Source organism: Gorillibacterium sp. sgz306347 (genome assembly GCF_059735245.1).
Genome location: NZ_JCAPET010000011.1, coordinates 1 through 55,199 on the forward strand (window position 1 = coordinate 1; position 55,199 = coordinate 55,199).

54 protein-coding genes and 2 tRNA genes are annotated in these 55,199 nt (G+C 61.0%); 41 read left to right on the forward strand and 15 right to left on the reverse strand.

Annotation, left to right across the window (positions count from 1 at the left end):
• Positions 1 to 825 precede the first annotated feature (825 nt).
• The 4 genes from AC6I6H_RS08045 to AC6I6H_RS08060 all read right to left on the reverse strand — a co-directional run bounded on the left by AC6I6H_RS08045 (position 826) and on the right by AC6I6H_RS08060 (position 4,264).
• Positions 826 to 1,635, reverse strand: coding sequence for a histidinol-phosphatase (locus AC6I6H_RS08045; RefSeq protein WP_497953231.1), 810 nt, complete (start codon positions 1,633 to 1,635; stop codon positions 826 to 828).
• A 47-nt stretch (positions 1,636 to 1,682) separates the two neighbouring features.
• Positions 1,683 to 2,585, reverse strand: coding sequence for a LysR family transcriptional regulator (locus tag AC6I6H_RS08050; protein WP_497953232.1), 903 nt, complete (start codon positions 2,583 to 2,585; stop codon positions 1,683 to 1,685).
• A 176-nt stretch (positions 2,586 to 2,761) separates the two neighbouring features.
• Positions 2,762 to 3,421 (reverse strand): YIP1 family protein, encoded by a 660-nt coding sequence (locus AC6I6H_RS08055; protein ID WP_497953233.1) that lies wholly within the window; start codon positions 3,419 to 3,421, stop codon positions 2,762 to 2,764.
• A gap of 42 nt (positions 3,422 to 3,463) precedes the next feature.
• Entirely contained in the window at positions 3,464 to 4,264 is an 801-nt protein-coding gene (locus AC6I6H_RS08060) for an HAD-IIA family hydrolase (RefSeq protein ID WP_497953234.1), read from the reverse strand.
• A 151-nt stretch (positions 4,265 to 4,415) separates the two neighbouring features.
• Here AC6I6H_RS08060 and AC6I6H_RS08065 point away from each other — a divergent pair, with 151 nt between their 5' ends.
• From AC6I6H_RS08065 to AC6I6H_RS08100, 8 genes are all read left to right on the forward strand, one after another.
• Complete coding sequence (locus AC6I6H_RS08065) at positions 4,416 to 5,324, forward strand: aldo/keto reductase (protein WP_497953235.1); 909 nt, start codon at positions 4,416 to 4,418, stop codon at positions 5,322 to 5,324.
• Positions 5,325 to 5,565: 241 nt separating this feature from the next.
• Entirely contained in the window at positions 5,566 to 6,348 is a 783-nt protein-coding gene (locus AC6I6H_RS08070) for an SDR family NAD(P)-dependent oxidoreductase (RefSeq protein WP_497953236.1), read from the forward strand.
• A 131-nt stretch (positions 6,349 to 6,479) separates the two neighbouring features.
• Positions 6,480 to 7,052: an RNA polymerase sigma factor gene (locus AC6I6H_RS08075; protein WP_497953237.1), complete on the forward strand. Its 573-nt coding sequence runs from the start codon at positions 6,480 to 6,482 to the stop codon at positions 7,050 to 7,052.
• A 362-nt stretch (positions 7,053 to 7,414) separates the two neighbouring features.
• Positions 7,415 to 7,870 (forward strand): YrhA family protein, encoded by a 456-nt coding sequence (locus tag AC6I6H_RS08080; RefSeq protein ID WP_497953238.1) that lies wholly within the window; start codon positions 7,415 to 7,417, stop codon positions 7,868 to 7,870.
• A gap of 1,149 nt (positions 7,871 to 9,019) precedes the next feature.
• Positions 9,020 to 10,483 (forward strand): DEAD/DEAH box helicase, encoded by a 1,464-nt coding sequence (locus tag AC6I6H_RS08085; RefSeq protein ID WP_497953239.1) that lies wholly within the window; start codon positions 9,020 to 9,022, stop codon positions 10,481 to 10,483.
• Positions 10,480 to 11,022 (forward strand): hypothetical protein, encoded by a 543-nt coding sequence (locus tag AC6I6H_RS08090; RefSeq protein WP_497953240.1) that lies wholly within the window; start codon positions 10,480 to 10,482, stop codon positions 11,020 to 11,022. The genes AC6I6H_RS08085 and AC6I6H_RS08090 overlap by 4 nt, the downstream gene beginning before the upstream one ends.
• Positions 11,023 to 11,049: 27 nt before the next feature.
• Positions 11,050 to 12,495 carry a hypothetical protein gene (locus tag AC6I6H_RS08095; protein ID WP_497953241.1) on the forward strand — a complete coding sequence of 482 codons (1,446 nt, stop codon included), beginning with the start codon at positions 11,050 to 11,052 and terminating at the stop codon, positions 12,493 to 12,495.
• A gap of 303 nt (positions 12,496 to 12,798) precedes the next feature.
• Positions 12,799 to 13,404, forward strand: a complete 606-nt coding sequence (locus AC6I6H_RS08100; protein WP_497953242.1) for a sugar phosphate isomerase/epimerase family protein — start codon at positions 12,799 to 12,801, stop codon at positions 13,402 to 13,404.
• Between the two features lie 156 nt (positions 13,405 to 13,560).
• Here AC6I6H_RS08100 and AC6I6H_RS08105 read toward each other — a convergent pair whose 3' ends face one another.
• The gene (locus AC6I6H_RS08105) at positions 13,561 to 14,859 is read right to left on the reverse strand and encodes an aminotransferase class I/II-fold pyridoxal phosphate-dependent enzyme (protein WP_497953243.1); all 1,299 of its coding nucleotides are present in this window, start codon (positions 14,857 to 14,859) and stop codon (positions 13,561 to 13,563) included.
• A gap of 139 nt (positions 14,860 to 14,998) precedes the next feature.
• Here AC6I6H_RS08105 and AC6I6H_RS08110 point away from each other — a divergent pair, with 139 nt between their 5' ends.
• The 3 genes from AC6I6H_RS08110 (at position 14,999) to AC6I6H_RS08120 (ending at position 17,301) form a co-directional block, all read left to right on the forward strand.
• Positions 14,999 to 15,538 carry a DoxX family protein gene (locus AC6I6H_RS08110; protein ID WP_497953244.1) on the forward strand — a complete coding sequence of 180 codons (540 nt, stop codon included), beginning with the start codon at positions 14,999 to 15,001 and terminating at the stop codon, positions 15,536 to 15,538.
• A 174-nt stretch (positions 15,539 to 15,712) separates the two neighbouring features.
• Positions 15,713 to 16,384, forward strand: coding sequence for an endonuclease/exonuclease/phosphatase family protein (locus AC6I6H_RS08115; RefSeq protein WP_497953245.1), 672 nt, complete (start codon positions 15,713 to 15,715; stop codon positions 16,382 to 16,384).
• A 104-nt stretch (positions 16,385 to 16,488) separates the two neighbouring features.
• Entirely contained in the window at positions 16,489 to 17,301 is an 813-nt protein-coding gene (locus AC6I6H_RS08120; protein ID WP_497953246.1) for an alpha/beta hydrolase, read from the forward strand.
• 104 nt (positions 17,302 to 17,405) lie between these two features.
• Here AC6I6H_RS08120 and AC6I6H_RS08125 read toward each other — a convergent pair whose 3' ends face one another.
• Both AC6I6H_RS08125 and asd read right to left on the reverse strand, forming a co-directional pair.
• Complete coding sequence (locus AC6I6H_RS08125) at positions 17,406 to 18,641, reverse strand: MFS transporter (protein ID WP_497953247.1); 1,236 nt, start codon at positions 18,639 to 18,641, stop codon at positions 17,406 to 17,408.
• Positions 18,642 to 18,749: 108 nt separating this feature from the next.
• Entirely contained in the window at positions 18,750 to 19,541 is a 792-nt protein-coding gene (gene asd, locus AC6I6H_RS08130) for an archaetidylserine decarboxylase (protein WP_497953248.1), read from the reverse strand.
• A 285-nt stretch (positions 19,542 to 19,826) separates the two neighbouring features.
• Here asd and AC6I6H_RS08135 point away from each other — a divergent pair, with 285 nt between their 5' ends.
• The 14 genes from AC6I6H_RS08135 (at position 19,827) to AC6I6H_RS08200 (ending at position 34,667) form a co-directional block, all read left to right on the forward strand.
• A complete protein-coding gene (locus AC6I6H_RS08135) occupies positions 19,827 to 22,076 on the forward strand; it encodes a WIAG-tail domain (RefSeq protein ID WP_497953249.1) in 2,250 nt (749 codons plus the stop codon).
• A gap of 327 nt (positions 22,077 to 22,403) precedes the next feature.
• Entirely contained in the window at positions 22,404 to 23,186 is a 783-nt protein-coding gene (locus AC6I6H_RS08140) for a glycosyltransferase family 2 protein (protein WP_497953250.1), read from the forward strand.
• A gap of 21 nt (positions 23,187 to 23,207) precedes the next feature.
• Positions 23,208 to 24,410, forward strand: a complete 1,203-nt coding sequence (locus AC6I6H_RS08145; RefSeq protein WP_497953251.1) for a glycosyltransferase family A protein — start codon at positions 23,208 to 23,210, stop codon at positions 24,408 to 24,410.
• Positions 24,407 to 25,159 carry a glycosyltransferase family 2 protein gene (locus AC6I6H_RS08150; protein ID WP_497953252.1) on the forward strand — a complete coding sequence of 251 codons (753 nt, stop codon included), beginning with the start codon at positions 24,407 to 24,409 and terminating at the stop codon, positions 25,157 to 25,159. The genes AC6I6H_RS08145 and AC6I6H_RS08150 overlap by 4 nt, the downstream gene beginning before the upstream one ends.
• Before the next feature lie 16 nt (positions 25,160 to 25,175).
• Positions 25,176 to 25,916, forward strand: a complete 741-nt coding sequence (locus AC6I6H_RS08155) for a sugar phosphate nucleotidyltransferase (protein ID WP_497953253.1) — start codon at positions 25,176 to 25,178, stop codon at positions 25,914 to 25,916.
• Positions 25,909 to 27,000 (forward strand): CgeB family protein, encoded by a 1,092-nt coding sequence (locus AC6I6H_RS08160; RefSeq protein ID WP_497953254.1) that lies wholly within the window; start codon positions 25,909 to 25,911, stop codon positions 26,998 to 27,000. Before AC6I6H_RS08155 ends, AC6I6H_RS08160 begins: the two co-directional genes overlap by 8 nt.
• A 41-nt stretch (positions 27,001 to 27,041) precedes the next feature.
• Positions 27,042 to 28,181, forward strand: a complete 1,140-nt coding sequence (locus AC6I6H_RS08165) for a CgeB family protein (RefSeq protein ID WP_497953255.1) — start codon at positions 27,042 to 27,044, stop codon at positions 28,179 to 28,181.
• Between the two features lie 14 nt (positions 28,182 to 28,195).
• Positions 28,196 to 28,471 carry a hypothetical protein gene (locus tag AC6I6H_RS08170; protein ID WP_497953256.1) on the forward strand — a complete coding sequence of 92 codons (276 nt, stop codon included), beginning with the start codon at positions 28,196 to 28,198 and terminating at the stop codon, positions 28,469 to 28,471.
• Between the two features lie 78 nt (positions 28,472 to 28,549).
• Positions 28,550 to 29,965, forward strand: a complete 1,416-nt coding sequence (locus tag AC6I6H_RS08175; protein WP_497953257.1) for a glycosyltransferase family 4 protein — start codon at positions 28,550 to 28,552, stop codon at positions 29,963 to 29,965.
• Between the two features lie 123 nt (positions 29,966 to 30,088).
• The gene (gene wecB, locus AC6I6H_RS08180) at positions 30,089 to 31,198 is read left to right on the forward strand and encodes a non-hydrolyzing UDP-N-acetylglucosamine 2-epimerase (protein ID WP_497953258.1); all 1,110 of its coding nucleotides are present in this window, start codon (positions 30,089 to 30,091) and stop codon (positions 31,196 to 31,198) included.
• Positions 31,185 to 32,171 carry a polysaccharide biosynthesis protein gene (locus AC6I6H_RS08185; protein WP_497953259.1) on the forward strand — a complete coding sequence of 329 codons (987 nt, stop codon included), beginning with the start codon at positions 31,185 to 31,187 and terminating at the stop codon, positions 32,169 to 32,171. Before wecB ends, AC6I6H_RS08185 begins: the two co-directional genes overlap by 14 nt.
• Positions 32,168 to 32,995 carry a dTDP-4-dehydrorhamnose reductase family protein gene (locus AC6I6H_RS08190; protein WP_497953260.1) on the forward strand — a complete coding sequence of 276 codons (828 nt, stop codon included), beginning with the start codon at positions 32,168 to 32,170 and terminating at the stop codon, positions 32,993 to 32,995. The genes AC6I6H_RS08185 and AC6I6H_RS08190 overlap by 4 nt, the downstream gene beginning before the upstream one ends.
• Positions 32,974 to 33,933, forward strand: a complete 960-nt coding sequence (locus AC6I6H_RS08195; protein WP_497953261.1) for an NAD-dependent epimerase/dehydratase family protein — start codon at positions 32,974 to 32,976, stop codon at positions 33,931 to 33,933. The genes AC6I6H_RS08190 and AC6I6H_RS08195 overlap by 22 nt, the downstream gene beginning before the upstream one ends.
• Complete coding sequence (locus AC6I6H_RS08200) at positions 33,930 to 34,667, forward strand: glycosyltransferase (protein WP_497953262.1); 738 nt, start codon at positions 33,930 to 33,932, stop codon at positions 34,665 to 34,667. The genes AC6I6H_RS08195 and AC6I6H_RS08200 overlap by 4 nt, the downstream gene beginning before the upstream one ends.
• 88 nt (positions 34,668 to 34,755) lie before the next feature.
• Here the strand turns inward: AC6I6H_RS08200 and AC6I6H_RS08205 are convergent, their stop codons facing one another.
• Entirely contained in the window at positions 34,756 to 35,817 is a 1,062-nt protein-coding gene (locus tag AC6I6H_RS08205; protein ID WP_497953263.1) for a glycosyltransferase family 4 protein, read from the reverse strand.
• A 142-nt stretch (positions 35,818 to 35,959) separates the two neighbouring features.
• Between AC6I6H_RS08205 and AC6I6H_RS08210 the strand changes: the two genes are divergently transcribed.
• The 4 genes from AC6I6H_RS08210 (at position 35,960) to AC6I6H_RS08225 (ending at position 37,374) form a co-directional block, all read left to right on the forward strand.
• Positions 35,960 to 36,247, forward strand: a complete 288-nt coding sequence (locus AC6I6H_RS08210; RefSeq protein WP_497953264.1) for a hypothetical protein — start codon at positions 35,960 to 35,962, stop codon at positions 36,245 to 36,247.
• Positions 36,248 to 36,292: 45 nt separating this feature from the next.
• Positions 36,293 to 36,628: an alpha-helical endospore appendage domain-containing protein gene (locus AC6I6H_RS08215; protein ID WP_497953265.1), complete on the forward strand. Its 336-nt coding sequence runs from the start codon at positions 36,293 to 36,295 to the stop codon at positions 36,626 to 36,628.
• 12 nt (positions 36,629 to 36,640) lie between these two features.
• Positions 36,641 to 36,937 carry a hypothetical protein gene (locus AC6I6H_RS08220; RefSeq protein WP_497953266.1) on the forward strand — a complete coding sequence of 99 codons (297 nt, stop codon included), beginning with the start codon at positions 36,641 to 36,643 and terminating at the stop codon, positions 36,935 to 36,937.
• A gap of 212 nt (positions 36,938 to 37,149) precedes the next feature.
• Positions 37,150 to 37,374: a helix-turn-helix domain-containing protein gene (locus AC6I6H_RS08225; protein ID WP_058302302.1), complete on the forward strand. Its 225-nt coding sequence runs from the start codon at positions 37,150 to 37,152 to the stop codon at positions 37,372 to 37,374.
• A 136-nt stretch (positions 37,375 to 37,510) separates the two neighbouring features.
• Here AC6I6H_RS08225 and AC6I6H_RS08230 read toward each other — a convergent pair whose 3' ends face one another.
• Complete coding sequence (locus tag AC6I6H_RS08230) at positions 37,511 to 39,274, reverse strand: alpha-glycosidase (RefSeq protein WP_497953267.1); 1,764 nt, start codon at positions 39,272 to 39,274, stop codon at positions 37,511 to 37,513.
• A gap of 220 nt (positions 39,275 to 39,494) precedes the next feature.
• Here AC6I6H_RS08230 and AC6I6H_RS08235 point away from each other — a divergent pair, with 220 nt between their 5' ends.
• Together AC6I6H_RS08235 and AC6I6H_RS08240 are read left to right on the forward strand one after the other, a co-directional pair.
• Positions 39,495 to 40,238, forward strand: a complete 744-nt coding sequence (locus tag AC6I6H_RS08235; protein WP_497953268.1) for a class I SAM-dependent methyltransferase — start codon at positions 39,495 to 39,497, stop codon at positions 40,236 to 40,238.
• A complete protein-coding gene (locus AC6I6H_RS08240) occupies positions 40,235 to 41,221 on the forward strand; it encodes an MBL fold metallo-hydrolase (protein ID WP_497953269.1) in 987 nt (328 codons plus the stop codon). Before AC6I6H_RS08235 ends, AC6I6H_RS08240 begins: the two co-directional genes overlap by 4 nt.
• A gap of 28 nt (positions 41,222 to 41,249) precedes the next feature.
• Here the strand turns inward: AC6I6H_RS08240 and AC6I6H_RS08245 are convergent, their stop codons facing one another.
• A complete protein-coding gene (locus AC6I6H_RS08245; protein ID WP_497953270.1) occupies positions 41,250 to 41,783 on the reverse strand; it encodes a phosphatidylglycerophosphatase A family protein in 534 nt (177 codons plus the stop codon).
• 165 nt (positions 41,784 to 41,948) lie between these two features.
• Here AC6I6H_RS08245 and AC6I6H_RS08250 point away from each other — a divergent pair, with 165 nt between their 5' ends.
• The 3 genes from AC6I6H_RS08250 (at position 41,949) to AC6I6H_RS08260 (ending at position 44,533) form a co-directional block, all read left to right on the forward strand.
• Complete coding sequence (locus tag AC6I6H_RS08250; RefSeq protein ID WP_497953271.1) at positions 41,949 to 43,004, forward strand: GerMN domain-containing protein; 1,056 nt, start codon at positions 41,949 to 41,951, stop codon at positions 43,002 to 43,004.
• A gap of 129 nt (positions 43,005 to 43,133) precedes the next feature.
• A complete protein-coding gene (gene rph, locus AC6I6H_RS08255) occupies positions 43,134 to 43,880 on the forward strand; it encodes a ribonuclease PH (RefSeq protein ID WP_497953272.1) in 747 nt (248 codons plus the stop codon).
• Entirely contained in the window at positions 43,877 to 44,533 is a 657-nt protein-coding gene (locus AC6I6H_RS08260; protein WP_497953273.1) for an XTP/dITP diphosphatase, read from the forward strand. The genes rph and AC6I6H_RS08260 overlap by 4 nt, the downstream gene beginning before the upstream one ends.
• 21 nt (positions 44,534 to 44,554) lie before the next feature.
• Here AC6I6H_RS08260 and asnB read toward each other — a convergent pair whose 3' ends face one another.
• Positions 44,555 to 46,399 carry an asparagine synthase (glutamine-hydrolyzing) gene (gene asnB, locus AC6I6H_RS08265; RefSeq protein ID WP_497953274.1) on the reverse strand — a complete coding sequence of 615 codons (1,845 nt, stop codon included), beginning with the start codon at positions 46,397 to 46,399 and terminating at the stop codon, positions 44,555 to 44,557.
• Between the two features lie 249 nt (positions 46,400 to 46,648).
• On the opposite strand from asnB, the gene AC6I6H_RS08270 reads away from it, so the two are divergent.
• Positions 46,649 to 48,643 (forward strand): methyl-accepting chemotaxis protein, encoded by a 1,995-nt coding sequence (locus AC6I6H_RS08270; protein ID WP_497953275.1) that lies wholly within the window; start codon positions 46,649 to 46,651, stop codon positions 48,641 to 48,643.
• A 170-nt stretch (positions 48,644 to 48,813) separates the two neighbouring features.
• Here the strand turns inward: AC6I6H_RS08270 and AC6I6H_RS08275 are convergent, their stop codons facing one another.
• Positions 48,814 to 49,014, reverse strand: coding sequence for a hypothetical protein (locus AC6I6H_RS08275; protein WP_497953276.1), 201 nt, complete (start codon positions 49,012 to 49,014; stop codon positions 48,814 to 48,816).
• Between AC6I6H_RS08275 and AC6I6H_RS08280 the strand changes: the two genes are divergently transcribed.
• From AC6I6H_RS08280 to AC6I6H_RS08300, 5 genes are all read left to right on the forward strand, one after another.
• Positions 49,006 to 49,275, forward strand: a complete 270-nt coding sequence (locus AC6I6H_RS08280; protein WP_497953277.1) for a hypothetical protein — start codon at positions 49,006 to 49,008, stop codon at positions 49,273 to 49,275. The genes AC6I6H_RS08275 and AC6I6H_RS08280 overlap by 9 nt on opposite strands.
• A 33-nt stretch (positions 49,276 to 49,308) precedes the next feature.
• Positions 49,309 to 50,028 (forward strand): DsbA family protein, encoded by a 720-nt coding sequence (locus AC6I6H_RS08285; RefSeq protein ID WP_497953278.1) that lies wholly within the window; start codon positions 49,309 to 49,311, stop codon positions 50,026 to 50,028.
• A gap of 150 nt (positions 50,029 to 50,178) precedes the next feature.
• Positions 50,179 to 51,078: a TIGR01777 family oxidoreductase gene (locus AC6I6H_RS08290; protein WP_497953279.1), complete on the forward strand. Its 900-nt coding sequence runs from the start codon at positions 50,179 to 50,181 to the stop codon at positions 51,076 to 51,078.
• Positions 51,079 to 51,215: 137 nt separating this feature from the next.
• Complete coding sequence (locus tag AC6I6H_RS08295; RefSeq protein ID WP_497953280.1) at positions 51,216 to 52,166, forward strand: L-lactate dehydrogenase; 951 nt, start codon at positions 51,216 to 51,218, stop codon at positions 52,164 to 52,166.
• 158 nt (positions 52,167 to 52,324) lie between these two features.
• On the forward strand, positions 52,325 to 52,879 hold the full coding sequence (locus tag AC6I6H_RS08300; protein WP_497953281.1) for a UbiX family flavin prenyltransferase: 555 nt from the start codon (positions 52,325 to 52,327) through the stop codon (positions 52,877 to 52,879).
• Between the two features lie 27 nt (positions 52,880 to 52,906).
• Here AC6I6H_RS08300 and AC6I6H_RS08305 read toward each other — a convergent pair whose 3' ends face one another.
• The 3 genes from AC6I6H_RS08305 to AC6I6H_RS08315 all read right to left on the reverse strand — a co-directional run bounded on the left by AC6I6H_RS08305 (position 52,907) and on the right by AC6I6H_RS08315 (position 54,039).
• Positions 52,907 to 53,365 (reverse strand): hypothetical protein, encoded by a 459-nt coding sequence (locus AC6I6H_RS08305; RefSeq protein ID WP_497953282.1) that lies wholly within the window; start codon positions 53,363 to 53,365, stop codon positions 52,907 to 52,909.
• Between the two features lie 244 nt (positions 53,366 to 53,609).
• Positions 53,610 to 53,686 (reverse strand) — tRNA-Arg (locus tag AC6I6H_RS08310).
• A gap of 279 nt (positions 53,687 to 53,965) precedes the next feature.
• Positions 53,966 to 54,039, reverse strand: a tRNA-Gly gene (locus AC6I6H_RS08315).
• Positions 54,040 to 54,173: 134 nt separating this feature from the next.
• On the opposite strand from AC6I6H_RS08315, the gene AC6I6H_RS08320 reads away from it, so the two are divergent.
• A complete protein-coding gene (locus AC6I6H_RS08320; RefSeq protein ID WP_497953283.1) occupies positions 54,174 to 55,118 on the forward strand; it encodes a hypothetical protein in 945 nt (314 codons plus the stop codon).
• Positions 55,119 to 55,199: the final 81 nt, after the last annotated feature.

Sequence of the window (55,199 nt, forward strand, 5' to 3'; positions counted from 1 at the left end):
GTGATGGACATTGGACCACGGCATAGCCAAAAAATCCACCCTGAACTAACGCAACTTTAGTTTCATTTTCTGTGGCGCCCGCCAGGGCATGGGCGGCTAACGGTTGCCACAGCGCTTATTTAGCTTAAAATGGCCCCTTCAAAATTCTAACGGTTGCCACAGCGCTTATTTGGCGTTTATCTTGGGAAACCCCACGCTTTTGGGGTAATTAAGCTCGCTCACAACCGTTAGAATTTCAAAAGCCGCTTTTTTGGCCGATTAACGTCTGTGGCAACCGTTAGAATTATTGGGCCCCGCCTCAGCTTCATTTTGAAACTTTTCTTTTTCCGCCCTCCGCAATCGCACAGTCGCCTGACCACCTTCGAACACTCTTTGCACTCCCCTACGCACTCCCTGGGCACCTCCACCCTTTATGATATCTCTCCGTTTAGCCCGTCCTCACCAACCTTTTCTCTATCGCCCGTTCTTTGCACTCCCTCAAAACATGCGTAAGGTTCTAAATGCCGTACAAGCGGACGTGTCCGCACAAATCGGTTAAAAAGGCTATGCGTCGGAGTAGAAAAGGCCACAAAGTGGTGGAAAAAGGCTGCATGTCGGAGTAGAGAAGTCCGTAAATCGGTGAAAAGGGCCATGAGTGGGCGTAGTTCAAGGCCACAAGCCTTTGCCTGTCCCACAGCAACTGCAACTGTCATGTCTAGTCAGCCCCGCCTGGATTCCCTCTCCTGAGCAATACCTGCGACCATACCACCTGTACGTACAGCAAAAACGGCCGGCCTCTCTGCCTGGAGCAGGGAGCCGGCCGTTTAAGCCGCAAGCGGGTCGCCGTTATAACGGGACCCGCTGCATCTGTTTTTCTTTGAAGTAAACCCATTCGCGGTAGCCGATTTCGCGCAGCTTCCGCTCCACGAAGCGGAATTCGTCGCCGACCCGGGCGGGCGTATGGGCGTCGGAGCCAAACGTGACGGGGATGCCGTAGTGCAGCGCCCGTTCCAGGATGTCGTCGGAAGGGTACCAGCCGCCGACGGCTTTCGTTTTGCCCGAGGTGTTGATTTCAATCGCCACGCCGGTATTCCGAATCGCCTGGAGGGTTTCCTCGACGATGCGGGTGGGGATGGCGGAAAATTCCGGGTAAAAGCCCTTCATTGCGTCGATGTGGCCCAAAATCTGAAACATGCCGCTTTCCGCGGAATGCCGGATCAGGCGGTAATACTCTTCCTTCACCTGCACCTTCTGGACCGCGCTCAGCTTTTTCCAGCGGTTGCGGTTGAAGATGCTCAGGCCGTCTCCCGTCTGGTGAATCGAGCCGATGATGTAATCAAAGGGATACTGGTCGTAGACCGCTTTGTACGCCGCCGCATGCTGCGGATAGAAGTCGGATTCCACGCCGAGCAGCACATCGATGCGCCCCCGGTACTCTTCCTTGAGCCGCAGCACCTCGGAGATATATGCGGTAAACTCGCTTTTCGCCATGGCGATCCGCGGCTCGGGGTGGTCTTCCTTGTGCCCGAAGTAAGGGGAATGATCGGAGATGCCGATAACGTCCAGGCCTTGTTCAATCGCGGCTTCGATGTAGTCGCGGATTCCGCCTTCGGCGTGTCCGCACCGTTCGTGATGCGTATGCAGATCAAACATCAAGGCTGCTCCAACCTCCCTGTCCTGAGTGGTTTGCATAATCCGCCGCCTTACTCGCTGCCGAGAAAATGGGTTTGCGGCATACCCTTCAGATCGTTCAAAAACTGCAGCATGGCCGAACTCAGATAACGGCCCGACTTGTACATCACCACGACGGGCTGGTCGGTCTCAACGGCGTCGATTTCCACCAGCTTGAGGGTGCCCATCCGCAGCTCGTTGCTGACGGAATTTTTGGCGATAATGGCGGCGCCCAGGTCCAGCTCCACGACCCGCTTGACTTCCTCGCTGCTGGACAGCTCCATCACGACCTGCGGCGTAATGTCGAGCTGCTTGAACAGCTTGTCGGTAAACCGGCGGACGGCCGTGCCGGGAGTCATCAGGATCAGGGACAGGTAGCGCAGGTCGTCGACGGTCGCGTGGCCCACCGCGGCAAGCGGATGATTCGGCGAAACAACCAGCTCAAAGGTGTCGTAGTAAAGGACCGACGTTTCCACCGCCGAGCTTTTGTCGAACAGATAGGCGATGCCGATGTCCACCGTGCCGTTTTCGACTGCGGTCAAAATTTGGGATGAGGTCATGGAATGAATGGAAGGTTTGATCAGCGGGTACTGGTTTTGAAAATACGACAGGACGCGCGGCAAAATTTGCACCGCGATCGAAGCGGTTGTGCCGACCGAAATATTTCCCTGCGGGGTGTTTTCCATATCGGCCAGCTTCTGCTTCAGGTCCTCGACCGTGTTGAGAATTTTGAAGGCATGCTCCAGAAAAACACGCCCGCTGTCGGTCAGGGTCACCGGCTGGTTGCGGTCGACCAGCACGGTGCCAAACTCGTCCTCAAGGCTTTTGATCTGGGCCGAAACGGCGGGCTGGGTCAGATTCAGGAGCTCGCCGGCTTTGCGGAAGCTCATGGTCTTGGAGATCGTGACAAGGGTTTCCAGCTGGTTGATATTCAACGGGGCGGCCTCCTAAGCTATAATCGCCGATTATTTACATTTTACTTTTCATAAATAAAACTTTTCGATAACTTTATTATAGCACCGCACCCAAATTGATCAATAAACGATTTCAAAAAAACCCCGCCGCCAGCCGCTTTGTCCGAAGTTTCCCCCGCTCCGGCCCCGATCATTCCTTACACCCCGATGAAAAAAACGGTGATCAGGACCACCAAGATGGCGATCGCCGCAAAAAGCATCAGAAACAGAAGCACGAAGCTGAGCAGCGCTTTCCAGGCGGAAAACCGGTGCGCTTCACCCACGGCTTTCATCAGAATGACATAGCTCCATACTCCGATTCCGAATTCGACAAAGACCAAAAGCAGGTAAAGCATCTGATTCAGCAGCGGAAGCTCGTAGGACAGCTCCTCCCAAAAAATCGATTCTCCGGCTACCGCAAACTGCAGCACGATAAAGCCGATCATCCAGACCGTCGGAATAAGCCCATAGGCCAAGGCGATGCGGATATCGCGCGTGGTGCCGGTTCCGCCGAGCCAGCCCCCGATTCCGCGGACGACCGGCGCACCTATGTACAGCATGAAGGGAACGTAGAGCAGCGAAGCCAGAAGCACATAGAGAAAGATGGTGCCAAGCGACCATTCTTCCCCCAGGCTTCGCGTCTGGGCGATGCTTGCCGTGTGATAAACGCCGGCGAGCAAAAGGGGCAGGGCGAGGGGCATCGGGGTTTCCAGCAAAGCGCGGACCGTCGCGCGGGGGCGGACCCAGATGGATAGCCAGGGGCGGATCGGCCGCGTTTGAGGCGGCTGGTGCTGCTGGGGATACAAAGGCATGGACATTGAGACATTTCTCCTCTTGGCAATGGGATGGCAACGATACAACTATAAACGAAGTGAAAGAAACCGTTCGGCAAACGCCAGCAGATCGGTGCAGACCGCATCCGGCTGGATGCCGGTTTGCCGGATCAGTTCGTTCTCGTCCAGCGCTCCTCCGACACCGCTTCTTATCCAGGCGGTGCGGCATCCGGCGGCGGCTCCCCCGGCGATGTCGGTGCGGAGGTTGTCGCCGACTGCCCAGATCTCGTCCGGCGGCAACCCGAGCCGGGCAATAGCGTAGCTCATGGCGATGGGCGAAGGCTTGCCGATGACCACCGGCTCGGTTCCCGAAGCGGCCCGGATGGCTGCGGCGAGCGAACCGGCGCCCGGCGTCATCCCCCGCTCCGTGGGCAGCTGGAGGTCAGGGTTGGTGGAGACGTACAAGGCGCCCTCCTGAATGCAGCGGGACGCGGCTTCCAGCTTGGCGTAGGAGAATGAACGGTCGATTCCCTGCACCACCGCGTCGGGCTTGTCTTCCGGTCCTTCCGCCAGCGTCAAGCCGGCCTCAAGCAAAGCGCTCCGCAGCCCGTCTTCCCCGATGACGAACACACGGCCGCCTTCAAACCGTTCCCGCACATAACGGGCGGCGGCTTGAGCGGAGGTGAGCACCTCGCGGCCCGAAGCCGGAATGCCGGCGATTTCGGTCAGATGCCGGGCGACGTCCTCGGGCTTTCGGGAAGAGTTGTTGGTGAGGTAAACGTAAGGCAGCTTCTCGCGGCGAAGCAGCTCCATGAACGGACCGGCGGCGGGAATCCGGCGCGTCCCGGCATACAGCGTTCCGTCCAGATCAATGATGAATCCCGGCATAGCGACTCCCTTTCTTCTTCGATGTCTGTTATGATCGTAGCAGAGTCACGCCCTTTTTCCAACATCCGGTTCGCATGCCGGAGTCAACTTCCCTGGAAAGGGTAATGTTAAATGAGATGCGTTTATGTTGCCACACGAGGAGGACACCGCGATGGAAAAGAGGAAATTCGGCAAAACGGATATGATGGTAAGCGTATTGGGCTTCGGAGGATCGGAAATCGGCTCGATCCAGCCGAACGGCGAGGAGCAGAAAACGGTCGACCGGCTTTTGGGCAGCGCCCTTGACGCCGGGCTTAACGTGATTGACACGGCCGAATGCTACGGCAACAGCGAAGAACTGATCGGCAACACCATTTCCGGCCGCCGGAACGATTTTTACCTGTTCACCAAATGCGGACATGCCTCCGGGCTGGACGCGAAAGACTGGGATCCGGCCATGCTGGAGGAATCCATCAACCGCAGCCTCAAACGGCTGAAAACCGATTACGTCGATCTGATCCATCTGCACAGCTGCTCGGAAGAAGTGTTGCGGCAGGGCGAAGTGATCCGGGTGCTGGAGCGCGCCAAGGAAGCGGGCAAAACCCGGTATATCGGCTACAGCGGGGAAAACGAGGCGGCGTTATACGCCATCCAGACGGGCGTGTTCGATTCGCTGCAAACCTCGGTCAACATTGCCGACCAGCGAGGCATCGATCTGGTTCTGCCGGAAGCGCGCGAGCGGGAAATGGGCATCATCGCCAAGCGGCCGGTTGCGAACGTGGCATGGAAATCCGGCGATGAACGTCCGGACAACGACTATGCAGTCGAGTACTGGGAACGGCTGCGCGCGATCGATTATCCGTTTCTGAAGGAGGATTTCGATGAAGCCGTCGCGACCGCCCTGCGCTTTACGCTCAGCATTCCCGGCGTTTGCACGGCCATCGTCGGCACCCAGAATCCGAACCGCTGGCAGCAAAACGCCCGCCTGCTGGAAAAAGGCCCTCTGGCCGCCGGCATTATCCGCGACATCCGGGAATCCTGGAGCAAGGCTGCCAAGGAAGACTGGGTGGGGCAAATCTGATCACCGCCCAAACGGCGAATTTTCACGGGGTTACGCACCATCTTTCGACACACTCTTCGCGGCTGTACGCTGCGAAGAGTGTTTTTTGTCGAATAAGAGCGAATTATCGTTGCTGTAAAATTGGTGAAGGAAGTATATGGTATTGCTTCCAAAGCCCCCATTGAACCCGGGCCTTTTGCATGTTAGACTTTTCCATGAAGGGGGCCGGCCCGGCCGGTCCGGAAGGAAAGGAACAGGTACGATGAACAAGCATTTTGCTGGAAAAGTAGCGGTTATCACGGGTGCCTCAAGCGGAATCGGAGCGCTGATGGCCCGTGATTTGAGCCGCCTCGGGGCGATACCGGTCCTGACGGCGCGCTCGGAGGAAAGGCTGAAAGAAGCGGCTTCCCGGGTCGAAGGGGAATGTGATTTTCATGTCATGGACGTATCCGACACGGACTCCGTGCGGACGGTTTTCGAACGGATTCGAACCGAACGGGGAGACGTCGATCTTCTGATCAATAACGCCGGGTTCGGCATCTTCAAGCCTCTGACGGAAACGCCCGAAAACGAAATGAAAGCGATGATGGATGTCAATTACATGGGGACCGTCCGCTGCATCCAGGCGGTTTTGCCGCGAATGCTGGAGCGCGGCAGCGGCCACATCGTCAACATCGCTTCGCTTGCGGGCAAGGTGGCGACCGCCAAATCGACCGGCTACTCGGCGTCGAAGCATGCCGTGCTGGGGCTGACGAACAGCCTGCGGTTTGAACTGATGGGCTCCGGCATCCGCGTGACCGCCGTCAATCCCGGGCCGATCGACACCAACTTTTTTGCCATTGCGGACCCGACCGGCTCGTACGTGAAAAATGTGCAGTGGTTGATGCTGCGTCCGGAGAAGGTATCCCGTACGGTGATGAAAGCGATTCGAAGCGGGAAGGCGGAAGTCAACCTGCCCTTTTTCGGGGGCGTCGGCGGCGCGTTTTACCAGTTTGTTCCCCGGTCCCTGGACAAGTTTCTGGGGCGGTTTTTGAATCGCAAGTAAACGGACGAAGTGCGTTTTTCTCACCATCGTCCCCAGGTTGCAGGCGCTTTGGTGCGGGCCTGCGGCAGGTGATCGAATCGGACCTCTTGTAAAACGTTTTTCTGACACGCAGTCGTTCGTGGAGGTTGTGTATGTCCAGACACCTGATCTTGATTTTTACCGAGCAGTTTTATGCTTTGCCTCACGCGCTGCAGCAGCAGGTTTACGAGGAATATTACCAACTGGTATACGCGCTCATTTATTCCATCGTCCGGGACCATGGCGCAACCGAGGACATTATTCAGGAATCGTTTCTGCGGGCCATCAACAAAGCCTCCCAGGTGAACGAGCCGGACAAGCTGGACCGGTGGCTGCGCGCGGTCGCCCGCAGCGCGGCATTGAATTACCTGAAGAAGTTTTCCCGCTCGCGGGACGAGCTGGAAGTGGTGCAGTATCTGAAGGAGCAGCCGGATTGGGAAGATCATTCGGCAAAGCCGGTGGACAAAGAAGTGGAAATCCGGATGATGAAGCAGGCGATTGACCGGTACTTGTCGCAGCTCCGGCCGGAGTACCGCCAGATCGTGGAAATGCGGTGGTATTTCAATCTGTCCTACAAGGAAATCGCGGCCGCCATGGACACGACGGAGGCCGCCGTCAAGCAGCGCCTTTTTCGGGCGCGGGAGGCGATCAAGTTCAAATTTCTTGAAGAATGGGGGCCGCGGTAGCGCCCTCGGCGCGGCGCGTCCCCTGCGGGCGGGCCGTTTTGTTTACGGCGTCGGCCATCGGGGCTACGGGCTCCGGCCGGAAGGGTGGCTCCAGTCGCAAGGGCCCCTGGGAGTGGAACTCCCGACAGGGCTGACGTAGAGCCTGAGGCAGAGTTTCGGACAAAACATTATTGCGGGAAGGGTATCAGCAGTCAGGTCAGAAACCATCCATCTGTGTCTAGTGCTTTTGATAAAGAAAGGAAGGGTTAAAAGCAGGATTTACCAGCAGGGGGTTGAAGATTTAGAATAAACCTTGGTGATGAGCCTGAAATTCTCTAACAAAGGGCATTTAAGAACAAATAACAACTTTTGCAGGTGATCCTATGTGGAAAAAGCAGATCGGAGAAATTTCAAAAATAAGGGGGGAACGAAACAGAAGACTCAACGGGCCTGCCAATGAAATCGAATTAGCAAGATTTCGAGATTTTGTTACGGATCAATTCGGGTCCGACATACTGCCGCAGCAGTACTATGCATTTTTGCAAACTGTAAATGGAATTGAGTTTAACGGACTTAAAATTTACGGGATCGACCAAAGATTTCTGGATTCCGAGCCTCTAAACCAGGTAGATCGTTTTTTTGATGCCAATGAAACTTGGGAGCCGATTCAGGACGAAGACGAGTTGGTTTTTTTCGGCGATTCGGATATCGCATGGTATTGTTATAACGTTTCCAATAAGAGTTTTGTTGAACTGGATAAGCCTTCCGGTGAGCTTATGGCTACCTTTTTTGATTTTGATGCCATGCTCGAATCCGCTCTCTCAGCAGCACTTGACTAAACAAAGGAAAGCAGTGCCGCGTCCCGAACCATTTTTTGACCCGAGCAGTCCGCCGGCCAGTTACAATCAACGGCCAGGTGGCTGCTCAGCTGTTTAATGGGGCTTATTTCGTTCGGCTGCCTGCGGATCGCTTGCTTTGCCGGTTGCCGTGGCGGACTCGGCGCCGGGACAGAGAGGTCGGGAACTGTAGCGTCCGCCCAGGGCGTTGTCGCAAAAATCGCTTAATAGCTGTTAGGCCAGACGCAAAACTAGTGGAGGTTGCTCGATCACTTGTTGCTAAAAGCGTAAGGCGCAAGAATGTGACGGTTTCCGCAAAAAAAGTTTGCACGAGACTGTAACGGTTGCCACAGGGCTTATTTGCCCGAAATTGAGCCGCACAGAACTCTAACGGTTGCCACAGAACTTATTTTCGTTTTTTGCAGCTTTTGTCCTCTTTTTCGTCGTATAAGCGCTGTGGCAACCGTTAGAATTTCAAAAGGGACTTTTTGGCACGAATAAGCGCTGTGGCAACCGTTAGATGGACAGAGCCGCGTGTAGCCCATGCCAACCGGGCGCATGCAGTCTTTTTTGCAGTCTTTCCTATGACATGTGAGGCGTACAAGGTCCGGCTTGCTTAACAACCTAACTTTCAGCTCTTGTTGGTCCAACCGGGATCGGCTTAGGAAACAGCTAACTTTACAAAGACAGCGCGGCCCACGCACTGCAAAACAGATGGGAGTCTCGATGAGGTTTCGTGTTTTGTGATTTTTAATGCGGCGGCGCCCCTTTTCAAACTCCTGACAGGTAGAGGAGTGTAGCACAATGCCCCGCCTGCCTTTCTTTTTGCGGGTTGGGCTTTACATTTATGGACGGAAAAAGAAGGCAAGGAGCGATGCGGACGTACGGGAAAGGAGCGGAAGGCACGGAAGGGGCGGCGGAAGAGAAGCGAAAGGGCGATGCGGACGTACGGGAAAGGAGCGGAAGGCGCTGAAGGGGCGACGGAAGAGAAGCGAAAGGGGCGATGCGGACGGACAGAAAAGGAGCGGAAGGGCGGCGCTTTCGCCAGGCAAACAGGCTGCTGCGGGAGGCCGCGCAACTTCGCTAGTTTCAGCGGAACGGAAATCGAGTAAAATAGGATACATGGACCTTACACAGAAGGAGAACTGCTTCATGAACCCCAGCCGTTTTGCCGAATTGCCCATTTCGTCCGGTTTTGTCCGGAATCTGGAGGAACGCGGAATCGTCGAGCCGACGCCGATTCAGGAATCGGCCGTGCCGGTCCTGGCCTCCGGGAAAGACCTGATTGCCGAATCGCAAACGGGCACAGGAAAAACGCTCGCGTATCTGCTGCCCGTTATGACCCGCATCGAAGCATCCCGGAAAGCCACCCAAGCCGTGGTGCTGGTTCCCACCCGGGAGCTTGGCATGCAAATCGTGCAGGAAGCGCAAAAGCTTGCGGAAGGGACGGAGATTGCCGTCCAGCAGCTGATCGGCGGCGCTTCGCTGCAGCGGCAGATCGAGAAGCTGAAGGAAAAGCCGCAGCTGGTAGTCGGCACACCCGGACGCGTCAAGGAGCTGGTCGCAAAGCGAAAGCTGTCGCTGCACCAGGTGCGGACGATTGTAGTCGACGAGGTGGACCAGGTGTTCGACCTCGGCTCCAAAACCGAGGTCGAAGCCGTGCTCGGCGGGGCGCTCCGGGACCGGCAGATCGCGTTTTTCAGCGCAACCGTCACCCCGGCGATCCGGAGCGTTGCGGAGAAATGGATGAGCGAGCCGGCGGAAATCCGCATCGAGCCGTCCAAGAAAACGGCCGATGCGCTCCGCCATGTTTTTTTTATCGCCGAGGAGCGGGACAAGATCGATCTTTTGCGCCGGATCGTCCGGCACTATGAGCCGAAATCGGCGATTGTCTTTGTAAACGATACGGAAGATATCGCGGAGGTGGCGGCCAAAATGCAGTACGCCGGCCTCTCCATCGAGGCGCTATACGGCGATTCGGCGAAACAGGAGCGGGCCCGCGTGATGAGCGGCTTCCGCGAGGGCCGTTTCCAGCTTTTGCTGGCGACGGACGTGGCTGCCCGGGGGCTGGATTTCCCCGGCCTGCCGCTTGTCGTCAACTTTGATCCGCCGGTGGATGCGGAGCACTACGTCCACCGGGCAGGCCGGACCGGACGCATGGGCCGGGAGGGGACGGTCGTCACGATCCTGGAGGAGCGCCAGCGCTTTATCGCCGAGAAATTCGCGCGGCTGCTCGGCGTCTCGTTCGAAGAGCGGACCCTCTTCGCGGGCAAGGAGCTGGCTCCGGAAGAAACGCGGCGCGGAAGGCAGCGCCAGGCGGCCTCCGCGGCGCCGGAGCGCGGAGCGGACCGCCGGTTCGCAGAGGCCGCCGGGCGCGGTGCGGCTGAGGCCGGACGGGCTTCGGGCGCCGGCGCCCGGCGCTCCGAAGGCGCCGCCAGTGCACGCGGCGCCCGGAGCGGCGCCCCGCAGGCGGGGGCCTCGGACCGGCGCGGCGGCGCCCGCCCGGCACCGGCGCCTTCCGCGCGCAAACGGAGCGACCGCGAACGCGACAAAAAGGCAAAAGGCGCGCCCAAGTGGCTGAAGGAAAAGCGGGAGAAGGACGGCGGCCAGTCATGAAGCGGCTTCTGGCCGTGCTTCTTGTGCTTGTCCTTCTCCTCGGGGCGGCGGCATGGGCGGGCGTCCGGTATGTCCGCCCGGCCGAAGCGCTGGATTTGTCCTACAACGAAGTGGACTTGGCGGCCAAAGCCAAAGAGATCGCCCGCACGCGCCAATTAAGCGTCACCCTGACGGACGAAGAATTGAACGATCTTCTGAAGGAGCAGGTAGCGGCGAACCCGAAGCCGCGGCCGGATGTGGAAATCACGGGCGCCCGCTTTGAGCGCCGGGAGGATCTTTTGCAGGCGCACCTGAACCTCCGGTACCGGAACCGCTTGCCGATCGGCGTGCAGCTGGATTACCGCATGTCCTGGGAGCCGCCGATGCTTCTTTTCCGCTACGAGGGAGCTTCGGTCCGCGGCCATGCGGTTTCCCGCGGCTGGTTCGATCCCGGAGACCTGCAGGTTTCCCTGGCGGACCGCCTCCCCTGGCCGGTCGTGATCCGCGGGGTCGACTGGACGGGCGCCGACATCCGGCTGGAGCTGGGGCTGGACTATTGAGAAACAAAGCAGATTGGGGGTGAAGGGGTGGATCAGCCCGTTATCCAGGAAAGAGAACTGAGCGAAGCCCTGCTGCAGTTTATTTTTCCGTTTTCCATCAGACCCGGAACGCAGGAGTATTTCAAAAAAGATTTGCGCCGGGACGGGTACTCCATGTTTTACCTGAACGATCTGGACTGTGAGGATGCTTATTACGGCGAGGGCTTCCGTGTCTCCCACCGCAACATGGAACGCTACTATCTCCCTTTTACCGGCAATGTCCTGTTTCCCCATAAGGAGCAGCCCGAATCCTTTCAGCGGTTTTCCCGGGCCCTGGACCTCTCCTGTGTTTTAAAAAGCCGCCACAACCGTACACCGTTCCGGGTTCTTTCCGCAGACATCATCCTTTGCCCGTTTTCGGTCGGTTTTATTACGGTCCGGGTGCAGCTGGAAAAAGAAGCGCTGACGTTTACGGAAGCCCTCGAATTCGCCAACCGCTTCCGCGTGCTGCAGGATATCAGCCTGCCCGACGATTTGACCTATGTCATTCACGACGGTCAGGAGTACAAGGAAACGGAAGACTTTATTTTCAAAAAAATCGCTTCCGGAGCCCTTCCCTACTTCGACAATACGGACATGGAGGGCGCTTATTTCGAAACGATGCCTTTCTTTGTGGACGAGCGCATGTACGTCCAGTCCTTTTATCATTTCAAGGACGAGCTGCCGATCGGTGAGACGGAGCGTTACCGCGCTTCCCGCATCGACGGGCTGGACCACGGCGGGCTGCCGTTCATCAGCTCCAGCAGCATGGCGTACATAAAGGAATTTCTGGGCACGCACGAATATTTGCGGTGGGCTCCCAACACTTATTACATAATGGACGAAAACTCGTTCAGCTGCTTGACCAACAACGCGGGGGGCCGGCACCGCCATCTGGCGAACCAGATGTACGGGGAATATTATTACGGCGTGCTTCTCAACCTCTTCCACAAGATCGTTCTGCTCAAGCTCAGCAACCGGTATTCCCGTGTGCGCTACGAAAAGAACACGGACGACATTGAGGAGCTGATCGGGCAGATCACCCGGTTTTCCTCCAAATACTTTTTCCTGGAGCTGGTCACCCAATCGCAAGGCCGGGAAATCTTCCTTCAGCTGCGCGATATATTCGGCAACCTCGACCTGTACGGGGAGGTCAAACAGACCCTCGGCGACCTTTACAAATACCGCAGCGACGTATCGGGACGGCGAACGAATTATTTGGTCATGATTTTCACGGTGTTTACGGTCATCAGCGGCATCTACGGCATGAACCAGGTCATCGAGGATCTGGTCAATCCCATCGACTGGTCGGTCATGCGGGACTATTCAGTATTTCAGTACATCGCGCTGTTCGTCACGATCTCGGGGATCGCGACCGGTCTTGTGCTGGGGGCCCGGATGGTGTACCAAACGGTTCGCACCTGGCTTAAGAAGCGGATGAAACGCCCCTTTTGACGGATTGAGCCTCCATCCCTCTGGTTAATAGATACTACTTCTATTACAGACAGGGGGAAGGCGCGATGGCAAAGCTGGGCGTCAATACCTGGAGCTTGGAAAAGCTTCTGGGCATCCGGCGGACCATGGAATGGGACGCGGAGAAGCAGGAACACCGCATTCGGGAAACGGGAAAGCTGGGCGAGCTTTCGCTGCTGGAGCTTCCGGCCGAATTGAAAAAACGCGGCTACGAAGCGGCGGAGGTGCTGTATTCGCAGTTTCCGGAAACCTCGGAAGGGTATCTGGAACGGCTGCGGAACGCGTTTGAGGAGGCGGGCGTGGAATTCGCTTCTCGTCGACGAAGGAGAGCTGTCGCACACCGATCCGTTCCGGCGGAAGGCCGATCTCGCATGGTGCCGGAGGTGGATCGACGTAGCCGCAGCCGCAGGCGCCCGGAGGGTACGGGTGTCGCCGGGCAGCTCGCCGGCCGGAAACGCGCTTGCCCTGGACTGGGCGGTGGAATCGCTCCAGGAGCTGGCGGCTTATGCCGAGCCGCTCGGCGTGCGCGTCTTGATTGAAAATCTGGGGGAGCTGGCTTCGACCTCCACCAACTGCCTGAGCCTGCTGGGACGCACCCAGGGGAAAATCGGCTTTACGGCCGACTTCGGCAATTTTAAAGAGGACAAGTTCCGTCAGCTCGGCCATGTGCTGCCCCGAGCGGAAACGGTGCATGTCAAAGCGGAGCCGTCCGCGGAAGCGCCGGACCAGCCGGACACGGAGGATTTCCGGCGCTGCATGGAGCTGTGCGCGGCTTCGGGCTTTGACGGCATCTATTCCATTGTTTGCGCGGGGGAAGGCGACCCGTGGGAAGGGCTGGAAGAGCTCCGCTCGCTGACGCGTTCCTGCCTGCGGGAGCAGGTGAAGGGATAAGGAGCCGATCCAGGGGGAACGGAGAAGGTGAAGCCGCCGAGGGAGTGATGCGCCCTTGCTCCGGCGCTCCGGCGGGAAAAGAACAAGGCCCTCTTGCGGCGAAAGCCGTGAGAGGGCCTGTTTATCTTGAGGGAGAGAAAGCGGCAAAGAAGGAGTTTACTGCGCCTCCACCTCTTTGGCCGCGCGGTACACCAGTTCAAACAGCTCGGGAATCGATTCCTCCTCGATGCAGGAAAACGCGATGCGCAGGTCCGTGGCGCCAAGCGCGATTGTGCCGATGCCGTACCGGTCGAGCAGGTGGACGCGGAGCGTTTCCGCATCGGCGTTTTTCAGCTTCAGGCACATGAAATAGCCGGAGTTAAACGGGTAATAGCTCCACGCGTCGTCGTATCGGCCGCTGTCCAGCACGTCCTTCACTTTGTTGGCGCGGCCTTTCATGATGGCGAATTTCTCGCGCCGCTGCTCCTCGAAGCCCGGCGAAGTCAGCGCCCGCAGCACAAAGGTCTGGGAAGGGTGCGGGCCGCTCGAAATGGTGGCCCGGATCATGCCGGTCGTCTTTTGCTCCAGCGCGGCGAGTAGCTCTTCTTGCTCCGCCGCATAGGTGAGAAAGCCGACGCGAAAACCCCAGACGTATTCTTCCTTTGTGGCTCCGTCGATTTTGATCGGCAAAACGCGCGGATGCAGCCCGCACAGCCGGCTGAACACCGACTCGTGCAGCGAATCCTCGAAGAACAAGCCGAAATAGGCGTCGTCGACGGCGACGACGATATTGATGCCGGCTTCCGCCCCGTCGCGAATCGCGTCCACGATCCGCTCGGCTTCTTCGGGGCCGGGCGTATAGCCGGTCGGGTTATTGGGAAAATTCAGAATCAGGATGGCTTTTCCCTGCGCTTTTCGCGAAAGGATCGCTTCCCGAAGCCCTTCGGCATTAAAGAGGCCCTCCGCATTGTAAAGCGGGTACTCCACCATTTCCGCGCCACGGCGAACCCCGAAGGTCAGCTCGTAATTTTCCCAGTTCTTATCGGGAATGATAACCGCATCGCCGGAAGCGGCGAACAGATCGGCCACAATGCTAAGGCCGTGGGTAAGCGCGTTGGTTACGATCGGGGTGCCGAAGGCCTTGCCTTCCAGGGAAGGGTTGTCGGCCAGCATTTTTTTGCGCCAGACGGTTCGAAGCTCGGGTTTGCCCGGGGCGGGAGCGTACTCATACAGGTCTTTCGGTTCATAGGCGGACAGCGTTTCCTGGATCACTTCCAGGTGCATCGGCACGCCGTTCTGAAGCGCCGTTCCGATCGTAGCGTTGAACTTCGTCGCTTTAGCTTTTGCTTCCGCCGATTGGCTCAAGATGCCGAGCTTGGGAAAATAGATGCCGCGGCCCAGTTCGGACAGCATTTCGTATACATAGGGGTTGCTGGTGCGGATCGCTTGATTGAGCCGATCGGCCTGAATGTTCATGCAGCTACCATCCTTCCGGAGAATTCCGCTTTTGTCGTCTCATAAGGCAATTGCTATTATAACATCTTCGCGGTACAGCGTCACTCCCGCGCAACAGGCTTATGCGGGAGGACGCCAATCGGACACAGGAGGAATCAGGATGGTAAAATGGCTGCGAGAGAGCTTGGCGGCTTCGGTGCTGCTGGCGGTTATCCGAATTTATACCGGCTGGAAATGGCTGAGCTCCGGCTGGGGCAAGGTGACGGGGGGCGAACCCTTCAGCGCCAAGGTGTTTCTGGAACGGGCCATCACCGCTCCGCCCGAAGGCAGTATGGTGATCGACCGGGCGACAGGAGATGCGGTTTATCCGACCTTCACCTCGTTTCTGGAGCACTTTGCGCTGCCCAATGTCGGGCTGTTCAATTTTCTTGTGCCCTGGGGAGAAGTGCTGGTAGGCGTCGGGCTGATTCTCGGCGTGTTGACGCCGGCCGCCGCGTTCTTCGGGCTGCTGATGAACTTCATGTTCCTGTTCGCGGGCACCATCTCGATCAACCCGTGGCTGATCTTGCTGGGCGGGCTTGTCCTGATGGCCGGCTGGAACGCCGGCCGGTTCGGCGGGGATTATTTCCTCCGCCCCTTTTTCCGCCGGCGGGCGCCGGGCGGCAGAACCCGGCCGGACGCCGGGGAAGGAAACGGATAAAACAAAGAAGGAACGGCCGGCCTGAAAGAAGGCGGGCCGTTTTTTTGCGATTTTTTTCGGAATGGCCTATTCTTGTAATTTGGGTAAGAAAAAACTGTATGAAAAACCGGGGACACACGCTTGGAACGAGGCCGCAGTCAAGGAAGCCGCCGCCGGACGGGAGGGAAAAGCCGCATGCGTTTGAAAGCCGCTACGTTCAACATTCGCCACGCGATGGGCATGGACGGAAAGATCGACGTGGACCGGATCGCCAAAGAAATCGAACGGACGCAAGCTTCGATCGTCGCACTGCAGGAAGTGGACCGGTTTCATCCGCGCAGCTATATGCAGGACCAGCTGAAGAGACTGGGACGGAAGCTGCAGATGAAAGGGATTTTTTCTCCCAGCCTGAATTTCGGCCTGGTGCAATACGGCAACGGGATTTTGTCCCGGCACCCGATCCTGTCCAAGCAAGTGGTCTATATGCAGGGAGTCAGCGAACGAAGAAGCATTATCGCGGCGAGAATCGACCTCGGCGGCCAAATCGTAACCGTGGTCAACACTCACCTGGGCTTGCTGGAGCGGGAACGGCGGCGGCAGTTTCCCGCTTTGCTCGGCGTTCTGGAGCAGGCGGAAGCCCCGGCGCTTCTGCTCGGAGACTTTAACATGGATTCGCATCACCCGCTGATGGAAAAGCTGGAGCCTGGCTGGCGCAAAGTCCGGCAGCGCAAGCTCCGCCCTACGATCCGGCACGGCAGGGAGATCGATCACATTTTTTGCAATTTCCCGACGCTTTCGCAGTCTGCGGCAATTATGAAAACGGACGCGTCGGACCATCACGCGCTGGTTGCGGAATTAACCTGGTGACGGATACCCGTTTCCGTGCGTTCGGGATTGACTTTCCGGCGCACGGATGATAGGATGGAAATACCAAGTAAACTGATGCGAATTAAAGGATAGGAGTGTTCGCCATGGAAACGACCCTCACGATCGAAAGCGGCGGCTGGAAGCTGGCCGCCACCTTCCACCGTCCCGCCGCCGCCCTCGGCGGTGCGGGAGACAACGCGCCGCTGGTGCTGATCTGCCACGGCTTTGTCGGCAGCCGCATCGGCGTGGACCGGTTGTTCGTGAAGGCGGCGCGGGAGTGGTGCGAGGCCGGGTACGCGGTGCTGCGCTTTGACTACGCCGGCTGCGGGGAAAGCGAAGGCGATTACGGCGCGGGCGGACTTACCGCCATGGTCGACCAAACCCGGCGCGTCATCGATTACGCGCTTTCCCTGCCGGGCGTGCGCAGCGATCAGCTGACGCTGCTCGGGCACAGCCTGGGCGGCGCGGTGGCGATTCTGACCGCGGTCGGCGAGCCCCGGGTCGCCCGGCTCGTGCTGTGGTCGCCCGTGGCGAACCCCCTTGGCGACATCGTCCGGATTGTCGGCCGGGAACGGTACCGGGAAGCGCTTGAAACGGGCGCGACGGATTACCTCGGCTACCGGTTGAGCGCCGGGTTCTTCGAGTCTCTCGGCCAACATCATCCGTTTCAGGCGGCCCGCCGGTATGACGGTCCCATTCTTCTTGTTCACGGAACCGGAGACGACGTTATCCCGGTGGATTACAGCTTCCTCTATCAGAAGGTATTCCGCATCCGCAAGCAAGGCCGCTGCGACAAAGAAATTATCCGCCACGCGGATCATACCTTTTCCTCCGCCGCCGGTGTGCGCGAGGCGATCGGCAAAACCGGAAGCTGGCTCCGGTTCGGCCGCCAGCAGCTGGAGAGCCGGCTGGTGTGAGCGAAATAGACCGGCGATAAAGAAACCCCCTTCTCCGGGAACGCAGCTTTTTGCGGCATTCTTTGCGGAGAAGGGGGTTTTTGGGCTGCGGAAAAAGCGGCGGCTTACGCTTCGCCCGACCAGCTGCGCAGCTTGTGATCCGGCGGCAGCAGGAACGTGGCGATGCCCGCCAGCGGCAAAAAGGCGCAGGCCTTCATCATGAGCGACAGGCTGGTCAAGTCGATCAGCCGCCCCAGCACGACGGCGCCCACGGCGCCGAGTCCGAATGCAAGGCCGGTAATCAGGCCGGAAACGGTCCCGATCTTGCCGGGGATCAGCTCCTGCGCATAAACAACCGCCACCGAAAAGGAAGAGAGGAGCACAAACCCGATGACGAGCAGCAGGGCGAAAGCGACCACCGGAGACGCGTAAGGCAGCAGCAGGGCAAACGGAGCGGAACCGACCATCGAAAAGAACAGCACGTTCCGTCTGCCGAAGCGGTCGGCAAGCGGACCGCCCAGGAAGGTTCCCGCCGCCCCGGCAGCCAGAAATGCAAACAGAAAATACTGCCCCATCTGTTCGCCGACGCCCAGATGCTCGACTGCGAACGACGGGTAGAAGTTCAATATCCCGGCGTGGTACCAGGACCGGACAAACACCAGAAAAACGAGCAGCACGACAGCGGAGGCGATTTTACGTTTCCGTTCTTTGCTCACGACGGCGGCGCGGACGGGTTTTGGCGCCAGCGCCCGTTCCGCCAGCCTGTCTGCATACCAGCGGGCCACAAATACAAGGATCACCAACGCGGCTCCGGCCACCAGCGTAAACCAGATGGCTCCCGGCTGGCCGAGAGGCGTCAGGATAAACAGCGCAAAAATCGGCGCGAGCGCCTGGCCGCCGTTGCCGCCTACCTGGAAGATGGATTGGGCCAGGCCCCTGCGCGGGCCCGCCGCCAGATTGGCGACGCGCGAGCTTTCCGGGTGGAACACCGCGGAGCCGAGCCCGACCAGCACGACCGATACAAGCACCAGCGCATAGCTGTGCGTCAGCGCCAGCAGCAGCATCCCGCACAGGGTGGACACCATGCCGAGCGGAAGCAGGAACGGCATCGGCCTGCGGTCCGAAATCAGGCCGACCAGCGGCTGGATGATGGACGCCGTGAAGTTGAGGCAGAAGATAATAAACCCGATCTGGGTGTAGGTCAAATGCAGGTCGTTCAGAAAAATCCGGTTCATCGCCGGAAATACGGCCTGGATCGAATCGTTGAGCAGATGAACCAGGCTGATGGCGAACAGAACCCGGTAAACCGTCGGGTCCTGCGCGGACCGCGCCGCCGGATTCGCGCTCTGGGAATAAGCCATTTCGGGACTCCTTTCGGTATCGGTAAGGTGGTTGTTCGGTAAGCCCGGAGCCGCGCCCGGCATGGCCGGAGGCGAAGAAAAAGAACGCCGCCTGAGCGGCGTTCCTTTTTATGCCTTGGGCTGGAGAATCCCCAGCCTCTGCCCCATTTTGACCTTTGCGCCAGGGCCCAGCGACGGGTCCGGGACAAAGATGCCGCCCTCGACCAGCAGGACGACGGTGGAGCCGAATTGAAAATACGCCAGCTCGTCGCCCGCCTCCAGCCGTTCGGGAAGCGGATCGACATAGTGAATGCCGCTTACGTTAAGCGCGCCGACCTTCACCACGGCGATTTCCCCGAAGGCTGTGCGGAGATAGGTGACGAGCCGCTCGTTCCGGCTCAGCACGCGCTTCATGTGCCGGAGTCCGAATTCGTTGACCGGATACGCGCGTCCGGGAATATGCTCCTTCTCCTGCACCTTGCCGGACGCGGGAGAATGAATGCGGTGGTAATCGGTCGGACTCAGGTACAGCACCATATAAAAACCATCCGTATAGTTAACCGTCCGGGGCGAACGGTTGAGCAGCTCCTGCACGGTATAATCTTGTCCTTTTACGTCCAGCAGCAATCCGTCGCTGATCGGCCCCATGCCGGTAATTACGGAATCGACGGGGCTCAGCAGGGCGTTTTCGGCCGGATCGAGCGGACGCATGCCCGGTTTCAGCCGGCGGGTGAAAAATTCGTTCAGCGTCCCGTACTCCTCCAGCTGTTTCTCCGCGTCTTCAATCCGGATGCCGTAGGTTTTTGCAAACCAAGGGATCAGCCTGCGGCTTGCGCGCGAGCCGGCGAATGCGCCCGCGATACGGGAAACGCTTTTGCGGGAGGAAAGCTCGGTCAGCAAACGGAAAAAGCGTTTGGCCATGAACCATCACCTGTTTCTTTCCGGTGGTTTCTCTTTCTTCGAACTATCTTGACACAGTTTGGCCCGCGGCGCAACGTCCGGGCCGCCAAGAAAAGGGCCCGCGGCAACGGGCCGCGGGCCAATGACAATTTATCATTAAAAGGGGGGTCACGTTTTATTATAAGCGGCGACAATTAAAGAGGGATTAAGGCCAGGTTACAATTTGATTACAAGCACTCCTTGGGACATTCGCCCCCCCTGCTGCATATTCTGCCAAGAGATCACCTATGCGGAAGGGGAAGCGAAATGAGAAAAAAAGGACCGGGACCCGCAAAACCGGGAACCCGCAAAAAAGGATACCTTTACGACGCAAGAATCCAGGAGCTGCGCTGGCTTGACGCGATCAAAACGCCCGAACCGGAAGCCTCGGCCGGAAGCCTGGAGCCGGAGCCGCTTGACGAAGTTGAACCGGAATTTGAGGAGCCGATCCTCGTGGAAGACGTGATTGAACCGCCGGTAGCCAAAGCCGCACCGCCCAAAAGCAAAACGAGCGCGCTCCGGCGCGGTCCGGTTTTGTTTCCGAGCCTGGAGGAGGACGCGGCGGATTTGCTCGCCGAGCGGCGGCCGGACGGAGGGAGCACCGGCGTCATCTATACGGACGATCTGGTGGACCGGTGCGTCACCAGCGAGAAAATCGCCGAATGCGCGGTGGACGGCTCCAAAATCAAAGCGGGGAGCATCCGCGCCGCCCTGCTCGGGGATGCAAGCGTCGAGACGGAGAAGCTGCGCAATGCGGCGGTCACGTCATTGAAGCTGGCCCCCGGCGCGGTGCTTGCCGAGCATTTGGCGGAAGGATCGGTAACCGCGGGCAAGCTGGCCGACCGCTCCGTGAGCGGGGAGAAGCTGGCGGACGGCAGCATTACGTCCGAGAAGCTGGCCGACCGCGTCATCGGCCCCGGCAAGCTGGCGCTGGGCTCGATCGGAACGCTTCACCTGCAGGAGGGCTGCATTTCGCCGGAGCTTCTGCAAAACCAGTCGGTCACGGAGGAGAAAATCCAGAGCGGCGCGGTGCGCGCGGCCCAGCTCGGCAACGGCTCGGTGAATTCCGCCAAGCTTGCCGCAGGCGCCGTTACCGCCGAGAAGCTCCGCAATCAAGCCGTTACCGAGGAAAAGCTGGCCCCGGGCAGCATCAGCCAAAGCAAGCTGCAGTCCTGCTCCGTCCGGGCCGATCACCTGGTGCCGGGCTCGATCGGGCCGAAGCATCTGGCCCAGGGATCGGTAACGTCCGACAAGCTGATGCCCGGCCTCCTCCGGCCGGTCCATCTGAGCGAAGGCCTGGTGGGGTCCGAGCATCTGGCGGAGGAAGCGGTCCGCGAGCACCATCTGGCGCCGGGCAGCATCACCGGAAGCAAAATTCCGCCGGGCGCGCTGGAATCGCGCCATCTGGCGGCGGAAAGCGTCGGCACGGGCCATCTCCAGCCCGGCAGCGTGGACCGGGCCCAGCTGGCGGCCGGTGCGGTCACCTCGATCAAGCTTGCCGCCGGGGCGGTGGAAGCCGACCATTTGGCCGAAAGCGCCGTGGAAAGCCGGCATCTGGCGGGAGAGGCGGTCCGCGGGTACCATCTTTCGCAAGGCACGATCAAGGCGCTTCATCTGGATGACGGGGCCGTCGTCTCCGCCAAGCTCGCCGACCAAGCGGTGCTCGATACCAAGATCGCGGCCGGGGCCATCAGCGCGCGGCATCTGGGCGCCGCCTCGGTCACGTCTAAAGCGATCGCCGGCGAGGCGGTCGGCAGCGCGCATTTGGCGGCGGGCTCGGTCGGCAGCGCACACTTGGGTGCCGGGATCGTCACGACAGGCCATTTGCAGAAGCAGGCGGTGCATACCGACAAGCTGAAGGACTCGGCGGTCACGACCGCGAAGCTGGCCACCGGCGCCGTAACGGCGGAAAAGCTGGATGTCGAAGCGGTCGGCGGGGTGCACATCAAATCCGGTGCGGTGGTGGCGCGCCACATCCGCCCGGGCGAGATCCAGTCGGCGCATCTGGCCGGCGGGACGGTGCGGACGGAGCATTTGACCGCCGCGTCCGTGACGGAAAACATTCTGGCGGCGGGTGCTGTTCAAACACGCCACCTGGCCGAAGAAGCAATCACCGGCGGGCAGCTGAAGACCGGGAGCGTGGAAGCCCGGCATCTCTCGCCCGAGCTTGGCGCGGCGATCGCCTCCATCGGCCAGGAGCTGCCCGCGCCCGCCGATACCTTGCGGACAGCCGCGTCCCAGAGAGCCAGTGTTCAGCAGTTCGGCACCGCGTCTTTTCAGCTTCCGCTCGTCTGCACAAGCGTTATTGTTCCGGTAGTGTGGAGCGAGCCTTACGACGAGGGGCAGATCGTGGTGGTCGCGATGACCAATCATCCCGCCTGCTATACCGTGCTGCGCGAAACCGAGGCTTCGGGCGCGGTGATCGAGGTTTTCCGGCGCGGCGAGCACGGCGAGGACGGCGGGGAGGAGATCAGCGGCACGCTGAACTGGATCGCGGTAGGGCCGAAGCGGCCGTAACCGGCGAAAACCGGACCGGGCGGTTCCGCCGCCGCCGAGCCTTGGCGGCGGAACGCGACCGGCAGCCGGGAAGAAAGAAGACTTTTGCAGCTCCAGCAAAGCGGGGCGGGCAGAAGTCTTCTTTTTGTTTGGCGGCGGAGGCGAATCCGGACAGACCGGGGAAGGCTGCGGGGGGAGCAAAGTTGGACGGACGCGGCGGGGGTTCGTCCATGCGGGCGCGCCGGAGGGCGGCAATTGGGCGAGGAAAGGCCAGTACGTTTGCCGTGTCCCCCCTGACGGGAGCACATAAAATGGCAAGAAGACAGCGCACCCGGGAGGTGTCAGCCCTTGTCTGTCAGAAGAAAAAAGGCGAAACGCATCCGAAACCGAAAAATCGCCGTCTGCGAAGCTCCGGCCGTGTCGGTGATCATCCCTGTCCTGAATGAAGTCCGCACGCTTGCCGGAGTGATCCGGGAAGCCGCGCAGGTCCACCCGCAGACGGAAGTGATCGTGGTGGCGAACGGCTCCCGCGACGGATCGGCGGAGCTGGCCGAACGCCTTGGGGCGCGTGTCATCCGCCGGAAAGCGGCGCTCGGCCACGATGTCGGGCGAAGCGTAGGAGCACGACAGGCGCGGGGGCGCATTTTGCTTTTCATGGACGGGGACATCGTCATTCCGGCCAGGCGGCTGCGGCCGTTTGTGCGCGCCGTGGAGAACGGTGCCGACATTGCGCTTAACGCCTACAGAGGACCGGTACACCGCCGAACGGTACACAGCGTCGTGCTGGCCAAACACGCGCTCAACGCCATCCTTGCCGTTCCGTCGCTCGGAGGGGCTTCCCTGACCGCCATCCCCCATGCGATGAGCCGGGAGGCGCTCTCGCGGATCGGACCGGAGCTGCTTTCCGTCCCGCCCAAAGCTCTGGCGGCCGCCGTCTTGGCGGGGCTCCGGGTGAGGACCGTTTCCCGGATCGATGTAGGCAAACCCAATCCGCGCAAGCGCAAAGGCCCCGACCCGCTGACCGGTCTGATCGTGGGCGATCATCTGGAAGCCGTCCATTACTATCTTGCCCGGACCGGCCCGCGGGGCGGCAACACCGATTTGGGCAGGAAGCGGGAGTTGGTGAATTGACCGATGAAAGAAACTCTACCCTTGCATAGCACGAGAAGCCGAAAGCCCGGCCTGCGGGGGGCGGCGAAGCCGGGAGAACGGCGGCGCAGCGGCGGTCCCTGGCGGGGGAAAATGCCGGCTGCGCCGGCGGCAAATGCGTCCAACCGGCCCCTCTCCACCGGCGGAGGCGATTCCGGCGGCGCAAAGGGCCTGCGCCGGCCGGCCGCCAGCAAGAGCGGAACGGCTCCAAGAAAAAAAGCAGCCGGAAGCCTGCGAAGGCTGGGCAGGGCTGCTGCGCGAAAAGGAGGAACGGCAGAAAACCGTTCCGGGAGCGGAGGCTCGCTCGCCCCATCTCCTGCCCGGGCATCCCGCGCCGTGAGGGCGGTCCGCAATCGGCCGGGAGAACGCGGCGGCGCCAAGGCGTCCGGCCGACTGCGGTCCCGTCCCGCCCGGCCGCCGATGCGCCATTCGCCCGCTTCCCGGATCGGTCCGCCGACCAACCGGAGCGCAGCTGCCGTCATGAGCGTCGCGGGCGAGGAGCCCGGCGCGGTTCGCGCCCTTGACCAGCTCCGCCGGATGCCGCTGAAGGAAACGGTCGTCATTGCAAACGGAATATCGGACGCTGCATTTGAGGAACTGCGCCGCCATCCGGTAAAACCAATCCTTGTCTGGTATCCGGAGCCGGTCGGCTACGACGTCGGCCGGGCCATCGGCGGCAAAGCGGCAAGTGCGGACATTCTGCTTTTCGTGGACGGCGATTTTGCCGTTCCCGCCCCAAAGCTGATGCGGTTTATCCGGGAGGTCGACCGAAAGACGGACATCGCGCTGAACGACATTACGCCTTACCTGGGAACCTTTGACCAATGGGACTCCGTTACGGTGTCCAAAACGTTTCTGAACCGCGTGCTCGGCCGTCCCGATCTGGCGGCCAATTCGTTGACCGCCGTCCCGCACGCCATGAGCCGGCGGGCCGCCGAAACGGTCGGCTGGGATGCGCTCGCCGTTCCGCCGCTCGCCCAGGCGCGGGCGGTCCGGGCCGGCCTCAAGCTGTCGGCGCCCGCGAGCGTCAACGTCCTTGCCGCCAACCGTATCCGGCCGTCGAACAGCGGGCAGGGCAATCCGGTCGAGCGGCTTATCGCCGGCGATCATCTGGAGGCCTTCGACTATCTGATGGGCGACTCCGGCGGGCGGCTGGCTTTTCCGGACCGGATGCGAAACCGGGCGGCCGGGGAGGAGGCGCCATGACGAACGATAAGACCAGCATTATTATTCCAACCCATAACGGTTTGGAGCTGCTGCAGGAATGCGTCGAGGCGATCCGGCGTTATACCCCGGAGCCTTACGAGCTGATTGTCGTTGACAACGGCTCGGAGGACGATACGCTTGCCTATTGCCGCCGTGAGAGAATTCCGTTCGTGGCGCTTCCCTATAACGCGGGATTTCCCGAAGCGTGCAACCGCGGACTGCGGATCGCCACGGGCAGCACCCTGCTTCTGCTGAACAATGACGTGGTGGTTTCCCGGAACTGGCTCTCCAACATGCTGGCCTGTCTCAACGCCGGGGAGCGGGTCGGGGCCGTTGCGCCCACCGCCACCCACGTGTCGGGAGTGCAGAAAACCGAGGCGGCCTATGGCACGATGGAGGAATTCCAGGCGCTGGCCGAGACGCGCAACCAGCCGAATCCCGCCCTGTGGCGCCAAGTGGAACGGCTGGTAGGCATGTGCCTTCTGATCGCGCGGGCGGCGTTCTGCGACGTCGGCCAGCTGGACGAACGATTTTCTCCGGGATTGTACGAGGATGACGATTACGGCCATCGCTTGAAGCTGGCCGGGTATAAGCTCATGCTGGCGGGCGACGTGCTTGTGCACCATCACGGCAGCGCCAGCTTCCGGAAGACCGACCCCGCCCGGCTGGAGGAGCTGATTCGGGTAAACCGGGAAAAATTCCGCAGCAAATGGGGATTTGACGCCATGGAGCTGCACTCATCATCCTGAGAAAGGCGGAATTGCGTTGAGAGGAGTTATTCTCGCGGGAGGAAAAGGCACACGCCTTGAGCCGATGACGCGGCTGATCAACAAGCATCTGCTGCCGGTGGGCCGCTACCCCATGATTCATCACGGCCTGACGAAGCTCCGCGAAGCGGGCATCCGGGACATTCTCGTGGTCACCGGAAAGCGTTCCGCCGGTTTTTTCGCCGAATATCTGGGCAGCGGGAGCCAGTGGGGCGTCCGGATCACCCTTCGCATCCAGGAGGATGCGGGGGGGATTGCGCAGGCGCTCGGAATGGCTGCTGATTTTATTCCCGACGGCGAAAAATTCGTCGTTCTGCTGGGCGACAATCTGTTTGAAGCCTCGCTGCTGCCTCACGTCCAGGCTTTTATGAACCAAAAGGAAGGGGCGCGCGTTTTGCTCTGCCGCGTGCCCGACCCCGAGCGTTACGGCGTGCCGAGGATCGCGGGCGGCAAAATCATCCGGATCGACGAGAAGCCGAAGAAGCCCGGGTCGAATTACTGCATACCCGGCATTTATATGTATGACCGCAGCGTCTTCCGCGTGATCGAGCAAATCGCGCCGTCGGGACGCGGCGAGCTGGAAATCACCGACGTCAACAACCGGTACGCCGAAGCGGGACTTCTCGAATACGAAGAGCTTGCCGGCTGGTGGATCGACGCCGGCACGTTCGCCTCGCTTGCCGAAGCGGGCGCCCGGCTTGCCAAGGACCCTCCGGAGGGAGGCGGTCCGGATGAATAATGCCGCTCTGCGGAACGCCCGGGCGGCGGCCGGAACGGCCGGCTGGCAGGACGGGTACCGGGTCGGCTTCGGGACAGGGGTTTACACGCGTCATCAGGCGCGGCCTTGGCGCCGGTATAACCTGCACGTCGTTTTTATCGAGGAAGGCCTGTTTGCCGTAAAGGAAGGAATCGAATGGGGCCTGGATGCGCTGGTTAGCCGCGTAACCACTCTGCCCCCGGTCGAAGAATCCATCGCGAAAATCCGGGAGCTCCGGCCCGATCTCGTTCTCGTTCTGAACGGCGTCCATGCCTTTGGGCCGCGGCTGTCCGCAGCGCTCCGCGAAACCGGCGCGAAAACCGCCGTGTGGTTTGCCGACGATCCCTATTTCACCGACGTGTCCCGGGAAATCGCCCCCTTTTACGATCATGTCTTTACCCATGAGCTGGCCGCCGTGCCGTTTTATGCCGATCTCGGCTGTCCCCGCGTTCATTACCTGCCGTTGGCTGTTTCACCCCGGAGGTTCCGGCCGGTGCATGTGTCCTCGGCTTACAAAAGCGACATCTGCTTTATCGGGACCGGGTTCTGGAACCGGATCGCCTTTTTCAACGAGCTGATTCCGCTCCTGAAGGGCCGCAAGCTGCTTTTGATCGGCGGGCTCTGGGACCGGCTCGCCGCTTATTCTTCCATGGCGGGAAGCATTCGCCTGGAAGGGGTTCCCCTTCCGGAATCGGTGCTGTATTACAACGGCGCGTCCATCGTTGTCAATCTTCACCGAAGCCCTTGGGACGAAGTCCATAACCGCAATTCCGCCGGCCTGCCGGGCCGGTCCGCGAATCCGCGCACCTTCGAAATTTCCGCCTGCGGCACGCTCCAGCTGAGCGATCCGCGCGATGACCTGGATACCTTTTATACACCGGGCGAGGAGCTCGACACCTATGCCTCGGCCGCCGAGCTCGCGGCCAAGATCGATTACTACCTGACCCATCCGGAGCAGCGGAAGGCGATGGCGCTGAAAGGGGTCGTCCGCTCGATGCGGGACCACACGTACGTGAACCGGCTGGAACAGCTGCTGCTGACGCTGTACCCTGACTTGGGCCGCTGACGAACGGCGGCCTTTCCGATAGACCGAAAGGTGGGAAAAGGATGAGCATTATACCAAAAGGAGCCTCCACGGCCAGAGGCCGGACCGCGGCCTTCTCCCGCGTCGCCGAGCTGGCGCAGGCGGCCGCCCGGCCGGTCGGATACGGTCACGGCTATACGCTCGGACGCGCGGAAGCGATCCGCCGGCGGTATGCCGGGACGGTGCCGCCCGTATGGGACAAACGCGTTGTCTTTGTGGCATCCGGCAAAGGACACCCTTATTCGCCGATCGACGAATCGGTGGCCTCCGCCGTGACGGCGATGACAACGGAGCATGTGGTGACGGCGCCCTCGACCGACGTCGCCGAATTTGCGCGGCAGTGGGGCGCCGACCTGGTGCTGGTGATGGAGGGCATGGTCTTTCCCGACGAGCAGGCGGAACGGCTGCGCGAAGCGGGCATCCGGACGGCGATCTGGTTTACCGACGATCCGTATTACACCGACATCACCGGGGAGATGGCGCTCAAATACGACCATGTGTTTACGATGGAAAGCAGCTGCGTGGACTTCTACCGCCTGCTCGGCTGCCCGAGCGTCACTTACCTGCCGCTCGGCGTGGATCCGCAGGCATTCAGTTACCGGCATGTCCCGGCTTCGTACCGCAGCGACATCTGCTTTATCGGGTCCGCCTATTGGAACCGGGTCCGTTACTTCGATGCCATCGCCGGGGAACTGAGCCGGCACAATACGATCATCTCGGGGCTTTGGTGGGACCGCCTGCAGAGCTACAGCCTGCTTGCGCCGAAAATCCGGCTGAACACCTGGATGACGCCGGAGGAAACCGCGAAATTTTACTCGGGCGCCGCCATTTCCGTCAACCTGCACCGGGCGTTCGACGACGAGACGTACAACCGGAACAGCCGCGGCGTCCCCGCCTGGTCGGTAAACCCGCGCACCTTTGAAATCTGCGCCTGCGGGGTTTTGCAGTTCACGGACGCCAGAAGGGAATTGGCGAATCTGTACGAGCCGGGCAGGGAGATCATCGTGTACACCTCGCCCGGAGAACTCGCCGAAAAAATCGCTTACTATCTGGAACGGCCGGAGGAGCGCCGGGAAATCGGTTTGCGGGGAATGGAACGGACGCTGCGCGACCATACGATCGACAAGCGGCTGGCGGCTCTGTTCCGCACCATATTCGGATGAAAGAGGGGAAAACCGTGAAACCGAAAGCGAAACGGGCCGCCCGGCGGCCGGCGGCGCCCGGCAAAAGCCGGTTGAACGCCAGACGGGCCGCCGGGAAAGCGGCAAAGCATACAAAGAAGGGGAAACGTGTCAAGACGGCGAGGCGGCCGAAAGCGGCGGCTCGCGCTCCGCGCAGACGGCTCGCCGAGGGAAGCCCCGTCACCTTCAACCAGGCCTATGACGAAGCTTATGACCGGGCGTTTGACGAAGGATATGCCGCCGGTCTGGCGGAAGGCGCCGCCCAAGCGTAGGAAGAAGCCCGGAACGAAGCGCGTCCCGGCGGCAGCCTGTCATGCCGGGACGCACGCCGACGGAAAGGAGGCGGGCCGTTGGACGTCCGAAAAACGATGCTGTTTTCCCATTTGTGCAACGAGCATCACATGACCGGAGCGGAAAAGCTGCTGCTGCTTCAATGGCGGGAGTGGTCCCGGTTCGCTCCCTGTCTGCTGGTCGTTCCCCAGGAAGGCATGCTGGCCCGGGAAGCGCGAGCGGCCGGTGCGGAGGTGATCGTCCAGCCTTATCCGCTACATTGGCAGGCGTACGAAGCGGGTCCCGGCTTCGCGGCGGAAATCTCCGGGCTTTGGGATGCGGCGGAAACGGCGGCCGTGGCCAATCTGCTGCATATGCACCGGCCCGACGCGATCGGCGTCAATACCTGCGTCAACCTCACGCCGGCATTCGCGGCCGCGCGCCTTTCCATTCCGGTCTACTGGTCGGTTACGGAAAGGATGAAGCGCACGGCCTGGAGCGCGGAAAGCGCGCTTGCGATCGGATGGCTGGCAACGTGGATCGGGGGAATCTCCGAAACGGTTCTGGAGCCTTTCCGGGAAGCGGGACTCCACGCCAAGCTGCGCGTTCATTACCCGACCTGGAGAGAGGAAGAGCTGGAAGCCGGCCGCTGGAGGAAGCTGCGGGAGGCCGCACGGGCGGGCCTCGGAGCGGCGCCGGGCGACCTTCTGGTCGTCTTTGCGGCGTCCGATCTGATCCGGCTGAAGGGGCTGGAGCATTTCACCCGGATGGCTTTGACCGTTGCGGCACAGGACGGGCGCGCCCGGTTTATCGTTGCCGGCAATGTGACCGATCCCGCCCTGTTCGTCTCCTGCCGGGATGCCGCCGCGGCCGCCGGACTTGCTTCCCGCTTTTCCTATCAGCCGTATACCACCCGCATCCAGGATTTGTACCCGGCCGCCGACATCGTCGTGGTGCCGGGGATGGCCGAGGAGGGCTTCGGCCTTACCGCGCTTGAAGCGATGGTCTTCGGCAAGCCGGTCGCCGTATTCGGTTCCGGCGGGCTGCGCGAGGTGCAGGAGCTGGCCGGCAACCGGCGGTTTGTCGTTCCGCCTGGCGACGTGGACGCTCTGGCGGCCGTCGTGCTGGAGCTGCTTCGCGACGAAACGCTGCGGCTTAGGACGGGTGCGTCCAACCGGCAGGAGGCGATCGCCCATTTCGGCCTGCCGGCGTACCGCGCCCGGCTGGCTGCGTGGTTTGCGGAAGCGGGGCAGACGCTGGACGCACTGGAAGCCGGCTGGGCCGCCGTACGGGGCGGTTTCACGGAGGGCGCGCTGGTCCAGGGAGGCACGCCCGCCGTTTTCCGGCTGGAGCGGGGGACCAAACGGCCTTTTCCGGACGAAGCGAGCTTTTGTGGCTTCGGCTTTCGCTGGGACCAGGTGAGCCGGGTGGCGGATGCGGCGCTGCAGGCGTTTCCGACCGGTCCCGCCATCCGGCCGGGCGCGCCGCCGGGATAAGACGGCGCGCGCCTTTTTTCCGGGCGGCCGAGATCGGCCTATACCGGGGCCTCACCGGGCGACTATGATATCGCAGGGCGCAACCGACAAATCCCGACCTACTAAAGCGGAAGGATGGACCGGATGAAAATCGTAACCGTACTCGGAACGCGGCCGGAAATTATCCGGCTGAGCCTGATCATCCAGCGTCTCGACCGGACGGCGGCGGAGCATACGCTGGTCTATACCGGCCAAAATTACGTCCGCTCCTTGAGCGGCGTGTTCTTCGAGGAGCTTGGCCTGCGGCCGCCCGATTTCGTTCTGATGCGCCGAAGCGTTTCCCTGGGCCGCCAGCTTGCCGTCATCTTCGCGGGAGTGGAGCGGATTCTGGCGGAGAAGCGGCCGGATGCCGTGCTCCTGCTCGGCGACACGAACAGCGCGCTCTCCGCTCTCGTGGCGGAACGGATGGGCATCCCGGTCGTTCACATGGAAGCGGGCAACCGCTGCTATGACCGGCGGGTGCCGGAGGAAATCAACCGCCGGGCGATCGACGCGGTCTCTACGTTCAACCTGCCTTACACCCCGGGCAGCCGGGAGAATCTGCTGCGGGAAGGCATGCCGCCCGGCCGGATCATCCTTACCGGTAACCCGATCTGGGAGGTGCTCTGCCACTATGCCCCCCGAATCGACCAAAGCGGCGCGGCCGGACGCCTGAAGCTGACCGAAGGGAGCTACTTTCTGGTCACCGTGCACCGGTCGGAAAACGTCGATGATCCGGGCAGGCTGTCCGAAATCGTGCGCGGCCTGAACCGGGTTGCGGAACGGTTCGGCAAACGCATCGTCTGCAGCCTGCACCCCCGCACCGGAATCCGCCTGCGGGAACACCGCCTGCCCGCCTTTCACCCGCTCGTCGAGCTTCATGAGCCGTTCGGCTTTTTCGACTTCGTTCAGCTGGAAAAGCAGGCTCTTTGCGTCCTTACGGACAGCGGAACGGTACAGGAGGAATGCTGCCTGTTCGGCGTTCCGGCCGTCACCATGCGGGTGACCACGGAGCGGCCCGAGACGGTGGCCTGCGGCAGCAATGTCGTGTCGGGCGTAAGCGCGGACGGCATCGAACGCGCGGTGGCGGCCAGTCTGGCCTTGCCCCGCGGCTGGGAAGCGCCGGAGGGTTATCGGGTGACGGATGTGTCGGCCAAGGTCGTCAAGTTTTTAAGCACATGCCCGCAAGGAGGGGGAACGAATGTTTACGGATAAAACGGTCTTCATCACGGGCGGAACGGGATCCTGGGGGTATGAGCTGGTGCGCCAGATGCTTGCGCAAAATCCGCGGGAGGTCATCGTCTATTCCCGGAACGAGACCGCGCAGGTCGCCATGAAGCGGTTGTTCGAGGATGTCCGGCTGCGCTTCTGCATCGGGGACATCCGCGACCGGGAGGCGTTGACGGCGGCCAGCGTGGGAGCCGATTACATGTTTCATCTGGCTGCGCTGAAGCATGTCCCGGTATGCGAGGAACAGCCGCTGGAAGCGATCAAAACCAATGTGAACGGAACCCAGAATGTCATTGAGGCGGCCATCGCCAACAAGGTTAAAAAGGTTCTTTACATCTCCACGGATAAAGCCGCGAATCCTTCCAATTTCTACGGGATGACCAAAGCGCTCGGCGAAAAGCTGATTGTTCAGGCCAATCTGCTTCCAACCGCGACAAGATTTGTCTGCGTTCGCGGCGGGAACGTGCTCGGCACGAACGGAAGCGTCATTCATTTGTTCCTGAAGCAGATCCGGGAAGAGAACCGGATCGGGCTGACGGACCCGAGCATGACCCGGTTTTTTCTGACGCTGGAGGAAGCCATCGAGCTGTTGTTCAAGGCTTCGGTAGAAAGTGTCGGCGGAGAGACCTACGTCCTGCTGATGCCGACGTGCCGGATTCTCGAGCTGGCGGAGGTGCTGAAGGAGGAATACGGCAAACCCGACATCCCCATCGAGGTGCAGGGCATCCGGCCCGGGGAAAAGATTCACGAAATTCTTTATTCCGAATTCGAGAGCCGGACCACGGTGAAGGTCGACGAGCAATACCTTGTCGTCCTGCCGACCATTCAGATTCCGGGGCTGGCCGAGCGCTACGCGGAATACCCGCTGGTAACGAAGGAAGTTTACAGCTCAAGCGAACGGCTGATGACCAAAGACGAAATCCGCCAAATGCTGGCCAAGGGCAGGTTTTTGCCATGAAAATCCTGGTGCTGGGGGGCGCGGGGATGGTCGGTTGGGTTATGGTCGACCGGCTTCGCCGGCATCCCGGATGGGCTGTCTTTTACACGACGCGCGACCGTGCGGACCCTGCGGGGCTGTACCTGGACGTGCGCGACGAAGCCCGTCTGGAAAGCATCATGGACGTCGTTGCGCCGGATGTGACGATCAACTGCGTGGGGCTCCTGAATGAGGATGCGGCACGGAACGAGGCGGATGCCGTGACGGTAAACGGGCTGCTGCCGCACCGGCTCCGCCGGCTTGCCGAAAAAAGGGGCGGCCGGGTGGTGCAGATCGGGACCGATTGCGTCTTTGGCGGGGCGCGGGGCGATTACCGGGAGAGCGATCCGCCCGACGGGACAACCGTCTACGCCCGCACCAAAGCGATGGGCGATCTTCGCAGCGACCTTCATTTGACTGTGCGGACCTCGATCATCGGACCCGAGCGGAAGCCGGGCGTCGGGCTGTTCGGCTGGTTCATGCGGCAAAGCGGACCGGTTTCCGGCTACCGGAAGGTGATGTGGAACGGGGTGACGACCCCGGTGCTGGCGGAGGCGGTGGAACGGATGCTCGAAGCGCGGCTGTCCGGGCTTTACCATCTGACGGCGCCTGCCAAAATCAGCAAATACGAGCTGCTGCGCCTGATCGCCGGCGTGTTCGGCAAATCCGACGCGGCGGTGGTTCCGGTTGACGAGCCGGTCCAGGACCGGACGCTGCTGAATACCCGGACGGATTTTCGGGCGGAGGTGCCCGGGTACCCCGAAATGATCCGGGGGATGCGCCGATGGATGGAGGGAGCGCGATGAAGCCGGCCTCCTCCGTTGTGGTAACCGGAGCGTCGGGTTTTGCCGGACGGCATGCGGCGGCCTTGCTCGCTTCGCAGGGAATGGAGGTGACGGCGGTCGTGCATACGGAGCGCGGCGCAGCCGCCATCCCGCAAGCGGCAAACATCCGCCCCGCCGTCTGTGAGCTCACCGACAGCCGGCAGGTTCTCCGGCTGGCGGAAACGGCTCGTCCCGAGTACGTGCTGCATCTGGCCGGCCGGAATCACGCCGGGGAATCGTGGAACGATCCGGCCGGCTACCTGGAAGCCAATCTGATGGGCACCGTCCATCTGCTCAACGCGCTGCGCCTGACAGGGAGCGGCGCGCGCGTGACCGTTGTCGGCTCGGCGCTGGGCGCCGCGCCGGCAGGCGGCGGGCCGTACCGTCCGGCGCATCCGTACGGCCTCAGCAAAGCGTTTCAGGCGCTGGCTGCGGAAGCCTGGGGCGCGATGTACGGCTGGCACGTCACCGTCGCCCTCCCGTCCAATCTGATCGGGCCGGGGCCGTCGAACGGCATCTGCGGGCTTCTCGCGCGCTGGACGGTCCGCTGCGAACGGGGCGAGGATATCCCGTTCCGCTTGAGCTCGCTTGGCGAAAGCCGGGATTTCCTCGACGTGCGCGATGCGGCGCGGGCGTTTGCGGCGGTTCTGCTTCGCGGCGAAGCGGGCCGGACGTACCGGATCTCTTCCGGCGTCCGCCGGACGCTGGGCGAGCTGGCGGAAGCGGTCCGCCGGTTCAGCCCTTCGGCGCGGCGGCCGGAAGCCGGGCCGGACCCGGCGCCGGGCTCCGTAAAGCCGGCCCGGGATGAAACCGCCGCATGCGAATCCGTACGGCGGCTGGGGTGGGCCCCCGAAATTCCGTTTGAACGATCGGTGGCCGACACCTTGGCTTATTTTCGAGAGGAGGAGGAAATCAAATGAGCGCGACCCCGAGCGTAACGGTTGTCATTCCCTTTTACCGCGACCCCTACGTCGGGCTTGCCGTGGAAAGCGCTCTGGCCCAGACGTATCCGGAGGTGGAGGTGCTGGTCGTCAACGACGGCTCCCCGACCCACAAGGAGCTTCTTTATCCGTACCGCAAACGGATTGTCCAGGTCGACAAACCCAACGGGGGGACGGCAAGCGCGCTGAATGAGGGCATCCGGCGGGCCTCGGGGGAGTATATCGTCTGGCTGAGCTCCGACGATATGCTGTACCCGGACAAAGTCCGGCGGCAGCTGGAGTTTATGCTTGCGCGCGGTGCGGAGCTTTCGTATACCAATTTTGATTTAATCGACGAAACCAACCGGGTTTTCCGGCATTTTGCGGCGATCCGGTTTGCAACCATCCTGCAGTTTTACGAGACGTTTCTGGAGGGCAATCCGGTGAACGGGTGCACGGTGATGGGGAAGCGGGATTTGTTTTTGCGGCTCGGCCTTTTTGACGAGTCTTTGCCGTATACCCACGATTATGACTTCTGGCTGCGCGTGCTGCTGGAGCGGATCGATTTTCACTATCTGGATGTCGCCCTGACTGCTTACCGGATGCATGGGAATATGGGAACGAAACGGCACTGGGACCGGATCAAGCCGGAGCAGGATGCGTTGAAGACGAGGATGACGCCCCGTCTCGCGGAGGCCATCCTCCGGCTGAGGCGGGATCTGGAGCTGGTGTGAGAGAACCGGCCGCCGCTTGCGAATGCCGGCGGCGGTCCCCTTCTCTCTCCCCCCGCGAGCAACCGGCGGGGCGGGAGAGGCGGGCCGGTTACAAAGACGCCAGCATGGCGGCGAAGTTCCGCGCGTATTCGCCGGGCGAGAAGCGGGCGGTGGCGTATTGGAAGGCCTGGCGCCGAATGCGCTCTCGTTTGGCGGGATGATCCAGCAGATCGCGGGCGTGCGCCGCGGCGTCGTCCGTCCGGTCCGGGAGGTAGAACTTTCCGGTCACGTCGTGAATGACAAACGCTTTGACGCCGTCCGAATCGCTCGTGAGGACGGGACAGCGGCAGCTCATCGCTTCCAGCACCGCATAACCGAAGCCCTCCACCCGGGAGGTGGAGCAGAGCAGGCCGCCGGAATCGCCGATCTGCGAAAAATAATCGGCCATAACGGCATGCGGCACATTGGGAATCAGGTGCAAATGCGGTGTCAGGCCCAGCTCGGCCACCCGCTCGGCAAACCGCATCTTTTCCGCAGGATCGCCGAGCGTGTCGTCCTCGAACAGCCAAAGCTGCATGCCGGGGTAGGACGGCAGGAGGCGATGGCCGATGTCGAGAAAGGCGGGCCAGTTCTTGTTGGCTTCAATCCGTCCGACCCAGGCGAGGACGGGATGCCGGGGCGCCGCCTGCGGGCGGTAGCGAAAAGCCTTGCTGTCAAAGCAGTTGGGAAAGCAAAACCGTTTGTCGTTAGGGAAAATTTGTTCGAACAGCTCCATCAGATGCGGCGTGGGCGGGTAGAGCAGCGCGCTTCCCGCCGCGCGGACGTGCGGGGCGGCCAGATTCAGGGTTTCTGCAGCGCGCTCGCGTTCCCCGAATCCTTGTCCCTCGTAGATCAGCTTGCCGCCAAAGCCCAGCCGGCGCAGCCGCGGCAGCGTGAGAAAATCCGAGGTGACGACGGCCGCATCGAACTGCTCGGCCGCCAAAAACTGCCCGATTTCGGCATCGGAATCGGAGATCAGGACGGGCGACGGGGACGGATTCTGCAGCCCGGTGCCCGGCCGGAAATACAGAAGCCTCGTCTCGATGCCGGCTTGAGCCAGGGCCGCGCAGCGCTGCCGGTTCAACGTATCGACGCCGCCGCTGGGAATGTAAAACACAAACAGGATCTTCATAACAGAACCTCCCGGCATTGGTTCTTCATTATATGTCAATCCGGATCGGGGAATGTGGGTTATTCGGAGACCGGCCGCGGGCAAGCGGCATACCCTGAAGGGAACGGCTTATCGGCGAAGGCAAGAGGAAGGAGACGGACGGATGGAAGAGCATGTGACGGTCCTCATCGCCGGCATTGCCGAAACGCAGGCCCGGCTGGCCGAGATGCTGGATGCGAACCGGCCGGTGGCGGAGCATGCCGCCGGCCTGATGGGCCATGTTCCGGCGGTGGCGGGAGATACCGCGGGAGAGCGTTTTGAGCGGTCCGCGGCCGTTATGAAAAGCCTGACGGCTTATCTGAACGGCCTGGCGGAGCTGGAGAACGCGCTGGCCGACCACCTGGAGATAACCGTCCAGGCCCTGTCGGCGCTGGAGGAGCAGGCGGAATAACATTCAAGCGCGCGTCGCGTATGAATCGGGGAGAGGGGTGCCTATATGACGCGGGATCAATCGTTTTTACGGATGCTGGAAGCTGCGGCGCTGATGCAGGATACCGTTTCCCGGATTCTGGCCGCGAAAACCGCAGAAGCCCGCAATAACCGCCGCTGGGTCCAGGGCCAGCTCCGGCCGGGAGACTTCGGCGATTCCGACAGCCTGCAAAAGCAGTCGCTGCTGATTCACGAGCAGATGATCGAGACGCTGGACGGGATCACCAAGCTGGAGCAGGCGCTGGCACGCAGCCTGCGGGCCGTGCTCGGCAAGGAGGACGGGGCGGACGCCGGCGCGGAAGGGCCGTACGCGTCGCTGTTCGGCCCCGGCGAGGAAGATTAGGGAGGCCGCCTTATGCACACGAAAGACCTCGAAAACCGGCTGAAGCTGGACATTTTGCGCTCCGTGGCGCGGAGCGAGCGGGCTCTTGCGGAGCTGCTGGAGGGGACGGCATCGGCGCTGGCAGGCTCCGTTCCCCCGACGGAGGAGCTTTCTGTCCGCCGCCTGCTGGCGCTTGCCCGCTGCCAGGCCGGACTTTTGCGGACGGCGGCGTCGGTCCGCGTCGGTCCGCGTCCGCTGCGGACCGGCAAGCCGGGCCCCGTCTGGCTGAACCGCAGCGTTCGTCCGCTTGTCCGGGGGCGGCCCGGCTGATCCGGTCAAGCCGGAGCAAGGAGACCTCCTGCCGCAGCCGGACGAGCCGAAGGACGGGAACGCTCTCTGCCGCCCAAAAGCCGGGAAACCCGCGTCCCGCCTATTTTTGAAGGAGACCGCACCAAGGGTTTTCGGCACTCATAAACTGAATTTGACTGTATCCCTTACCCCAATTGAACAACCCGAATCCCGAGCAAGGAGGGGTGACATAATTGAAGGGCAGCGACCATAACAGCAAATTTCTGCTGACGCATCGGGAACGCGAAGTGTTCGAGCTTCTCGTTCAGGACAAAACCACCAAAGATATCGCACAGCAGCTGTTTATCAGCGAAAAAACCGTCCGCAACCACATTTCCAATGTCATGCAAAAATTGAATGTAAAGGGGCGTTCGCAAGCGGTTGTCGAGCTGATCAAGCTTGGGGAACTCAAGATATAGCCGCTTTCGCATTCGCAGCAAGCAAACAGTCCAAAAAGCCTTCCCGCGGTCCGGCCGGGCCGGAGGGAAGGCTTTTTGCATGCAAGGGGGTTCGGGAAGAAAGCGGGAGGAGGCCCTCCTCTCCCTTCGCAGGCAGTCAGTCCTCCTCTTGCGGCTCCAGCTCGCGGTGCAGGATGCGGAAGCCGTAAGGATCGAGGCCGATGCGCAGCGTGCCGTTCTCCGTCGGCACTTGCTCCTGCGAGAGCGAATCGACCCAGACGCCGGTTTCCATCGGGAGCTCCAGCGTCGTGGCTTCGTCGCGGTTGTTCATCCAGATGGTAAAATGGCAGCTGTCGTCCATCCGCTCGTAGATGATGCGCGAATCGTCCCGGTCCGCCTTCAGGAAGCGGAAACGGCCGGAGCGCAGCACGGGGAAGCTTTTGCGCAGGTTGATCATCAGCTTGTAGAAATCGCGCAGCTCGTTGTCCTGGCGTTCGGGGTCCCACTCCATGCAGACCCGGCAACCGGGATCGCCGCCGCCGCTCAGCCCGATCTCATCCCCGTAGAAAATACACGGCGTTCCCATATAGGTCATCAGGAAGACAATCGCCAGCTTCAGCTTGCGTTTGTCCTCGCCGCACATGGTAAGCGCGCGCTCGGTGTCGTGGCTGCACAGCAGGTTGAAGATGACTTCGTTGGCCTGCTGCGGATAGCGCATGAGCAGCGCCCCCATTTGATTCGCGAAGGTGAATCCGTCCGCGGAGCCGCGCGCAAAAAAGTCCAGCACCTTTTCGGAAAACGGATAGTTCATCACCGAATCGAACTGGTCGCCCATCAGCCAGGCGGTCGAATCGCTCCAGACCTCCCCGACGATATAAGCTTCCGGGTTCGCCGCTTTGACCGTCCGCCGGAAATCCCGCCAGAACTGGTGGTCGATTTCATCCGCCACGTCCAGCCGCCAGCCGTCGATGCCGACTTCCTCGATCCAGTACCGGGCGACGTCAAGCAGGTATTCCTTTACCTCGGGATTCGCGGTGTTGAACTTCGGCATGCCGCCGAAAAAGCCGAAGGTGTCGTATGACGGAATGCCGTCCCGGACGCCGACCGGGTATTCCCGGATGTGAAACCAGTCCGCATAACGGGACGCCCTTCCTTTTTCCACCACGTCGCGAAACATCGGAAACCGGTCGCTGCAATGGTTGAACACCGCGTCCAGCATCACCCGGATACCGCGCTCGTGGCAGGTGCGGATCAGCTTTCGGAGCAGGTCGTTGTCCCCGAAGTGCGGGTCCACCTTCCGGTAGTCCACGATATCGTATTTGTGGTTGGTCGGAGACGTAAATACCGGCGTGAAGTAGAGCGCGTTCACCCCGAGATCGGTGAGGTAATCGAGCTTTTCCAGCACGCCCGCCAGGTCGCCGCCCATAAAATTGTCCGTTTCCGGAGGGGTTCCCCAGGGCCGGGTCCCTTCCGGGTCGTTGGAGGAATCGCCGTTGAAAAACCGTTCGGGAAAAATTTGATAAAAGACCGCTTTCTTCGCCCAATCCGGCGGAGTGAACACATCGATCTCGTGAATGTAGGAATATTCGAACAACCCGCCCGGCGGCGTCGGCTCCTGATGCGTGATCTGATTTTCGATCATCCAGACGGTTTCGTTCCCGGCTACAATTTTAAAGCCGTATTTCATCCGCTTGAACTTCGGCCGGAACCGCACCTCCCAGTAATCGAAAAGGGCGTCGGACGCGGTTTTTTGCATCGGCTTTGTTTTATTGAACCGCTCCCAATCGTATTTGTCCCCGGTGATCGCGTACACCTGATCCACATCGTCGCGTTTCGTGCGGAAGCGGAGATGGATCGTTTTCGGGTCGTAGGCGTAAGCCCATTGATTGCGGGGGCCGTGGTAAAAGGCTTCCAGGTGCATAAGATGCATCTCCTTCGCTTCGAATGGTGTAAAGGCTGCCGATTTCTGATACTTCCTTACACCACAGCGGGGGAAATAGAATCAAGGGCTCCCGTTTGCATCCGGCGGGGGGCGAACGTACAATGGAACAAAACGGGGGAGGAAATTTCCATACATCCCGCGGGCGCGGCTCCAGCCGCGCCGCCCCCCGACCGATTCGGACAAAAGGAGACGTTTGGTTATGGAAGCCTGGTACGAAAAAAGCTTCGGGCAGGATTATCTGCTGGTGTACAAGCACCGGGATATGCAAGGCGCGCAGGCGGAGGTCGACGGCATGATGGCGTGGCTGAACCTGGGCAAAGGGGCCGAGGTGCTGGACCTCTGCTGCGGCATGGGCCGCCATTCCCTGTTTCTGCAGGAAGCGGGCTACGAGGTAACCGGCATGGACCTTTCGGATGTGCTGCTGGCGGAGGCGCGCAGGCTGGACCCGGAGGGGAAAGTGAACTGGGTAAAGGGAGACATGCGGGAGGTGCCGCTCTCCGGCCCCTATGACGCGGTCGTCAACCTGTTCACGTCCTTCGGGTATTTTGAAACGGACGAGGAGAACGCTGCCGTACTGCGGGAAATCGGGCGTTTGCTGCGCCCGGGCGGGCAGTTTATCCTCGATTTCATGAACGCCGAAAACGTCATTCGCCACCTCGTTCCGTCCTCCGAGCGAAAGGACGGCGACGCGTCCATTCTTGAAAAACGGTCCATCGAGGACGGGTATGTACGGAAACGGATTCTGATCGCCGAGCCCGGAAAACCGGACCGCAGCTACCTGGAGCAGGTCCGGCTGTACAAGCTGGACGACTTCCGGCGGCTGCTGGCGGGAACGGGGCTCCGGCTGGACGCCGTCTACGGCGGCTATGACGGCTCCCCCTACCTCGGGGAGGAGTCCAAGCGGCTCATCCTCAAGGGAACGCGGGAGGGAGCGGGCCGATGAAAGGGGAGGACGTCCTGTACGACCGCCCGGGCCGGGAAGACATCCTCCGGCTGAAGGTCCCGATGCCGTTTCCGCTCCGCTGGGTCAATGCCTATCTGATTCCCGGCGATGCCGGCTGGACCGCCGTCGACCCCGGCATGCGGGCGCCCGAGGCCGAAGAGCTTTGGACCGCGGCGCTCGCATCGCTCGGGCTGCCGTTTGGCGCCGTCACGCAGATCGTGCTGACCCATCACCATCCGGACCATTTCGGGCTGGCCGGCTGGCTGCAGCGGAAGAGCGGGGCGGAGGTGCGGATGGCCGCCAAAGGGCTTCTTCAGGCGGAGCAAATGTGGGGGGAAGGAACCCCGGCGGCTTACGGGCTGCTCGCCCTGTTCCGGGAGCATGGCATGGAGAAAAGCATGCTGGAACGGATGCAGGGGCATTTCGCCGGCGTGCTTCCCGAGGTCCTGCCCTTCCCTGAAGTCCGCGTGCTTGCACCGGGGGAAACCGTGACACTCGGCGGCGATCCCTGGCTTGCCGTGGAAACGAACGGGCATGCCTGGGGACACCTGTGCTTTTACCAGGCGGACCGGCGCGAGCTGATCTGCGGCGACCATGTTCTGCCGCGCATTTCGCCGAACATCTCCTACGGTCCCGGGACGGACGCCAACCCGCTGGCCTCCTACCTGGAGGCGCTGGAGCGCGTTGCGGCGCTGGACACGCAGACGGCGTACCCGGGCCACCGCGACCCGTTCGGCGGCCTGGCGGTTCGTGCGGAAGCGCTCGTGCGCCATCACCGGCTGCGCCTTGACCGGATGGCCGGCATGCTTGCCGAGCCGCTCAGCGCCTACGGGCTGTGCCTGCAATTCTTCGGCCGGGAGCTGACCGTGCACACGACCCGGTTCGCCATGGCTGAAACGCTGGCGCATCTGATTCAGTTGGAGGCGGAAGGGCGCATCGGCCGCAACGAGACCGACGGAACGGTTCGGTTCCGCGCTTTGTAGCCCGCCCGCGGTCTCCCTTTAGCGGGAGCTAGCGGACGGCAAGCGGAGCCTCCTCCTCGGCTTCCGCTTGCTTGCGGTGCGCCAGGTAGCTGCACGCGGATGCCGCCACCGCGCCCACCAGATCGTCCAGGAAGGTGTGCAGCTCGCCGTCTTCTTTGGAATTCAGCCGGTCGAGAATACCGGGCTTGGTTTTGTCCAGGTAGCCGAAATTGGTGAAGCCGATGCTGCCGTACACATTGACGATCGAGAGCGCCAGCACCTCATCGCAGCCGAACAGCTTCTCGTCGTTCTCGACCATTTCCTGAAGCGGCGGAAGCAGCTTTTTTTGCTCCGACAGCAGGTCGATCTGGATGCCGAGCAGGAGAGCGTTCTGCACCTCGCGCTTGCCGAGCACCCGTTCCACGGCCTCCCGGCACTCCTCCGGGGTGAGATTCGGATAATATTCCTTCTGCGCCAGGAAAACCAGGTCGGTGATGTCCTCCGTTTTAACGCCCCTTTGCTTCAGCCACTCGCGCGCCGCGCGCTCCACTTTTTTGCTGTCCAGGCTGTATGGCTCGATCATATCGTTTCCTCCGCTCATCAGGATGGGGTTGATTCCGGAACAGAAAAAGCATGGACCGGGTAGCGCCACGCCTGTATTCATTGTGGACAAATTCCGGTTATAAAATGCGTCCGGGCCCGTATACATAAAAGGGAACAAGCTCATCCATAAAGGAGGAAGCATCCCATGAAATACGGCAAATCCGTCCGTCTCCTGGCCGCCGTCGCCGCAATCGGAATCGCCGCCGCCGGCTGCTCCGGCAAGGACGGGCAAACCCGCTCCATCGATCCCCCGCAGGAAGAGGCCGATGTGACCATGGGCCGGGCGCCGCAACCGGGCGGCGAGGGCCCCGGCACGGTGTCGGGCGCGTCCGCCGCGGCCGTCAGCCAGCTCTACTTCAAGGACCCGAACGGGTATGTCGTGCCCCTGGGACTGCCGGTTGTTGCGAAGGAGCAGCAGGAGCGGCATGCGGTGGAATGCCTGGTCGAGGACGGGCCGGCGGCTTCGCTCCTGCCGGCCGGGTTTCGCGCCATTCTGCCCAAGGGAACCCGGGTCAACAGCCTGGTGATCGGCAAGGACAAGCTGGCGACGGTCGATTTTTCGCCCGAGTTTACGCGGTATAACGTGACGGACGAACGGAAGATCCTGGAGGCGCTGACCTGGACGCTGACGGGCTTCCCCGACATCGAGAAGGTGGCCGTACAGGTGGAAGGAAAGCCCCTGCCGGAAATGCCGGAGGCGGCCACGCCGCTCAGCCGGCCGCTTAGCCGGTCCATGGGCATCAACCTGGAGCTCGCGCCGGGCACCGCGCCCGGCCGGTCCACTCCGGTGGTGCTGTATTTTACGGGCAGTACGGAGGACAACTACCGGTATTACGTTCCGGTCACCCGCATGGTGAAACGGACGGACGATCCGGCGAAAGCGGCTATGGAGGAGCTGGTGAAGGGACCCGACGCCGCCTCCGGCCTGATGACCGCCCTGCCCGGCGAAACCCGGGTGCTCGGCGTGCGGCAAAGCGGCGACGGCCAGGTCAGCGTCGACCTCGGAAGCGGCTTCCTGGACGGAGAGAGCAAAGCCTCGGAGGCGGCTGTGCAGGAAGTGGTGCTGACGCTGACGGATACGACCCGGGCGGAAAAGGTTCAGCTGTCCGTTAACGGCAATCCGGCCGTGGAAACCGCGGAACGCGGCAGCGTGGCGGAGCCGGTGGCCCGGCCGGACGCGATTAATCCTTACAAAAGCTGACGGCCTGTGAAGGGGAGGAAAGGCGCCGCGCCGGGGCGGGGTGCTTTTCCTCCTTTGCTTTGGTAATATATTGGTTAGCGCCCGGCGTGACAGGCAAAGAAAGCGGGCGTACCGGAAGGAGCATCAGGAATGAGGAACGATGGCAGAGAACGGAACGAAACGCGGCCGGTGACGATTACACCGTCCTATATCAAGCATGCGGAAGGCTCCGTGCTGATTGAAGTGGGCGAGACGAAAGTGATTTGCACGGCGACCGTGGAAGAACGGGTTCCGCCTTTTATGAAGGGACAGGGAAGAGGCTGGGTGACGGCGGAGTATGCGATGCTGCCGCGCGCCACGCAGACGCGCAACCAGCGCGAATCGGTCAAAGGCAAGCTGGGCGGCCGGACGATGGAAATTCAGCGGCTGATCGGCCGCGCCCTGCGTTCGGTTGTGAGCCTGGACAAGCTGGGCGAGCGGACCGTTACGCTGGACTGCGATGTGATCCAGGCAGACGGAGGGACCCGCACGACCTCCATCACGGGCGCTTATGTGGCGATGGTGCTCGCGCTTTCCAAGCTGCATGAAGCCAAGCCGTTCGCGCGCTTTCCGGTAAACGATTTCCTCGCTTCCGTCAGCGTCGGCATCGTAGGCGAAGAGCCGCTTCTGGACCTCAACTACGAAGAGGATTCCAAGGCGAAGGTGGACATGAACGTGGTGATGACCGGAGCGGGCCAATTTGTCGAGGTTCAGGGCACCGGCGAAGAGTCTCCCTTCTCGCGGGCGGAGCTGGACACGCTTCTCGGCCTGGCGGAAACCGGCATCGGCCGGATGATCGGAGAGCAGAAGAAAGCGCTCGGAGACGCCGCGCTTCTCGTCGGGAGGGTGCAGGCATGAGCACGGGCTGGAAGCGGATTGTGATCGCCACCCGCAATGCGGGCAAGCGCAGGGAGTTTGAAAGCATGTTCGGCCGGCTCGGCGTGGAAATCGCCAGCCTTGCCGATTATGAAGACCTTCCGGACGTCGTGGAAGACCGGGACACCTTCAGCGGCAACGCCAGCAAGAAAGCGCAGGAAATCGCGGATATTCTCGGCCTTCCCGTGCTGGCCGACGATTCGGGCTTGTGCGTCGAGCGGCTTGGCGGGGCGCCGGGGGTTTATTCGGCCCGTTATGCGGGCGAGCCTTCGGACGACGCGGCGAACAACGCCAAGCTGCTCGCCGAGCTCGGCAAAATCGCCGAGCCTTATCCGGTGACTTCAACGGCGGGGCAAGAGGGCTTGGCCTACAGCCGGGGGGAATTCGTGTCGGTGCTGGTGCTGCATGACCCGGCGGACGGCTCGGAGCTGGAAGCGAAGGGCACCTGCGAAGGCTTTATCCTGACGGAGCCGCGCGGCGAAGGCGGCTTCGGCTACGACCCGCTGTTTTACATGCCGGATTACGGCAAAACGCTTGCCGAGCTCACTCTGGAGCAAAAAAACGCGGTCAGCCACCGGGCCAACGCCCTGCGGAAGCTGATCGCGCTTGTGGAAGAACGCCAATCCTCCCGTTAGGGAGGAGGCGTTTTTTTTGTGTCAGACGATGCGGATCCGGTAAGCCCGGAGCCAGGTGTCCATCTGGCCCAGATAAGCGAACAGCTGCGGGCCGCTCATCAGCTGCCCGAACCAGGGAAGGTGCAGCTCGGTGTCGGGCGCTTCCGCCAGCTTTCGCACATGCGCCGTGTCGATCAGCGGCAGCAGCGGAGAAGAGGGGTCGTTCAGAATGTCGAGGATCCACGCTTTGACCGCGGCCGTATAGGACGGGTTGTGGGTTTTCGGATACGGGCTCTTTTTGCGGTACAGCACGTCGTCGGGCAGTACGCCGGTCAGCGCCTTGCGCAGAATCCCTTTTTCCCGGCCGCCCGCCGTCTTGATTTCCCACGGAATGTTAAACACGTATTCCACCAGCCGGTGGTCGCAGTAGGGAACGCGCACCTCCAGTCCGGCCGCCATGCTCATCCGGTCTTTGCGGTCCAGCAGCGTGGGCATGAACCGGGTGATGTTCAGATAGGACATCTCCCGCATCCGCCGGCGCTGCCCGTCTTCGCCGTCGAGCGGGGGCGCTTCGTCGAGCGCCTGCCGGTAGCGCTCCTTTACATAGCGTTCCGGCTTCAGCTCATCTGCGACCGCCGGATTCAACGCGGACACGCGAATATGCGTTTGCAGCGACCAGGGGAACGTGTCCGCGCGGAGCGCTTCCTCGCGGTGGAACCAGGGGTAGCCGCCGAAAATTTCGTCCGCCGCTTCCCCCGACACTGCCACGGTTGCGTGCTTCTTGATTTCCCGGCAGAACAAAAGAAGCGACGCGTCCACGTCCGCCATCCCCGGCAGGTCGCGGGCGAAAACGGCGTCCTTCAGCGCTTCCGTCAGCTCCGGCGTATCAAAAACGACATTATGGTGCTCGGTGCCCAGGTGGTCGCTCATCCGCTTGATCCAGGGCGCGTCGGCGTTCGGCTGAAACGCGCTTGCCGTGAAATGCTTGTCGTTGTCCGCGTAATCCACGGAAAAGGTCGGGACGATTCCCTGGCCCGTGCCCGCGTAATAGCGCGCGGCCAAAGCCGTAAGGGCGCTGGAATCCAAGCCGCCCGACAGCAGCGTGCAGACGGGAACGTCCGAGACCAGCTGCCGCTCCAGCGTATCCCGGAGCAGCTCGCCGACTTTGGCGGCGGTTGCTTCCGGGGAATCCTCATGAGGCCGGCTGACCAGCTTCCAGTAGGCGGCGATTTTAAGGCCGTTCCGGTCCAGCGTCAGGCAGTGCCCGGGCTTCAGCTCCGCCATCCGCCGGTAAACGCCGTGCCCCGGCGTGCGCGCGGGCCCGAGCGCGAACAGCTCGGCGAGTCCCTCCGCGTCGACCTCCGCCCGGAAGTCCGGATGGGCGAGAATCGCTTTCGGCTCCGAGCCGAACAGGAAGACGCCGTCCGCGTAAGAATAAAAAAGCGGCTTGACGCCCAGCCGGTCCCGGACAAGAAAAAGCCGTTCCTCCTCCTCGTCCCAGACGGCAAAGGCGAAAATGCCGTTGAACCGGTCCACGCACGCTTTTCCCCATTCCAGATACGATAGAAGCAATACTTCGGTGTCGCAGTTCGTCCGAAACCGGTGGCCGCGCTGCTCCAGCTCCCGTCTCAGCTCCGCCGCATTATACAGCTCGCCGTTGTAAACGAGCGCGCAATCCCGGTCTCCTTTTGGCCGGATCATCGGCTGGGCTCCGTTTTCGGGATCGATCACGCTGAGCCTCCGGTGCCCGAGCGCGCAGTGCCGGGACAGCCAGGCCCCCGACGCGTCCGGCCCTCTCGGGGCCAGCGTCTCCGTCATCTGCTCCACCACCTCGGGCAAGCCGGTCAAATCCTTCCGCCAATCCACCCATCCCGTTATTCCGCACATGAGCTTCCATTCCCTTCTGCCGTACTTGCGCCGAAACGGCCGCAAAGCCTCCGGATCGGCCCTCTCGGCGGCTATGCCCCAGCATATGCCTTCCCTTCCGAAGAAATGCGCGCTTCCGGTATCCGGCATTCGCCCTTTTTGGGGGTGAACCGGCCATTCCAAAAAATTCATAATATGTTCATTATTTTCGACAGGATTCGACCGATATAAAGAAACGTAACCAACTCAGCCAGAATAGGGGAACTCGGAATGAAAAAGAAAACATGGAACGTGAATTCAATTCAGGTCAAATGGTCGGCGGTGCTGCTCGCGCTGGCCGTCATTCCCTTGCTGGCGGCGACTGTCTTCTACATTCAGTATTTTAGCGGTGTCGTCAAAGAGGATCATGAGGAAACGGCGAAGCAAACGCTGCAGGTGAACGCGGGCCGGATCGACGAATGGGTGCAAATGAAGGTGTCGGCCGTGCAGGAGCTGACGAATGCGCATCCGGAGTTCAAAACGATGGACCCGAAGGCCATTTTTCCCGTTCTGCAGCTGCTCGACGAAAGCGACCGTACCTCGGAGGGCTACAGCATTATCAGCGACAGCGGGACGCTGACCAATATGCAGAACATGACGGCCGATATGTCCACGGCGGACTATTTTCTGAGCGCGAAGGAAACGGGCCGGCCTTCGGTGGCGGACATGTCGTATCTGGAGCCGCTGCAAAAATACATCATCCCGATGATCGTTCCGGTGATGAACGACGGCAAGTTTGCCGGGGGCATCGCGTTTTCCCTTACGCCGGATGTCCTGGCGGAGCTGAGTGAAAGCATCCGGCTCGGCCAAACGGGGGCGGCGTATTTCCTCTCGGCGGACGGCGTCTATTACACGTCCCAGGCACCGGATCGCATCGGTAAAAATGTGACGGAATTCACGAAAGGAAGCAGCCTGGAGCAAGTATATGCGGATGTGCTGAAGGGCGACAGCGGGTCCACAGAATACCGCAGCGAGGAAGGGAAACGGATCATGGTTTATTACGAGACCGTTCCTTCGACAGGCTGGAAGCTTGTGCTGGAAGCCCCGGCAAAGGAGATCTTCGAACGGGTAACGGAAATTCGTACGCTGTCGTTTACGGTCATTGCCGTTGTGCTGTTGCTTGTCGCGGCAATCGCCCTGGTGCTGACCCGTCTGATCGCCAAACCGATCGTATCCATCTCGGCGAGCATGCAGCGCGCGGCCGCTGGCAGCCTGGCCGAACGCGTACCGGTCCGCTCCAAGGACGAGATCGGCGAAATGAGCGCCAGCATCAACCGGATGATTGAATCGCTGGGCGGCATGGTGCAGAAGATCGACGCCACGGTGGAGCAGGTCACGGCGGCTTCTTCCGAGCTGCTGGGTTCGGCGGACCAATCTTCCCAGGCATCCGGGCAGATCGCAGCTGCCGCCGCATCCATGGCATCCGGCGCCGGCGCCCAGCTGCAAAGCGCCGAGCAGGCCGCGCGGGCAAGCGAGGAGATGGCCGTCGGGGTGCAGCGGATTTCCGAGTCGGCCGCCAGCGTGTCGGATCAGTCGCAGGAGGTTTCGGCGGAAATCGAAGGCGGCCATCGGGAAATCGAATCCGCCATTCGCCAGATGGGCGTCATCGGCCAATCGGCCGAACAGACGGCCGGCCAAATCCGCGAGCTTGCCGGCCATTCCAGCCAGATCGGCCAAATTGTCGAGGTTATTTCGGAAATCGCCAACCAGACATCGCTGCTGTCGCTGAACGCTTCTATTGAAGCGGCGCGGGCGGGCGAGCACGGGCGCGGCTTCTCCGTCGTCGCAAACGAGGTAAAGAAGCTCGCCGAGCGGACCGGCGAATCCATCGCCAGCATCGTGCAGAGCGTGCAATACATCCAGGCCTCGACGGTAAACGCCTCGGATTCGATGACGCGCAGCATGGAAGAAATCCGCGAGGGCATCGCCCGCATGGAGCGGATCGGCTTGTCCTTCGAGCAAATCCGGGCATCGGTCCAGGAGGTGACGGCCCAAATGCAGGACGTGTCCTCCACGACCCAGGAAATCTCGGCCGGAACCGAGGAAATCTCCGCTTCTATGGAAGAGATGTTCAACACCGCACGCGATTCGGCCGGGCACGCGGATTCGGTGGCGGCGGCGTCCGGGCAGCAAAAAGCGCTCATGGACGGCATTTCCGGCTCCGCCCAGCGGCTGAACGAGATGATGCTGGAGCTGAAAGAGCAGATTCGCGCATTCCAGGCGTAACGCCGGCTTGGTCCGCAGCGCAAAAAGCCCCGGTTTTCTCCGGGGCTTTTGTTGCGTATTCCGATCTCCAGGCGATGCGCCGCATCGCCCAGTTCTCGTCTGTACCACCCATTGCCGAAAAAACGCACAAAAAAAGCGCCGTTCGGGCGCCTTCTCTTAACATGGGCGTGCTACAGCATCTGAAAGTCGCATTCGCTCCGGCGGTAGCAGGAGCCGCTGACCTTGACCCAGGTTTCGTCAAACTTTTCGATTTTGCCCGGATAGAGCAAAATGACGTTGTTCTTTCTTTGCACGACCAGAACCTTGCTCTGGAATAGCGCGGCGGCAAACAACTCCGTGTCCGTTACCAAAGAGACGGAAGCATGATTCAAAGGAAAACCCCCACTTGGTTCAATGTAACTGTCAATCGCTGTCGAAATCGGTTCCCTGCTATTGTAAGCGATGAAGCGCCAAAAAACCGAGACAAATATCACAGTAACATGAATATTCGGCAGGTGCAAAAGAAAGAAGAGAAAAAGAGAGAAAACGTTTGCAAAAAAGTAAAAAATCCCATAAAAAAGCAGGAAAACCAAAGAAAAACGGATTTTCAGGTCGGGAAACCCTATAGTAATTTTTTTACGGACAAGGTATGATCGAGTGGAAACCAGTAGGAAGGGGGGCAAATGATGGCCCGCAGGCAAAAAACGAATTATTTTATCCCGGCGTTCCTCGGGGTATTGGTCGTGCTTTTGGGCATTCTGGTCGGCCTGAACGCTTACCAGGACAAACTCAAGGCGGCCGACGAAAAGGGACTGATCAACTACACCGAGATCAAGGGCAGCATCGATATTTCCAAAGGCATTCAGTACGACAAGCAGCCGGTGCTCGGCAATCCCGACGCCCCGGTGAAGGTGGTGGAGGCCGCGGATTTCAAATGCCCCGTGTGCGCCACCTGGTCGCAAGAGAACCTGGCCAAATTCAAGAAGGACTACGTCGATACCGGGAAGGTCGCGTTCTACTTCATGAACCACGCGTTCATCGACCGCGACTCGATCCTTGCGGCAAGCGCCGGCGAAGCGATCTACCGGCAGAACAACGACAAGTTCTGGGAGTTCACCGAGAAGCTGTTCGCGGCTCAGGGCGATGAAACGGAAGTATGGGCCACGCAGAAGTATCTGATCAATTTCGTGAAGGAGAACATGGACGGGATCGATCAGGCCCAGTTTGAGAAAGACCTGAAAGAGCATACGTATATGCTCGATGTAAAAGAAGACTATAAGATTACCGGCTCGCTGGGCGTCAACGGAACGCCGCAGTTCTTTGTAAACGGCACTCATCTGGCGCCGGGCACCAGCTACGAGGAGCTTACCGCGGCAGTCGACAGCGCCTTGACCCAGGCGCAGTGAGTCCGCAAAAAGACGCCGGCTGTTTCACTGCCGCGTCTTCCGGTTATGAAAATGAGAAAAGCTGGCATGGATAAAGGTTCTCGTGCGGTTTCCGGCCGCTCGCGGGAGCCTTTTGTCTGTCATTGCCGAAAAACCGGAAGGAGGCCGCGCATGAAAATCGTTTTATTCGGAGGCACGGGTTTTATCGGACGGGCCGCATCGGCTCATCTGGCTGCGCAGGGCCATGAAGTATGGATCGTTTCGCGCCGTTCCCGCCCGTCCCGGGAAAGCGGCGGTCCGCTCGGGTACGCCACGTGGGAACAGGCGGAGGAAGAACAGCTTCTTCAGGGGGCGGACGCGGTGGTGAATCTGGCGGGCGAGACCATCCGCCGCCGCTGGACGCCGGAAGGGAAACGGGCCATTCTGGAATCCCGGGTGCAGACGACCGCCCGGATCGCCGCGATGGCCGGGCGTTTGGCTTCCCCGCTGCCGGTCGTCATCAATGCCTCGGCCGTCGGCATTTACGGCACTTCCGAGCGCGATGTTTTTGACGAAACCTCCGTCAAGCCGACCGGCGATTTTCTGGGGTACGTCTCCCGCGAATGGGAACGGGCGGCCGACCGGATTCCCGCCGTCCGTCTCGTCAAGCTCCGGCTTGGGGTTGTGCTGGGCAGCGGCGGCGGAGCCTTTCCCCTGCAAAGGCTTCCCTACCGGTTTTTTGCCGGCGGCCGGATCGGGACCGGCCGGCAGTGGGTGTCCTGGATTCACCTGCATGACCTTGCGCGCCTGATAGAATTCTGTCTGCTGTCGCCGCAGCTCGAGGGTCCGGTAAACGCCGTTGCTCCCAACCCGCTGCTGAACGACGACTTCGGCCGAGCCATTGCCAAAGCGTACGGCCGTCCTCATTGGCTGCCCGTACCCGCTTTTGCGCTGAGGGCGGTCCTCGGCGAGATGAGCACGCTCCTGCTGGAGGGGCAGCGGGTCCTGCCCCGCGCGGCCGCCGAGGCCGGCTTCGTTTTCCGCTATCCCGCCGCCCAAGAGGCTATTCTTGCGCTCAAAAAGAAAGGATAACCGCCATGGCCGTCCGCGGTAACGGACGGTTTTTTGCTGCGCTCCGGAGAAATGTCATTAAATGTGACACAGACCGCGTTCTCGCGTATAATAAAAGAAATCAATCAGATTGATAAGACAAGCGTTGGAGGATGGCGATGGGAAAAACAACCAGACGGGTGGCTATCGTCGGAGCGGGCATGGTGGGAGCGGGCTGCGCCTATTCCATGATCAACCAGTCCGTGTGCGACGAAATTATGATGATCGACCGGACCTACGACCGGGCGATGGCGCAGGCGCTCGACCTGTCGCACTGCATGGACTTTACATCCACGCGAACAAAGGTATACGCCGGAAATCTCGAAGACTGCCGGGACATGGACGTGATCGTGCTGACCGCCGGCGCAAATCCGAAGCCGGGGCAAACCCGCCTGGACGTGTTGGAGGACGCGGGCAAGATCACGCGGGAAATCGTCGAACGGGTCATGAGCGGCGGCTTCGACGGCATCTTCGTCGTTGCGGCCAATCCCGTGGACATCGTCACTTACCTGATCCGCGAAATCAGCGGCCTGCCGCGGCACCGGGTGATCGGAACCGGCACCTCTATCGATTCCTCGCGCCTCAAAACCCTGCTTTCCGAAGTGTTTTCAATCGACCCGCGCAGCGTTCACGGCTATGCGCTCGGCGAACACGGCGAATCGCAGTTTGTCGCCTGGTCCCATGTAACCATTGGCGGGAAACCGATCCTGCATATTCTCGACCAGCACAAAGAGCGGTTCAAGCATGTCGACCTGGAGGAAGTGGCGAAGAAAACGAAGGACGCCGGCTGGGAAATTTTTCTCCGCAAAGGAAACACCCAATTCGGCATCGGCAATGCGCTCGCCTATATCACCCGGTCCATCCTGAACGACGAGCACAAGATCATCGCCGTATCGGCGATTCTGGATGGAGAGTATGGGCAAAAGGGCGTCTGTGCGGGCGTGCCCGCCATTATCGGAGCGGGCGGAATCGAGGAAGTGGTGGAGCTGAACCTGACCGAAGAGGAAACGCGCAAGTTTGCCGACTCCTGCTCCATCATCCGTTCGGGAATCGAGCGCTTGCTGTCCTGATGCGCCTTTTTGCCGAACGGCCAGGGTCCGTATTGAAACGCAGCCTCTCGAGGAGGGTGCGTTTTTTTGTTGTTGGAACGGGGGGCGGCCTACTATAATACTAGCAAGGCCGATACGCCTGTTTTCAGCATGTCAGGATACGGAAGGGACACCTTGGAATGAAACTAATCGTCGCTCTTTCCGGGGCAACGGGGCCGATTTACGGCATCCGACTGCTCCAGGTTTTGCAGAAGCTGGAAGTGGAAACGCATTTGATCCTGAGCCCGTGGGCGGAGAAGACGATCCGGATCGAGACGGATTATGCCGTGGAGGACGTGAAAAAGCTCGCTTCCCGCGTGCATGCCGCCGACAATTTGGCGGCTTCCGTTTCCAGCGGGTCGTTCCGCACGGACGGAATGGTAATCGCGCCGTGCAGCATGAAGACGCTGGCCGCGATCAGCCACGGCTATACCGACAACCTGATTTCCCGGGCGGCGGACGTGACGCTGAAGGAACGGCGCAAGCTGGTGCTGGTGCCGCGGGAGACGCCGCTCAGCGAGATCCATCTGGAGAATATGCTGCGGCTCGCCCGGATGGGCACGGTGATGCTGCCGCCAATGCCGGCGTTTTATACAAAGCCCGAAACGATCGACGACATGGTGCTCCAAACGGTCGCGCGCATTCTCGACCAGTTCGGAATCGAGCACGAAACGGGAAAACGCTGGCTGGAATAACCAAAGGTCCGGTACCGCACGCTGCCTTCAGGGGGTCACGGGACCCAATTGGTAGAGGCTGGCGCCGCTAAAATGCACCGGCCCAAACACGGAGCCGCTCCCCGAAAGGAGGGCGGTTAACACATAAGCGTTAGGTCCGGTCGCCGTGGCAATCCCGGCATGGATAAATGAGGTAATCACCGGAATGTATTCCCCCGGAACCTCGCTGCCCGGTCCGATATATGCCCTGTCCTGGATCTGATAGAGAATCGGTCCGTTGGAAGCGTCGCGGCGAATGCGAAGAGTGAGCATGGGCGAGACCGAACCGAGAGGTAAAAGAGAAGGCATCCACCCTACCGTGGCGGCAAATACAATCCGGTCGGTCAAAAAGGCGTTGTTCAGGTTGATGGTGGCGATGCCCGCCTCAACGCCTGAAGTCAGCTGGAACGGGAGCGATCCTCCTCCGGCAGGCTCTTCGTTAAACTGATAATCGATAATGGAAGGCAATGATAATCATCCTTTCCGCTAAGGTTATTGGCCCTACCAGTAAATTCAGTAGGCCGGAAAGGGGAAGGGGGAAGTGCCCCGGGGAAAATGCCCGATTCCATTGCTGTCCGGGCAGCGCGCAGATTAGAAAGAAAAGAGCAGGAGGCTGGTTAGGCCGTCCTGCTCTTTTCTTTCTATTGTGTTTATAAGACATAAGAAAAGCTCCTTATTGAAGGAGCGGCGTGTAAAAGATGTAAAGTTGGAATGGCGTCCCAGGAGGGACTCGAACCCCCGACCCACGGCTTAGAAGGCCGTTGCTCTATCCAGCTGAGCTACTGGGACCTGCGTTTGCATCCAAAAGCTCCGCACCTTGGCAGACGGCTCCCTTTTGGCTAGACCAATGATAACGGCAAAGCCATTCCTTGTCAAGCCGCCGGGCATGCGGATTCTGGGCTGCATCGCTTGCTCCCGGAGCTGCCGCCGAGGCCGATTTCCCCATGTTCCCTTCGCACCTCCGGTCTCGCGTTTTGGCTGCCGGTTCTGCACTTTGGCGTCGATCTTGCACTTGAATCTATGAAGAAACAAAAAGAGCCCGAAAAGGGCTCTGTTCATATGCACGGTTGGAGCGGGTGAAGGGAATCGAACCCTCGCCTCAAGCTTGGGAAGCTGGCGTTCTACCATTGAACTACACCCGCATGCGGATTGGCGAAACAGCATTATCATAGCACAAAGCTCCCGGGAAAAGCAATCGGAAACTTGCCGTCCGGGGTTGCTTTGCTTTTTGGACGCGGACAGGCTACCATCAGGTGAAGAAGCTTATGCGAAAGAGGTGGCGGCTATCAGGAGCCGGGAAAGCGACGGGAACGACAACAACGACGCGAAAGGGAAAGTCATCCTTTTTCCGAAAACCATCGATTACTACCAAATGCAGCTCACCCGGATGCTGGAGACCGAGCGCTATGCCGAAGCAGTGGGGCTGCTTCGTTTTCTGCTGGAGCTGGAGACCGGGGATCCCCGCAACCGCGAAGAATGGGAGGGGCTCCTCGGCTGGCTGGAGAACATGCTGCCCGGATTGGAGAGCCGGGACGGAACCGAGCCGGCCGGGCCGGAGGAGACCGAGGAGGAGCTGTTCCGGAACAGCGTGGACCGGAGGCGGACGGCCGACAGCGGTTATGTCAACCGGCTGCTGGACGCCCTTATTACCGGCGACAGCATGGAGAAGATTCTTCTGGCGCTGGGACAGCTTACCTACCTGGACCATCCGGACGTGACGCCTACGCTGAAGGAATGGCTGCAAAACGCGACGCTGCACCCTTTTATCGTGTTTCAGGGGCTGCAGGCGCTTCGCAAACGGGGCGAGAACGGCGCCGTGACCATCCGGTACCAGGGCGGCGAACGCGAGGTGCGGATCGAGGAGACGCCGCTCTCGGCGGACGACTTTCCGGACGCCATGAGCGCCGTTTTGCGCCGGGTGCAGGCCAAAAGCGAAGTGGGGGAACCCGCCCTTGCCTATTTTGCCGAGCAGACCTGGATCGAATTTCTTTCCTTCGTCTACGCCTCGCCGCTTTACGGCCGGCTGGCGGCTTTGGACGACGGCGGCATCGACGCCTGGGCGGCGGCCCTGCACGGGGCGCTCGGAAAGATTTTGCAAACCGAGGATGCCGGGGAAACGGACTATCGCGAGGAATACGGGCTGACGGAGGAGCAGGTCCTGGAATGGCGGCAGGCGGAGCAGGCGATCGAAACGTTCGTCCGGCTGCGCGGCAGATTGTAGCGCACTATGACCGCCGCCGGCGCTGCTTGCGGGCCGCCGGAGTCAGGAAAAAAACGTCTTGTCTTGAAATGTGAGGGCGTA

What these genes read in the sequence shown, in the direction of transcription:
- AC6I6H_RS08055 (WP_497953233.1), bottom strand. Translation starts at nt 3,421, where the DNA reads ATGTCCATGCCTTTGTATCCCCAGCAGCACCAGCCGCCTCAAACGCGG.
- AC6I6H_RS08060 (WP_497953234.1), bottom strand. Translation starts at nt 4,264, where the DNA reads ATGCCGGGATTCATCATTGATCTGGACGGAACGCTGTATGCCGGGACG.
- AC6I6H_RS08065 (WP_497953235.1), top strand. Translation starts at nt 4,416, where the DNA reads ATGGAAAAGAGGAAATTCGGCAAAACGGATATGATGGTAAGCGTATTG.
- AC6I6H_RS08070 (WP_497953236.1), top strand. Translation starts at nt 5,566, where the DNA reads ATGAACAAGCATTTTGCTGGAAAAGTAGCGGTTATCACGGGTGCCTCA.
- AC6I6H_RS08075 (WP_497953237.1), top strand. Translation starts at nt 6,480, where the DNA reads ATGTCCAGACACCTGATCTTGATTTTTACCGAGCAGTTTTATGCTTTG.
- AC6I6H_RS08080 (WP_497953238.1), top strand. Translation starts at nt 7,415, where the DNA reads ATGTGGAAAAAGCAGATCGGAGAAATTTCAAAAATAAGGGGGGAACGA.
- AC6I6H_RS08085 (WP_497953239.1), top strand. Translation starts at nt 9,020, where the DNA reads ATGAACCCCAGCCGTTTTGCCGAATTGCCCATTTCGTCCGGTTTTGTC.
- AC6I6H_RS08090 (WP_497953240.1), top strand. Translation starts at nt 10,480, where the DNA reads ATGAAGCGGCTTCTGGCCGTGCTTCTTGTGCTTGTCCTTCTCCTCGGG.
- AC6I6H_RS08105 (WP_497953243.1), bottom strand. Translation starts at nt 14,859, where the DNA reads ATGAACATTCAGGCCGATCGGCTCAATCAAGCGATCCGCACCAGCAAC.
- AC6I6H_RS08110 (WP_497953244.1), top strand. Translation starts at nt 14,999, where the DNA reads ATGGTAAAATGGCTGCGAGAGAGCTTGGCGGCTTCGGTGCTGCTGGCG.
- AC6I6H_RS08115 (WP_497953245.1), top strand. Translation starts at nt 15,713, where the DNA reads ATGCGTTTGAAAGCCGCTACGTTCAACATTCGCCACGCGATGGGCATG.
- AC6I6H_RS08120 (WP_497953246.1), top strand. Translation starts at nt 16,489, where the DNA reads ATGGAAACGACCCTCACGATCGAAAGCGGCGGCTGGAAGCTGGCCGCC.
- AC6I6H_RS08125 (WP_497953247.1), bottom strand. Translation starts at nt 18,641, where the DNA reads ATGGCTTATTCCCAGAGCGCGAATCCGGCGGCGCGGTCCGCGCAGGAC.
- asd (WP_497953248.1), bottom strand. Translation starts at nt 19,541, where the DNA reads ATGGCCAAACGCTTTTTCCGTTTGCTGACCGAGCTTTCCTCCCGCAAA.
- AC6I6H_RS08135 (WP_497953249.1), top strand. Translation starts at nt 19,827, where the DNA reads ATGAGAAAAAAAGGACCGGGACCCGCAAAACCGGGAACCCGCAAAAAA.
- AC6I6H_RS08150 (WP_497953252.1), top strand. Translation starts at nt 24,407, where the DNA reads ATGACGAACGATAAGACCAGCATTATTATTCCAACCCATAACGGTTTG.
- AC6I6H_RS08160 (WP_497953254.1), top strand. Translation starts at nt 25,909, where the DNA reads ATGAATAATGCCGCTCTGCGGAACGCCCGGGCGGCGGCCGGAACGGCC.
- AC6I6H_RS08165 (WP_497953255.1), top strand. Translation starts at nt 27,042, where the DNA reads ATGAGCATTATACCAAAAGGAGCCTCCACGGCCAGAGGCCGGACCGCG.
- wecB (WP_497953258.1), top strand. Translation starts at nt 30,089, where the DNA reads ATGAAAATCGTAACCGTACTCGGAACGCGGCCGGAAATTATCCGGCTG.
- AC6I6H_RS08185 (WP_497953259.1), top strand. Translation starts at nt 31,185, where the DNA reads ATGTTTACGGATAAAACGGTCTTCATCACGGGCGGAACGGGATCCTGG.
- AC6I6H_RS08190 (WP_497953260.1), top strand. Translation starts at nt 32,168, where the DNA reads ATGAAAATCCTGGTGCTGGGGGGCGCGGGGATGGTCGGTTGGGTTATG.
- AC6I6H_RS08195 (WP_497953261.1), top strand. Translation starts at nt 32,974, where the DNA reads ATGGATGGAGGGAGCGCGATGAAGCCGGCCTCCTCCGTTGTGGTAACC.
- AC6I6H_RS08200 (WP_497953262.1), top strand. Translation starts at nt 33,930, where the DNA reads ATGAGCGCGACCCCGAGCGTAACGGTTGTCATTCCCTTTTACCGCGAC.
- AC6I6H_RS08205 (WP_497953263.1), bottom strand. Translation starts at nt 35,817, where the DNA reads ATGAAGATCCTGTTTGTGTTTTACATTCCCAGCGGCGGCGTCGATACG.
- AC6I6H_RS08210 (WP_497953264.1), top strand. Translation starts at nt 35,960, where the DNA reads ATGGAAGAGCATGTGACGGTCCTCATCGCCGGCATTGCCGAAACGCAG.
- AC6I6H_RS08215 (WP_497953265.1), top strand. Translation starts at nt 36,293, where the DNA reads ATGACGCGGGATCAATCGTTTTTACGGATGCTGGAAGCTGCGGCGCTG.
- AC6I6H_RS08220 (WP_497953266.1), top strand. Translation starts at nt 36,641, where the DNA reads ATGCACACGAAAGACCTCGAAAACCGGCTGAAGCTGGACATTTTGCGC.
- AC6I6H_RS08230 (WP_497953267.1), bottom strand. Translation starts at nt 39,274, where the DNA reads ATGCACCTGGAAGCCTTTTACCACGGCCCCCGCAATCAATGGGCTTAC.
- AC6I6H_RS08235 (WP_497953268.1), top strand. Translation starts at nt 39,495, where the DNA reads ATGGAAGCCTGGTACGAAAAAAGCTTCGGGCAGGATTATCTGCTGGTG.
- AC6I6H_RS08240 (WP_497953269.1), top strand. Translation starts at nt 40,235, where the DNA reads ATGAAAGGGGAGGACGTCCTGTACGACCGCCCGGGCCGGGAAGACATC.
- AC6I6H_RS08245 (WP_497953270.1), bottom strand. Translation starts at nt 41,783, where the DNA reads ATGATCGAGCCATACAGCCTGGACAGCAAAAAAGTGGAGCGCGCGGCG.
- AC6I6H_RS08250 (WP_497953271.1), top strand. Translation starts at nt 41,949, where the DNA reads ATGAAATACGGCAAATCCGTCCGTCTCCTGGCCGCCGTCGCCGCAATC.
- rph (WP_497953272.1), top strand. Translation starts at nt 43,134, where the DNA reads ATGAGGAACGATGGCAGAGAACGGAACGAAACGCGGCCGGTGACGATT.
- AC6I6H_RS08260 (WP_497953273.1), top strand. Translation starts at nt 43,877, where the DNA reads ATGAGCACGGGCTGGAAGCGGATTGTGATCGCCACCCGCAATGCGGGC.
- asnB (WP_497953274.1), bottom strand. Translation starts at nt 46,399, where the DNA reads ATGTGCGGAATAACGGGATGGGTGGATTGGCGGAAGGATTTGACCGGC.
- AC6I6H_RS08270 (WP_497953275.1), top strand. Translation starts at nt 46,649, where the DNA reads ATGAAAAAGAAAACATGGAACGTGAATTCAATTCAGGTCAAATGGTCG.
- AC6I6H_RS08280 (WP_497953277.1), top strand. Translation starts at nt 49,006, where the DNA reads ATGATTCAAAGGAAAACCCCCACTTGGTTCAATGTAACTGTCAATCGC.
- AC6I6H_RS08285 (WP_497953278.1), top strand. Translation starts at nt 49,309, where the DNA reads ATGGCCCGCAGGCAAAAAACGAATTATTTTATCCCGGCGTTCCTCGGG.
- AC6I6H_RS08290 (WP_497953279.1), top strand. Translation starts at nt 50,179, where the DNA reads ATGAAAATCGTTTTATTCGGAGGCACGGGTTTTATCGGACGGGCCGCA.
- AC6I6H_RS08295 (WP_497953280.1), top strand. Translation starts at nt 51,216, where the DNA reads ATGGGAAAAACAACCAGACGGGTGGCTATCGTCGGAGCGGGCATGGTG.
- AC6I6H_RS08300 (WP_497953281.1), top strand. Translation starts at nt 52,325, where the DNA reads ATGAAACTAATCGTCGCTCTTTCCGGGGCAACGGGGCCGATTTACGGC.